At 39.7% G+C, this 49198-nt stretch carries 42 protein-coding genes; 7 read left to right on the top strand and 35 right to left on the bottom strand.

Annotation, left to right across the window (positions count from 1 at the left end):
- Positions 1-408 precede the first annotated feature (408 nt).
- The 6 genes from F9U64_RS15480 to F9U64_RS15455 form a co-directional block, all read right to left on the bottom strand.
- Complete coding sequence (locus F9U64_RS15480) at positions 409-849, bottom strand: hypothetical protein (protein WP_153405602.1); 441 nt, start codon at positions 847-849, stop codon at positions 409-411.
- 23 nt (positions 850-872) lie between these two features.
- Positions 873-1211, bottom strand: a complete 339-nt coding sequence (locus tag F9U64_RS15475) for an HIT domain-containing protein (protein ID WP_153405599.1) — start codon at positions 1209-1211, stop codon at positions 873-875.
- A 173-nt stretch (positions 1212-1384) separates the two neighbouring features.
- A complete protein-coding gene (locus F9U64_RS15470; RefSeq protein ID WP_153405596.1) occupies positions 1385-1837 on the bottom strand; it encodes a DinB family protein in 453 nt (150 codons plus the stop codon).
- Between the two features lie 44 nt (positions 1838-1881).
- Complete coding sequence (locus F9U64_RS15465; RefSeq protein ID WP_153405593.1) at positions 1882-2160, bottom strand: hypothetical protein; 279 nt, start codon at positions 2158-2160, stop codon at positions 1882-1884.
- 170 nt (positions 2161-2330) lie between these two features.
- Positions 2331-2981, bottom strand: a complete 651-nt coding sequence (locus F9U64_RS15460; RefSeq protein ID WP_153405590.1) for a DUF4367 domain-containing protein — start codon at positions 2979-2981, stop codon at positions 2331-2333.
- Positions 2914-3489, bottom strand: a complete 576-nt coding sequence (locus tag F9U64_RS15455) for an RNA polymerase sigma factor (RefSeq protein ID WP_153405588.1) — start codon at positions 3487-3489, stop codon at positions 2914-2916. Before F9U64_RS15455 ends, F9U64_RS15460 begins: the two co-directional genes overlap by 68 nt.
- A 218-nt stretch (positions 3490-3707) precedes the next feature.
- Here F9U64_RS15455 and F9U64_RS15450 point away from each other — a divergent pair, with 218 nt between their 5' ends.
- Complete coding sequence (locus F9U64_RS15450; protein ID WP_153405585.1) at positions 3708-5411, top strand: DUF2207 domain-containing protein; 1704 nt, start codon at positions 3708-3710, stop codon at positions 5409-5411.
- A gap of 378 nt (positions 5412-5789) precedes the next feature.
- Here F9U64_RS15450 and F9U64_RS15445 read toward each other — a convergent pair whose 3' ends face one another.
- The 6 genes from F9U64_RS15445 to F9U64_RS15420 form a co-directional block, all read right to left on the bottom strand.
- Positions 5790-6770: a hypothetical protein gene (locus F9U64_RS15445; RefSeq protein ID WP_153405582.1), complete on the bottom strand. Its 981-nt coding sequence runs from the start codon at positions 6768-6770 to the stop codon at positions 5790-5792.
- A gap of 14 nt (positions 6771-6784) precedes the next feature.
- Positions 6785-8173, bottom strand: coding sequence for an MBOAT family O-acyltransferase (locus F9U64_RS15440; protein WP_153405579.1), 1389 nt, complete (start codon positions 8171-8173; stop codon positions 6785-6787).
- An 807-nt stretch (positions 8174-8980) separates the two neighbouring features.
- Positions 8981-10717 (bottom strand): S-layer homology domain-containing protein, encoded by a 1737-nt coding sequence (locus F9U64_RS15435; RefSeq protein ID WP_153405576.1) that lies wholly within the window; start codon positions 10715-10717, stop codon positions 8981-8983.
- 153 nt (positions 10718-10870) lie between these two features.
- Positions 10871-12262 carry a stalk domain-containing protein gene (locus F9U64_RS15430; protein ID WP_153405573.1) on the bottom strand — a complete coding sequence of 464 codons (1392 nt, stop codon included), beginning with the start codon at positions 12260-12262 and terminating at the stop codon, positions 10871-10873.
- Between the two features lie 826 nt (positions 12263-13088).
- Entirely contained in the window at positions 13089-14327 is a 1239-nt protein-coding gene (locus F9U64_RS15425) for a DUF6612 family protein (protein WP_153405571.1), read from the bottom strand.
- A gap of 110 nt (positions 14328-14437) precedes the next feature.
- On the bottom strand, positions 14438-15319 hold the full coding sequence (locus tag F9U64_RS15420) for a diacylglycerol/lipid kinase family protein (protein ID WP_153405568.1): 882 nt from the start codon (positions 15317-15319) through the stop codon (positions 14438-14440).
- Positions 15320-15469: 150 nt separating this feature from the next.
- Between F9U64_RS15420 and F9U64_RS15415 the strand changes: the two genes are divergently transcribed.
- Positions 15470-16138, top strand: a complete 669-nt coding sequence (locus tag F9U64_RS15415; protein ID WP_153405565.1) for a hypothetical protein — start codon at positions 15470-15472, stop codon at positions 16136-16138.
- A gap of 3 nt (positions 16139-16141) precedes the next feature.
- The gene (locus tag F9U64_RS15410) at positions 16142-17374 is read left to right on the top strand and encodes an efflux RND transporter periplasmic adaptor subunit (RefSeq protein ID WP_153405561.1); all 1233 of its coding nucleotides are present in this window, start codon (positions 16142-16144) and stop codon (positions 17372-17374) included.
- A gap of 607 nt (positions 17375-17981) precedes the next feature.
- Here F9U64_RS15410 and F9U64_RS15405 read toward each other — a convergent pair.
- Genes F9U64_RS15405 through F9U64_RS15380 form a run of 6 tightly spaced genes read right to left on the bottom strand, consistent with a single transcriptional unit; the run spans position 17982 to position 24036 of the window.
- On the bottom strand, positions 17982-19292 hold the full coding sequence (locus F9U64_RS15405) for a F390 synthetase-related protein (protein ID WP_153405557.1): 1311 nt from the start codon (positions 19290-19292) through the stop codon (positions 17982-17984).
- 13 nt (positions 19293-19305) lie between these two features.
- The gene (locus F9U64_RS15400; RefSeq protein WP_153405554.1) at positions 19306-20133 is read right to left on the bottom strand and encodes an SDR family oxidoreductase; all 828 of its coding nucleotides are present in this window, start codon (positions 20131-20133) and stop codon (positions 19306-19308) included.
- Entirely contained in the window at positions 20130-20966 is an 837-nt protein-coding gene (locus F9U64_RS15395) for an MBL fold metallo-hydrolase (protein WP_194287403.1), read from the bottom strand. The genes F9U64_RS15400 and F9U64_RS15395 overlap by 4 nt, the downstream gene beginning before the upstream one ends.
- Complete coding sequence (locus F9U64_RS15390) at positions 20947-21948, bottom strand: NAD-dependent epimerase/dehydratase family protein (RefSeq protein WP_153405549.1); 1002 nt, start codon at positions 21946-21948, stop codon at positions 20947-20949. The genes F9U64_RS15395 and F9U64_RS15390 overlap by 20 nt, the downstream gene beginning before the upstream one ends.
- A 5-nt stretch (positions 21949-21953) precedes the next feature.
- Entirely contained in the window at positions 21954-23090 is a 1137-nt protein-coding gene (locus F9U64_RS15385; RefSeq protein ID WP_153405546.1) for an ATP-grasp domain-containing protein, read from the bottom strand.
- Complete coding sequence (locus tag F9U64_RS15380; protein ID WP_153405748.1) at positions 23080-24036, bottom strand: beta-ketoacyl-ACP synthase III; 957 nt, start codon at positions 24034-24036, stop codon at positions 23080-23082. Before F9U64_RS15380 ends, F9U64_RS15385 begins: the two co-directional genes overlap by 11 nt.
- A 309-nt stretch (positions 24037-24345) precedes the next feature.
- On the opposite strand from F9U64_RS15380, the gene F9U64_RS15375 reads away from it, so the two are divergent.
- A complete protein-coding gene (locus F9U64_RS15375) occupies positions 24346-26361 on the top strand; it encodes an acyltransferase family protein (RefSeq protein ID WP_153405544.1) in 2016 nt (671 codons plus the stop codon).
- A gap of 508 nt (positions 26362-26869) precedes the next feature.
- Here the strand turns inward: F9U64_RS15375 and F9U64_RS15370 are convergent.
- Complete coding sequence (locus F9U64_RS15370) at positions 26870-28783, bottom strand: FAD-dependent oxidoreductase (RefSeq protein WP_153405541.1); 1914 nt, start codon at positions 28781-28783, stop codon at positions 26870-26872.
- A gap of 114 nt (positions 28784-28897) precedes the next feature.
- Between F9U64_RS15370 and F9U64_RS15365 the strand changes: the two genes are divergently transcribed.
- Entirely contained in the window at positions 28898-30031 is a 1134-nt protein-coding gene (locus tag F9U64_RS15365) for an acyltransferase (protein ID WP_153405538.1), read from the top strand.
- A gap of 88 nt (positions 30032-30119) precedes the next feature.
- On the opposite strand, the gene F9U64_RS15360 is transcribed toward F9U64_RS15365, so the two are convergent.
- The 9 genes from F9U64_RS15360 to mscL all read right to left on the bottom strand — a co-directional run bounded on the left by F9U64_RS15360 (position 30120) and on the right by mscL (position 34759).
- Positions 30120-30707, bottom strand: coding sequence for a hypothetical protein (locus F9U64_RS15360; RefSeq protein ID WP_153405535.1), 588 nt, complete (start codon positions 30705-30707; stop codon positions 30120-30122).
- A gap of 84 nt (positions 30708-30791) precedes the next feature.
- Entirely contained in the window at positions 30792-31004 is a 213-nt protein-coding gene (locus F9U64_RS15355) for a hypothetical protein (RefSeq protein WP_153405533.1), read from the bottom strand.
- Between the two features lie 126 nt (positions 31005-31130).
- The gene (locus tag F9U64_RS15350; RefSeq protein ID WP_153405530.1) at positions 31131-31622 is read right to left on the bottom strand and encodes a sigma-70 family RNA polymerase sigma factor; all 492 of its coding nucleotides are present in this window, start codon (positions 31620-31622) and stop codon (positions 31131-31133) included.
- 304 nt (positions 31623-31926) lie between these two features.
- A complete protein-coding gene (locus F9U64_RS15345; protein ID WP_153405527.1) occupies positions 31927-32316 on the bottom strand; it encodes a hypothetical protein in 390 nt (129 codons plus the stop codon).
- A gap of 65 nt (positions 32317-32381) precedes the next feature.
- Positions 32382-32975: a TetR/AcrR family transcriptional regulator gene (locus tag F9U64_RS15340; protein WP_194287402.1), complete on the bottom strand. Its 594-nt coding sequence runs from the start codon at positions 32973-32975 to the stop codon at positions 32382-32384.
- Between the two features lie 78 nt (positions 32976-33053).
- The gene (locus F9U64_RS15335) at positions 33054-33449 is read right to left on the bottom strand and encodes an immunity 22 family protein (protein WP_153405521.1); all 396 of its coding nucleotides are present in this window, start codon (positions 33447-33449) and stop codon (positions 33054-33056) included.
- Between the two features lie 21 nt (positions 33450-33470).
- Complete coding sequence (locus F9U64_RS15330; protein WP_153405518.1) at positions 33471-33902, bottom strand: SMI1/KNR4 family protein; 432 nt, start codon at positions 33900-33902, stop codon at positions 33471-33473.
- 25 nt (positions 33903-33927) lie between these two features.
- Entirely contained in the window at positions 33928-34194 is a 267-nt protein-coding gene (locus F9U64_RS15325; protein ID WP_153405515.1) for a hypothetical protein, read from the bottom strand.
- 88 nt (positions 34195-34282) lie between these two features.
- Positions 34283-34759: a large conductance mechanosensitive channel protein MscL gene (gene mscL, locus F9U64_RS15320; protein WP_153405512.1), complete on the bottom strand. Its 477-nt coding sequence runs from the start codon at positions 34757-34759 to the stop codon at positions 34283-34285.
- A 426-nt stretch (positions 34760-35185) separates the two neighbouring features.
- Here mscL and codB point away from each other — a divergent pair, with 426 nt between their 5' ends.
- Positions 35186-36439: a cytosine permease gene (codB, locus tag F9U64_RS15315; RefSeq protein ID WP_153405509.1), complete on the top strand. Its 1254-nt coding sequence runs from the start codon at positions 35186-35188 to the stop codon at positions 36437-36439.
- 3 nt (positions 36440-36442) lie between these two features.
- Positions 36443-37702, top strand: coding sequence for a cytosine deaminase (gene codA / locus F9U64_RS15310; protein ID WP_153405506.1), 1260 nt, complete (start codon positions 36443-36445; stop codon positions 37700-37702).
- Between the two features lie 462 nt (positions 37703-38164).
- Here codA and F9U64_RS15305 read toward each other — a convergent pair whose 3' ends face one another.
- The 7 genes from F9U64_RS15305 to F9U64_RS15275 form a co-directional block, all read right to left on the bottom strand.
- Positions 38165-39592 carry an aldehyde dehydrogenase family protein gene (locus F9U64_RS15305; RefSeq protein WP_153405503.1) on the bottom strand — a complete coding sequence of 476 codons (1428 nt, stop codon included), beginning with the start codon at positions 39590-39592 and terminating at the stop codon, positions 38165-38167.
- Positions 39593-39708: 116 nt separating this feature from the next.
- The gene (locus tag F9U64_RS15300; RefSeq protein WP_153405500.1) at positions 39709-42375 is read right to left on the bottom strand and encodes a DEAD/DEAH box helicase family protein; all 2667 of its coding nucleotides are present in this window, start codon (positions 42373-42375) and stop codon (positions 39709-39711) included.
- Between the two features lie 29 nt (positions 42376-42404).
- Positions 42405-43196, bottom strand: a complete 792-nt coding sequence (locus F9U64_RS15295; protein WP_153405498.1) for a putative periplasmic lipoprotein — start codon at positions 43194-43196, stop codon at positions 42405-42407.
- 272 nt (positions 43197-43468) lie between these two features.
- Positions 43469-44650: a peptidase gene (locus F9U64_RS15290; RefSeq protein ID WP_153405496.1), complete on the bottom strand. Its 1182-nt coding sequence runs from the start codon at positions 44648-44650 to the stop codon at positions 43469-43471.
- 115 nt (positions 44651-44765) lie between these two features.
- Complete coding sequence (locus F9U64_RS15285) at positions 44766-45938, bottom strand: HD-GYP domain-containing protein (RefSeq protein WP_153405494.1); 1173 nt, start codon at positions 45936-45938, stop codon at positions 44766-44768.
- A 262-nt stretch (positions 45939-46200) separates the two neighbouring features.
- On the bottom strand, positions 46201-47724 hold the full coding sequence (locus F9U64_RS15280; RefSeq protein WP_153405492.1) for an extracellular solute-binding protein: 1524 nt from the start codon (positions 47722-47724) through the stop codon (positions 46201-46203).
- A gap of 329 nt (positions 47725-48053) precedes the next feature.
- Entirely contained in the window at positions 48054-48908 is an 855-nt protein-coding gene (locus tag F9U64_RS15275) for an AraC family transcriptional regulator (RefSeq protein WP_153405490.1), read from the bottom strand.
- Between the last annotated feature and the right edge of the window lie 290 nt (positions 48909-49198).

Raw genomic sequence — 49198 nt, 5'->3', positions numbered from 1 at the left:
GCCAGTCACAGCATTGATTAATCTTCACGATAATAATAGGTTTCTTACTTTTTGTGAAGTCCTCCCCCTTTTCCGCCATAGAAATCCTCCTTTCCACCAGAAAAAAGTCCGTTTACCCAAAAGGATGTGCCCTTCTGTATGTAAACAGTTTGACTAGTTTTATATGTTAACAAGGTGAAAGTCTCCGAATCATTTTACAGAGCTTTATTTTCTTTATAATATGTTAGAAAATATGGATTGTTTAGGTGGGAGTATGAGTATTCAACATAATTTCTGGCTTCATGTGTTTATATGATATCTAGCGCTCTATGAAGTAAATTAGGAATGGTGGTTAAGGGGTAGGCTGATCTACTAAAGCTGAGGGACTGCCAGATCGACAGCTCCTTCCTGTAGTTAGTTGACCAGCATTTATTCAGGATTTTCTTCTAACAGCCAAGGTAAAAATGCATCAATCAGAATACCAAAAACCATTTCCTCATTATTAAAGTGGGTATTTCCAAAACCAATGCTAAAATAATCTTCCTCATTGTTACGATAAATATCAATGACTTCTTCATTTGGTTTCTTTACCAGCTTCCCAAAAGCCTTATATTCGGCAACATACATATGTTTACTATTTTTCGACTGGTAAAAGTGGCTAACTTCTGCACCTTTTGCAGGATCTATCCCCATCTCCCTTAACTGGTTTTGTACGCTCTTTGGGAAACCAGCAATCGTGAGTGCATAATTTTTACAATACATACATGGACAGTGTTCTTCTTCACCGATAAAAGGGAGGTTTTTATAATAGGATAAAGTCTTGTTATCATCTATTTCTAATTCATAGCCTGCCATTATTATTGACTTCATTTTCTGACCTCCATTACGATAATTTACATCTCCCACTTCAATTGACGGCCACCAATAATATGATAGTGCATATGGCAGACCTCTTGTTGACCATGGTTTCCCGTGTTCGTAATTACTCTGAAACCATCATTATGTACCCCTAGTATTTTGGCGACTTCTTGTATGCCATGGTGAATACTGTATATAATTTCTTTATCCGCTTCGCTTATGTCCATTATATTTTCTATATGCTTTTTAGGAATGATTAACGCATGAACAGGAGCAGCAAAATGCAACCCGTAAAAAGAAATCACATCTTTATCCTCATATATTACTTCTGCTGATGCTTTTCTGTTAACAATCTTGCAAAATATACAATCCATCTAGTTTTTTCATCCTTTAACTTTAAAATATAACTACCTTTTTACATATGCTAACTTGAATAAATGCTCTTTTTACCAATCAACAGGCATCTAGAAAATAAGTACTGTATGCACTCACTAGTTTCATAATAAAGCTCCTTTTACAATATCCTTATGAACAACCCAAAACTAGTCTAATTATCCTGTAATTTCTCATCGATTTGTTTTAAATGGTGTGCATCATGCTTAATGAATATTTTTATAAAAGCTTCTGCAGAGAATTTCCGTTTCCCTCCACCAATAGTGAATCTGACATCTTTACCAACCTCTGATATTCTTTCAATAAGTTCTTTTCGGGTGATTACAAAACTATCAATAAGTGATTCAACTGAATACTCTTTAATAACGGACATAGCTTCTTCATTATGTTGATCATGGTCTGGGAACTGTGGTAAATCGCCATCATCAGTCATATTTGGGACCATGTTTTCAAGATTGAATTTATCCCAATAATAGAGGTGCCCCACAATTTGCATGATTGACCATTTTCCTTCTTTGACAGGATCGCTTAGTTTTTCTTCAGGTATTGCTTTTAATTCTGTAACTCTATCAACCATTTTTTCAAATTGACTTAGAGTTTTATTCAATTCAATTCACCGCTTTCAAAAAGTTTAAAATTAAAGAATAGGTTCTATACCTTTATCCCCTTACTCTTCACAAACGTAAGGACGAAAAAATTCACCCATGTTACTATAGGAATAGCAAATATCAGTATCATCGATTGACCTATACCGGATATCCTTTCTTCCTCATCGATATAGTAAGAAAGCCATGTGGCAAATGCTAAGATGACGGTGTTCAACCCAAAAGCAATCAACATACTCCATAACTTCCTGCTTTTCTTTTTCAAAAAGAGAACAGAAATGATTGTGGAAATCATGAAAGAAAATAAAATGATAGAATAATACACATCCATACCACCTTAGGTTTTTATAAGCTGCCCTACTCCCAATTGGACAAATATTCCTTCTTCAACATTATTTTAGCATAAATATCCAATTAAGAAGAGTTATTTTCTGATATGAAACAATTCTGTTCGTTGTATTAACGGACAGCTTTTTCTACCATCTATCCCATCTTCTATTCAAAAGTCTTAGCAATGCTAATCAATTCATCCTTCGTGTATCCTTGGTGAGTGGTGGTTACTATCGATGACAAATGATATTGTATACCGTTTTGTTCCCAGATTAGCGTTTTTACCTTTTGACCGTTTTCCGTAAATAATCCCTTTATATCTCCTATTTCTACTTGCTCAGTCATATTACTTCCGTTATAGGTGTTTTTAGAGTTTATTATTTCAAGTGATAAAAGCTCGCCTCCATCACCATGAAACTGAATACTGATGATTTGTTCATTTGTCTGGTGTTGTCCTGTTTGTACATTTTCCATCTCAAACGGTAGACTTGCTGGCAATTGAAAGGGAAACTCACCATTCAGCTGCTGCAATTGTTGTTTAATTGTTGCTTGATCAACTATAAACATGTCACCATTTTTAGACGGCACTTTTTCTGTTATATCTGAGAACTGATTTAATCCCAGTGGAATGAGTATCGCTAAACAAGCTATCAATGCCAGATAGGGAACTACATTGGTAAATTTTCTCCTTTTGTTGTGTTTCGCTTTGCTAAAATTTTGATCAACGTTTTTTAAAGATGCTAATACTTTATTTTCCAGTTCCATTGAAATCTCTGTTTCTTTTGGCAGGCGTTTCAGCTCTTCCTTCAAATTCACCAAGTTCTCCTCCTTTGTTTAGTACGTTATTTAATTTGTTTAAAGCTCTATGATAGGTGACTCTTACCTTATTTTCGCTCCAGTTTAATATCGCAGCTGTTTCCGTCACATTAAAATCTTTAATCCCTCGTAATAGAACAACTTCCTGATAAGACTTTTTCATTCGGTAAATCCCTTGTAACAATACTCTATTCTGCTCATCTAATTCCATTTTGTCCTCAACTGTCTGTTGTTCCGGCTGAATTTGCTGCTTAGAAAAATGCATGAGTTTCTTTAGATAACTTTTTTCCTTACGTATGTAATCATTTGCTGCATTTCTGGCAATGGATATTAACCAGGAACGCGGATTTGTAATGGAAGAACCTTGATTTAATGCTTTATAAGCACGTATAAATGTTTCTTGAAATGGGTCATCCACATCAGTCGTTCTCAAATAATATAAAAGGAAGTTGTTTACATCTTGTTTATATTGTTGAAACAATTCTTCTATTGTCAGGTTATTGTCCATCTCCCTTCCCCCCTCCTTACTTTTTTCACTAAACAGACGAAATCACTTCTGCTAATATTACAATTTTCACGAAATTTATTGATGCTGGAAAGAGAACATTCGCATCTTTTGCTCTCCTTATTATTTATATAGAAACTGGCTGATTTCCTAGTTCGGCCTAGCAGATGAAACCTTTTACCCTTTCCATTCGTATGTAATAGGGAGAGGAGCTAAAACGCATGAAAAAAATCACGATACTGCTTACTTTTGCTTTAGTATTCTTTTTATATCCAAAAAATGTGTTTGCCGTTGACTTTTCTATCGAGAATACCGAAATTAATGCATACTTACAAGAGAATGGTGATGTGCATGTGACAGAGGAACACACCTATCAATTTGATGGGGATTTTAACGGAATCAGCCGCACACTTATAACGAAAGACCAGACGCAAATAATAGATTTCCAAGCATCTGAAAACAACCAGAATTTAGATGTGGAACAGGAAGAAGATCTTTACAAAGTTTATCGAAGTGGTTCAGATGAAGAAGTCAATGTTGAACTTTCTTATTCGATTGTAAATGGTGTGCAAGTTTACACTGACCTTGCGCAATTTTACTGGCCTTTTTTCGACACCAGCACTGAGTCTACTTATCACAACACGAATATTTATGTCCATCCGCCTCAACCAACGGAAGAGGTGCTTGCCCTTGGTTATGATCAAGCTTATGATACATCGAATATCACTTCTGATGGTACGGTTCATTTTGCCATGGGTGAAGTAGAAGATGGAACAAAAGGAGATATCCGGGTAGCTTATGATGCTTCTCTATTTCCTGCGGCCAGTCTATTAGCAGACAAATCGATTCGTGAGGAGATTACAGCAGATAAGGCTCGATTGGAAGCAGAAGCAGCTGCCTTTGAGGATAGACAGGAACTGTTAAGCCGTATTTCTCCATATATTGTTGGTGGTTCTGCAATCTTTTTAGTTGCATTATTTATTATGGCACGGAACAGGAAGAACAGGAGACTGTGGGAAGCAGAACGCAGCACTTCCTCATTCCTATCAATACCAGAACAGAAGATGAGTTTGTCCGCTGTCATTCTTTATATGAAAAATATGGCTGCAAACAGTGAATTACTAACTGCCGCTCTATTGGACCTTGTTCGAAAAGGGTATGCCAAACGAGATGGAGAAAGTACATTTATTATCACAGATTCGAACACAGACTATCAACATGAAAGTATCCTGATCAACTGGTTATTTTACAAAATAGGCGAAAATGGTGTATTCACTTTATCAGATCTGGAAGCATACACAAAAGACAAAAAGAATCATTCGACCTATTACAGTGATTATCACAAATGGATCCAAGCTGTAAAAGATGAAACGAAAAATCATGACTTGTACGATAAACAAAAAGGCTTGCGCTGGACAACTGCAGCAGCTGGTCTTCTGCTTATCGGGTTTAGTATCATGTTAGGTATTCATTCGCTTTACATGTGGATGTCTTTCACCATTTTTCTAAGTTTAGCCTTCATCCTGTTTGCGATTATCTATCAACCGAGAACAGTCGAAGGGCTAAGAATTAGACAGCAGTGGGAGCAACTCAGTTCCCAATATGATCAAATCAGTGAAAAAGAGTGGAATGAGTGGATGAGTGATCAACAAATGCAGGCATTTATCTATGCGATCGGTACTGGCAACAAGTCGATGCAGGAAAAAAGCGAATTCCTGAGCAAGAATCTTTCGCCTTCGTTTACACATGATACGAGTATGCAAACAAATGATACCGTGATGTTAATACTGATAGCAAGTACACTGCACAATCAATTTGACAAAGCCGATTCAACCGTATCTGCCACTACCACTGCCAACAGTGGAGGGGGATCTGGCGGAGGAACCGGAGTTGGTGGCGGTGGAGGAGGTTCGGGTGCGTTTTAACGGAGTGACGCAGATCTCCTGGCTTTGAAGATGAAAGAGGATTTTTTAAAAAGTGATGCGGTTTTTAGGCATCACTTTTTTGTTTAGCCATAACTTTTGGCAAGGAGGGCGTCTTGATAGTTCGGCGGCGTTTTCCTATCAAATCTCCCGGGGGAGCGAGGCGTTTTGATAGTTAAATCGCTTTTTCCTATCAAATCTCCCGGGTTTGGAAGGTGTTTTGATAGCAAAATCACTTTTTCCTATCATGCTGCTTCAATAAACGGGATTCTTAGGACGATAAAGTGAGACTTTGATCAGTGAAGGTTAGATCTATGAAAAAAAGTGCTCCTCATTCTAAGGAACACAGTTTTTCACCATTGTGAATCGGTATATTTATGATTAGTTTTCCAAATACACCCCAAAATCCCCAGTAAATTCTCCTGTACTAATCGTCCTGGCAATTTTCTCGCCGACATTTGGATAGAAATGATGGCCATCAAAATAATTGGATAAATCTTTTGTCACTGAGTTAGGATACATAAAGTGATACACACCGCCGAAAACATCGACTAGATCACTCAGCCAGCGGTCATAATCTTCCTCGTTCCCCTCTTCGATCATGGCATTATACAATGGTGCCGAGATTGGCGTAGTATAAATAATGAACTCTGTATTCGGATTTTCGTCTTTTAATTGCTGCATCACAGTTTTCATCTTTTCATTATATTGATAGTTATCGCCAAAAAACTGCTGGCGGAATTTGTACACTTTCGCTTTTGTTTCTTCCTCAATCGTCCCCTGCTCAAAATGTTTTGCAAAGGCCGTATTATGACGGTTATAATTGCGGAGTTCTACAATTTGGTCGTTCTCCGAGATGCGGTAATTTTTTCTGGAGTAATCAAGCACATCAAGGGAAAGCAGGTTCTTCCAGCGGTAGAACGGCTCTTTCACTTTTTCCACATAAGGCTCTAAGGAAACAGGATCTTCACTTTCTTTCACACTGCTTTTAAAAAAATCAACACCGATAATAATCCGATCAAATTCCCCTTTTTGCTCTTTGGCGAAATCGATCATCCCTTTATACTCCTGAAAAGCCAGGTCACTTGCGGCAAAGTTAAAAACATCCCAGCCGACAAACTCACTTGCCGGGATGTACGTTGTGCGGCTGCTGCCGATCAGCAATGTGTCATAATCTTCATCACCGAAATAAAGCTGATTTACCTTTTGCTGGCGTTCATCGATTACCACTTGCACATCATTTTTTTCATGGGCATGGCTGAATGTCCAGAGCGGATCAATCCAGAAATTAAAGGCACCAATCGTTAACAAAACAGCCATTGTGATAAAAAGAAATACCGTTGTAAAGAGTTTATATGACATAAAAAATCTCCTAATTAAAAATTAAAATAGAGAAACTCTGAAACTTGCTGCAATCTCAGTGCAGCATAGATAAACAAACCTGCCGCAAACGCAGCATAAACAGGATTGGGACGCAATGATTCCATCCATTTTGTTGAATTTTTGATAAAAAAGGCAATCAGTAATGCGCCTGCCAGATAAATCAACAGCTTGTCACTGTTCTCGATAAATAGCTCAAGTGTAAGATTCCATGATTCATAGTGGACCATTGCGCTCAGTACTTGCATCGCTGTCGAGAAATCAGGTGCACGGAAGAAAACCCAAGTGGCATTAATAAACTGGAATGTGATAAACCAGCCCAGAATTGCCGGGAGCCTGAGCCCGAGACTTTTCCAAAGACGGTGAATCATCATCGCAACACCGTGCATCACGCCCCAGGCAATAAATGTCCAGCCAGCCCCATGCCAGAATCCGCTGACAAAGAAAACGATAAAAATATGTATGTACGTTCTGCCGATTGAAACCCTGTTGCCTCCAAGCGGAATATAAATATAGCTTGTCAGAAAACGTGACAATGTAATATGCCATCTGCGCCAGAAATCCTGAATACTGACTGCTTTATATGGCGAATCGAAGTTAATTGGCAGTCTGATGTTAAATAATAATGCTAAACCAATCGCCATATCGGAATAACCACTAAAATCAAAATAGAGCTGAAGCGTGTAGGAAAGCGATGTAATCCAGCCATCCGCGAATGATAAAGTTGCTGAATTTGCAAAGCCTTCATTCGCCCAGACAGCGAAACTGTCAGCAATCGCCACTTTTTTGAATAACCCAAGCGAGAACAGAAATAATCCTTTGGCGATATTTTCCCCATTCATCCGCTTGTTTGTTTTGTCCAAATATTGGCCCATCACTTCCTTATGGTGCACAATCGGACCCGCGATCAGCTGCGGGAAAAAGGAAATAAATAATGCATAGTGAAGAAAACTGTTTTCCTCCACTTTATTTTTGTACACATCAACAAGGTACGCAATCTGCTGGAATGTATAGAAGCTTATTGCTAATGGTAAAATCAAGTATAGAAAATTATAGCTTGTATCTAATAGAAAGTTGATATTGCCAATAAAGAAATCAAAATATTTAAAAAAGCCGAGCAGACTGACATTGAAAATAATCCCGACAATGAGTACAGCTTTTCGTCTGGTTGTCTTTTTCAAGAGTATACTTCCCAGTCCGTAATTAACCAGAATGGATGCGAGTAACAGCCATAAATAAACCGGATTCCACCAGCTGTAGAAAAATAAGGAGCCGACCAAAAGCCATGCTTTACCGATCGTTGGATGGATCTTATTAAATAGGAAATAACCGAAAAACATGACAGGTAAAAATACAAAAATAAATTCAAACGAGTTGAACAGCATAAAGACGAACTCCTTCATTAAACTATAATCATAAACAATCATACTATAAATGCTAATTCTTGTCATGCATTGGAAAAATTTATCATTAAGTGATGGAGGAATGATTTTTACGGGATATGTTGGTGCTTTGGATGTGATTTCTGTTTTATGTTTGGATTAACGGGAAATCTATACGGACTGGGAAGTGGATTTCCGCTTTATCTGCGGATTAACGGGAAATCCATCGGGCTCGGGCTGCGGATTTCCTCTTTTTCTGCGGATTAACGGGAAATCTATCGGACCATAGCAGCGGATTTCCTCTTTTTCTGCGGATTAACGGGAAATCTATACGGCTCGGGCGTGGGATTTCCTCTTTATCTGCGGATTAACGGGAAATCTATCGGACCATAGCAGCGGTTTTCCTCTTTATCTGCGGATTAACGGGAAATCTATACGGTCCTAGCAGCGGATTTCCTCTTTATCTGCGGATTAACGGGAAATCTATCGGACCATAGCGCCGGATTTCCCTTTTATCTTAGGATTAACGGGAAATCTATACGGCTCGGGCAGCGGATTTCCTTTTTATCTGCTGATTAACGGGAAATCTATACGGCTCGGGCAGCAGATTTCCTCTTTACCTTCAAATTAACGGGAAATCTTCCTCGCCCAGGCAAAAGATTTCCTCTTTAAAAGAAGATTAAAAACGAATCCTTCTTGCCACCATCCATCACTTTTCATTTTATATAAAAATAAATCCATAATCTCGACCGTCCCGCTCCTCATCTTTTCTCATAAATAAAAAAAAGAAGAGGGCTCATCGCCTCTCTCCTACTGATTAATTGCTCGATATAAAAATGATGTAAATTCTGCTCGTGATACGGAGCGGTCTGGACGGAATGTTCCGTCTTCGTAACCTGTTGCTAATCCGCTGGCAGCTAGTGCATTGACATAATCATAACCCCAGTGATCTTTCTTCACATCAGGGAAGTAGCCTTTGTCTGCCATCTGGATTTCAAATGCCTTTTGCAGCAGAACAGCCATTTCCGCTCTTGTTAATTGTTCGTCTTTTTCAAAATATCCATTGCCTTTACCTGATAATAACCCTGCATTCGCTGCTGCGGCAATGTATTTATAATAACGGTCAGATGGCTTTACATCTTTGAAGCCTGGATCTGTAACATTGACAACATTCAAGTCTAGCTGTCTAGTTAACATGATCGCCGCTTGTGTTCTCGTAATTTCTTTTTCCGGTCGGAATGTTTTGTCAGGATAACCTGTGATTGTTCCATTATCTACTAGACTTTCAATTGAATCATATGCCCAGAAATTATATCTTACATCTTTAAAAGATTCAGGCGGTATTGATGAAACAGCTAGTAATGTTGTCGATACTGCACGCTCATAACCATCTGATGGCGAATTCGCAAGTGTCGCTAATTGGCTGCCTGGATATCTTACTGCCATAGAGGTCGATCCACCGCCATCAAGGTTCAATGCTGTGTCTACACCTAAATCAACAAGGTATCTGGCAAACTCACTTAAACTCATACCTGTACTATAACCGCTCTGGCGGCCGTCGACTGTAATGTAATAAACACGATCCCCTGTTTTGTCAATCGCAACTGCTGTTCTTGGTGCTCTGATTCTCGCATTAAGACTGTTTGGATCCATTGTCATCGAGACTCTGCCGTCTTTTACGAGCATTGGTCCACTTGCAAGCATAAACTGTGAATTTTTCCATTTATCGTCAACATCAATTGATAATGTAATCGGATCGCCGACTTTCACATTTTTTAAATCATCGACACCTGTCCCAATGCCTGAGATGACAAAGCCATTTTCAGGGATAGCGGTGTTGGTTGTGCTGCCTTTTTCGCGGACTTTAGAAATTGTTCCTGTAACAGTTGTACCAAATTCATATGTAGGTTTTTCCGGAACTGTTACGACAATCTCTTTACCATATTGGTTTGTATCAGTATAGTTGCTCGTAAAATCTGGTGTATATAAAATCGTTTCATTTTCATATCGAAGCTTGTTTGTACTTGTGATATCATATGTATTTCCATTATGGGTATAAGTCATATCAATATTGTAATAATCGATAATTCCTCTCCCGCTTTTGTTGACACCAAATGCAATCGGCTGATTCACATACTTATCAGAACCTGGAAAAATCTCACCGGCATGGATCAATTTATTATCCTTTGAGACTAGGTTCATTGCCGTTCCTAAATGGAAAAAGGATGCGTTAATGGCACCAACAACATAATGACCATCTGATGTGTTTCGTTTTGCCTGGGAGCTTGTCCGCTCTAATGAATTCAGTGCAACAGGTACACCAACTTCGATATGGCTGGTATCATCCGGCATGTAAATCCCCATGACTCTTACCGCTTGTTTTGTACTGCCGTCAGACAATCGGATATCTGTATACGTCACCCCTTGTGCTACAGAAAACTGTTCTTTAACTGTGGCAGCACTCACTCTTACCATTGGCTCAAAAACTAATGCTAAAACGACCAAAACTATCAAACTGCTTAAAATTCTCTTCCCCTGATGCTTCACTTCATAACTCTCCTTCTTATGTTGTCATCCTCCCAATTATAAACCTATTAAACTGTAATTAATAGATTTTTTTCGAAATTTGGATAAATTAGGTATTTATTCCTGTATTAAAAAAATTCCCCCACTATAAGATTGGGAGAATTTCTATTTCAATCAGTGGACATACACCCTGCTGATTGACACTTTATTTTCTTTTGAGCTCCAGTTCACTTTCGCCCCTAACCCTTCGGAAATAAACCGAACTGGGACAAAAGTAACCCCATCGATAATCTGTGGTTTTGCATCAAGATGATAGATGGTGTCATTAATATAAGCCTTGTCTGAGTTTTCCTGCAATGTGATGATCGTATCTTTTTCTGTAATAGTTATTTCACCGCTTTCCGGATCCCAGCTCACATCCATTTTCAAATATTCACTGATCAATCGTAATGGAACCATTGTCCGGCCTTGATAAATAAACGGTTTTTCCTCATATAACTCAATTTGTTCCTCTTCGTTAAACAGATAAGCATAATCAGGGTTAAGAATCATCCCCATTTTAATTAACTCTTTTTCCCCTTTAGAGAAAAAATGATCCATCGCAAAAAAGTCTGTTTCATACTCGATCGAAACTGGCTCACCCTTCAGGTTCTGGATCCCGGTCACTTTCACATGATATTTTCCTTCATACAGGGAAATTCCTTTTGGCCGAAAGATAATCGCATTATTGATGCCGAAATTCTGATTGTCCACATTAAAATAGTTGCGATTATCACTGTTTTGATTAAAAGTCCACTGTTTCTGATCCTTCTCTCTTGTTAAAACAACTTCCACCTTGCTGATGTCAGGTGCCTGATATTTTTCCGGATTTAAGGAAACGGACCATGGATGATCCCCTTTAAACAGTTCAGATGGAAAATTCGCTACAGGCCATGCGATATAATCATAGTTGACCGAATCTTTGCGGCTTTGATCAAACACTTGCATTGTGCCGTTAAGATCCACAAGCCCAAAACCAGTCTTTTTCAATGATGGGTTTAAAATCCAGCGGCGATGTCCTAACTGATTGATATTATGACCTGTGTCAGGCATATAACCTTCTTTAATATTCTCCCACAAATTGTCCCTTCCATAAGATATATTACTGGACGAAGTAGATTGATAGCCTTTCTCGTACAGTTTTTGACTCATTTTTTCCGGTTTCCGGGGAGTGTGTGTAAAGTCATCAGATACTGCCAATAACATGGCACCATGCTGTGCTTTGTCATTCAATTGAGGATCAAGGACGACATCCCCAGGCAGTCCTGCTAACTTTCTGACAAAATTTGTTCCTAATAACGCCTGATCTATTAAGCTTTGATCAACTTTTCCCAGTTTATATGGATAGGTTACTTTCGGTTCGACCTCATATATTTGATTACTGTCAATGTTTTCGACTTCCTGTGCTAATCTCTTAATTTCTTCTTTATTTAAAAAATCCAGTTCGGCTGCAGATATATTGGTAACTGGCAGGATGCAACATAAAAATAGAAGAGCATATATTCCTTTACGAAAATCCTGGAACATTACGAACACCTCATTTCTTTATAAAGTGAGACCTTGATCAGTGGGGATTTTGGGTGCCCCACGGATCATTAGCGAAACGTTAGCGCTGTGATTAATCGACTCTACTATTATATTACCCTATTATTACAAGAATATTACAACAATTTTAAAATCGTGAGTGGTGATGACTGCGTGAGGGGAGTTATCGTTGAAGTTGAGCATTGGCGGAGGTAAGTGATTTTCTGATTTTTGGGCTTTCCTATCAGATCTTTAGTGACAGGTGAACTTTTGATAGGTAGATAGATTTTTCCTACCAAATCTCTTGAGACAGGTGGGCGTTTTGATAGGTAGACAGCTTTTTCCTATCAAATCTTTGGTGACAGGTGGGCGTTTTGATAGGTAGACAGCTTTTTCCTATCAAATCTTTGGTGACAGGTGGCCGTTTTGATAGGTAGATCGATTTTTCCTATCATAACTCGTCGGCAGCATGAATGTTTTGATGGTATGAAGGCTTCTTGACTGCATAACTCTACCACCTCTACATTGTTTTGATGGTATGAACGCTTCATAACTGCAAAACTTCACCACTGCTCCTTTGTTTTGACGCTATGAACGCTTCATAACTGCATAACTTCACGACAGCTCACATGTTTTGACGCTATGACTCCTTCATAACTGCAAAACTTCACCACTGCTCCTTTGTTTTGACGCTATGACCCCTTCATAACTGCAAAACTTCACGACAGCTCCTTTGTTTTGATGCTATGAACTCACCAACCAGCCCCATGTTGTGTTAGCTTCCCAAAAAAAACACTGCTCCCAACCGGGCAGCAGTGTTTTTACTCTATTACATAGCTGGATCTAATTCGAAATCTTCAAGGTCACCGTATACTTCCTCGAAAGGTACAGCACTGTCGATAACTTCTTGTGGAATTGTGATTTCATCAATTGCGTTTACGTTAGAGTAAGTATTTTCCATGTTTTGAACGATTGAGATTTCTTCGCCTTCCATAGAAATTACCATGTCAGTCTCCATTTTATCAGAAACTGGGTAAAGTGTTTCTTTATCGTATACTGTTACAATTTCCAATTTGTTAATTTGGATATTTAATTGTTCAAGCGCTTCTTCCATACCTTCAAGTTCTTGTCCTAGACCTAATTCAGGCATGCTAAGTATTTCGTTTAATAAATCTTTGAATCCATCACCAGAAACACTGATGTATAGTTCATAAGTATCTTCGTTTTCTACTACTTTTACATCTTCATAGAAACGTTCCATTAATTCTAATTGTGCAGCTGGATCTAATTGGTAGTTAGAAAGATCTGAAAGTTCAGAAAGATCTCCTGTTAACTCTTCGCCATATGTGATCCACTGATCAGTTGTTGAGTCATACTCATAGTAGCCGTCTTCTGTCATGTAAGTTTCAAGAGAAAGATCTTCTCCTAATTCTTTCATTGATAAAGTCAGTGCCTGGTGCGTACCGAATGGATCAAGTACAGAATCCATCTGGATATCCATGTTCATGCTGATTTCTTCACCGAACATTGTCATAGTCTGGTCAAGTTTCATATCTGCAGAGAAGCTGTCCATTGGAACTTCAGAAATTTTTGCTAACAATTCTTTAGCTTCTGCATCTAATTCATTAGAAGTTTCTCCTGTTGTGATTGTTACTACTTTGTTTTCGTGATCCCATGCTACATCAGCTCCAACATTTTCCATAACGAAGCTTAATGGTACAAACATTCTTGCATTTTCAACTGATAAAGGTGCATCAATTTGAACAACTTCACCGTTTACTAAAACAGAAGTTGCATCAATTGTCATTTCCATTGTCACATCATCTTTTACAAGAGTAGCTGTTTCTGTTTCTGCATTCCATGTAATTTCAAGTCCTAAATTTTCGAAAACTCCACGTACCGGTACTAGTACACGGTCTTGAGCAATGTAAGGATCAACATCTTTAAAATCAACTGTCTCTCCATCAATTACTACTGAAACTTCTTTCTCTGCTGCTAATGCCTGAAATGGTGATACAGCCATGAACAAACATGCAGCAAGCATCATACTGATAACTAAACGCTTCAAAAAATCTCCTCCTAACAAAAATTTTCGTACATATCTATCATACTATATTTTTCCACTATTAAGCTAGAAAAAAGTTAACTTTTTGGAAGATTAAGTGAGCAAAGGTAATATTACCTTTTATTATTTTGTGTTAAAACGCTGATATGTCTCGGCAGAACGGAGAAATATAATGGTGTTGTGCTTCCTTCATCACCGTCAACATTTGCGATCTTCGTTTCATTTGTCGAAATTTTTGCTTCTTTTACTTTAAAGTATTCAACCTGTTCCTGATCCTTTAATGTACCGCTGATGATTTTTGGCAAAATAGCCACACCTTCCAGATTTGTTAATGGTTTAATGACAAAGATATGGAGAAAACCATCATCGATCTCTGCCTCTTTGATCATATTTTTCCAGCTGGCAAACGTATCTGTCACGGCAATCAGAACAAGCATCGCCTCTGATTCTACTGTTTCCTCAGGTGTTTCAATCGTTACCTTGAAGACATCTTTTTCCCGAAACTTCTTTAATCCTTCAAAAAAATAAGCCAAGGAGCCAAATTTCGACTTTTGTTCTGCTGTCACCTGATACGTAGCTTCAGCGATTGCTCCGATATTTACTAGATTCATAAAATGATGCTGATTTACTTCCCCGATGTCCACTTGTCTTGTCACACCATTTTCGAGCAGAAGAACTGCCTCTTCCGGATGCAGAGGAACTTCCAATGCACGGGCGAAATTGTTTACCGTGCCTAACGGGATGATTTGCAGTACAGGACGGTGGGTCTGATTGATAACTTCATTGATGGTACCATCCCCGCCCATTACCACAATAAGATCCATTGCCCGCAAACAGGCATCCTCTGCAAAAGTTTTGGCATCATTCTCTTTCTCCGTCTGTTTTACTTCCACATTGTAATTATTTTTTATTAAAATTTGTTCAACATGATCTTTATATACCATACTTTCTTCTGTACCTGAACTTGGATTTAAGATAATTACAGCCTTGTCCACAAGCGCTCCTCCTCTCAACTACTCGTATTTATTTTCCACCAAAGTGCAAATAATTTCAAATATTAACAATATATTTAGGAAATAATATGACAGTTGGAAAAAATTCTATTACAATATGAGATATGACATTGTAATAGAAGGATGAAGTCGATGAAAAGGAATACACTATTAGATTGGGTCATCAAACCAGATACCCACTTAGAAAGAGTCAAGCATGCTGAACATGTTGGAAACATATGGCGGACTACGATTCTCTTAATCTTGGCCAGTTTCCTGATCTATGGCTGGATGGCCGGAATCGGCATGGGATCTGCACTCATCTCACCATCGATAACGGATGTATCCAGTCTGGAATACAATACGGACAAATTTTGGTTTGTGATAGGAAGAGCGATTTTTGGCCTGATTTTTGCTATTATCATTCTTTTTCTGATAAGCTACTATTTTTATCTTGTAACAGAACTGCCTTACCGCAAATTAGTGCTGATGCAGCAAGTCGTGTTCATGATGATGCTTGTCGAGAGAATTATCTGGATTCCGCTTTATACATATGTCGGTCTGGACTGGTATGTCTCACCATTCTCATTTGGAATAATCGCATCATTTTTCACTGACATACATTGGATTGAAGCATTCTTCGGTTCGATATCCTTATTTCAGTTATGGATTATTTACTTCCAGGCCAAGTTCCTGTTAAAGTTATCGATTTTGGAAAAATATAAGGTGTGGATTGCCATCATCCTCCTTCACCTGTTCAGTTATGTACTTGTAACACTATTAACTTACTTTGATAAGAATCTGATGGATTGGTGGTTTTAATAGATGAAGAAAAAAATTATCCGGATAAGCGCCATCACCTTTATTCTCATCAATATTGTTTTACTGATCGTGGATGATGGAAAAATTGACCGAATCTCCCATGTAAAAGAATGGACAGAACCGATTACGATGGATATGAAAGAACAAATGGAAAAAGACGCAATCATTTCAGGCAGAGAAAATCCATTATATTTTGACAAAACTGTTGGCAGTTTCCAGCAATTCCTTGTCGAAGAGGGAGACAGAGTCAATGTATCTGACCCGCTCTACACGTATATGGTCAATGATTTTCACACAACATGGCAGAATATCAGCAATAATATCGAGATGTTAGATCAGGAAATCTCCTCATTGGAAAGTATCATTATGGAGATGGAGAGCTATACCATTCCAAGCACGAACTCAAGCTCCTCCTCCACTTTTTCTGTCGATAATACCGAATATGAGTTAAACTTACCAGACGATCAGACAGCAAGCATACAGTCTGAACTGCAGAAACAGCAATTTATTCTGGAAAAAGAAAAAGAATTAGCGGAAAAAAATGCAGAAAGAGACAGACTGGAGAATCAACTTGTAGAACTGGAAACAACTGGTGATACGATTACAATCACAAGCCCGTATGAGGGGGTTGTCAGCCATCTTGCGTATTCACTGGAAGATCCCTTTCTCACGATAATGGATGACAGCTTATATGTCGAAGCAGAATTAATGGAAGAAGAACGGCAGCAAGTAACAGAAGGAATGGATGCAGAAATTTTGATGGAAGAAACAGGAGAAGTATGGGAAGGCTCTGTCACAAAGGTTCATGAAGCACCAGAATCACTTTCTGTCAATAAACACAGCATTTATCCTGTTGATATTGAATTTAATGAAGACCAGACCTTAGAGGAAGTTCTGCCAGGCTACCATGTCGATCTGAACATTACTCTGAAAGAATCTTTGAGTGCGGTTGTTGTCGAAGAAGAGCAGATCGACGAATATTCGGTCTGGATTATGCAATCAAATGGAATTATGGAAAGACAGTTAATTGAACAAGGAATAAAATCAGACGACTTTGTGGAAGTCGTGACAGGTTTATCCGAAGAGCAAGTTATCGCATATGGGGATTTTTCCCAATTCAGAAACCTGACACCATTTACCACACCATTAGATCTGGATAAAGTCACATGGAAAAATGTAAAGCCAGATAACGCGAACTGGCAGGAACATCTAGTGATGGGACTGTTTGTGCGGTAAGGGTAAGAGGTTGGATTTTTTAGTGCCGGACGAGTTAGAGAACTCGTTCGGTATTTTTTGTTTATGCTTTTGGACGGATGGGGCTGGGTTTTATTGGCCAAATCGCGGCTCTAGGCTGGGAGATTTGATAGGATAATGCGTTTTAACTATCATATCGTGGTTCCCACCCGGGAGTTTTGATAGGAAAAGACGGTTTTCCTATCATTTCGTGACCTACCCCCTCGAGTTTTGATAGGATAATGCCTTTTAACTATCATACCGTGGTTCCCACCCGGGAGTTTTGATAGGAAAAGACGGTTTTCCTATCATTTCGTGACCTCGCCCATAGAGTTTTGATAGGATAATACGTTTTAACTATCATATCGTGGTTCCCACCCGGGAGTTTTGATAGGAAAAGACGGTTTTCCTATCATTTCGTGACCTACCCCCTCGAGTTTTGATAGGATAATACGTTTTAACTATCATATCGTGGTTCCCACCCGGGAGTTTTGATAGGAAAAGACTTTCTTCCTATCATTTCGTGACCTATCCTCTCGAGATTTAATAGGATAATGTCTTTTAACTATCATCGTGAATCCCGCCCGGGAGTTTTGATAGGAAGAACAATTCACCTCCCCATTCTCTGCTCCACTCGCTTCAACTTCTGCAATCGATCTTGCGGCTGATATGGCCCAAAGATAATTTCTGGAACCTCCAGTTTCTGTTTCAAAAGATATTCTGCCATACTTTGCTTCACTAACCCCTGAACAGCTTCCTGCTCATTTGTCAGCAACTGCACTTCTACTTTTTCAGGCGAGTGCTGGATCACACGGTATTGTTCTATCTCCTCAGATGCTGTGATCACCGCTCTTCTTATATAATCCGGAAAAACCTGCACAAGCTTCCCTTCCCTCGGAAAATAGAAAAGATCATCACATCTTCCCTCAATCTGCTCTAATGCTGTCATCACAGAGCCGCATGGACATGGTGATTTCTTCAATGTCAGAATATCGTTCAGTTGATAGCGGATAATTGGCTGGGTTTTTCTTCTGAAATCGGTGATGATTGGTGAAAATCTGGACTTGCTTTCATAAATGAAATCCTTTTCAATGATCACAATATCTTCATTTAAATGGAGGGTGCCATGTGAGCAAGTTTGTGCAAGGAAGCCTTCTGTAGCCTGGTAAACCTGATCAACAGTCTGATCAAAAGTCGCTTCAATATATTTTTTGTCATTTGGATCAAGCACTTCTGCAACGGAAATCACCTTTGCTGGCGAAATATGCAATTCCCCGTTTTTCTTCGCATCTGCAAGCATTCGCAGCATAGACGAAGGTGCGACAATGATCGTTGGCTGAATATTGTTCAACCGTATGATATGCTGATCCAGTTCTTCCATCAAATCAAAAAAGTCGAATGAGATTTGTTTTGATCCCACTGATTCGTATAAGTTACTGTTTGCACGGAGAAAAAAGGCGATCCGTTCTTTATGCAGCAGCCCACCAGGGAGCAGTTTCGCTAAAATTGTGCCGGCCCATTCACTTCTCTCTTCTTCTGATACTAGAAAAATGCCGCGGTTTCCTGATGTTCCTGATGACATTCCGACAGTAATTGTGCCGATCATTGGCTGGAAATCTCTTGTCCTCTCTGCTTGTAATGCTACATTCATGGCCGCTTCCCTAATAATGCCAGCTGTATTCATTTCGTCAAAATGTTCCATCATCACCTTTTTATCCATCAGCGGAATCTGCCTCAGATCATGCAACGAATAACCAGTGGCCTTTAATCTCTCTTTAAAATATGGAGAATGCCGACGCAAAAACGCAAAATGCTTACGTAACTGTTTCTCCTGCCACGATTCCAATTCCGTTCGTGAGCGCCACTTTTTTCGGTATTTGGTTTGTATATACGCTTTGACTACCTGAATTTTACTTGGCATCTCTGTCCCCACCTTATAAATTTCGAATGACTACTTTTTCTACCAGTCCCCATGGCAGCAAACGTTTTGCCAGGGATAGGACTTTGGCTCCTTTGCCGATCGGATAACGGAACTTCGGCTTTCTTTTCTCACAAATCCGGGCGATTAACTGGGCCACTTCAATTGGATCAGCACCTGATTGGGCCGATTTTTTGGCATATGTTAAAACAGACTCCTTTAACTTGTCTTCCTTCATCTGATCAATTTCAATGCTTGCCAGGCCTTTTTCCCAGATCTTCGTTTGATAGGATGCCGGCTCGATAAGGGAAACAAATATGTTCTCCTGCAATAACTCCAAGCGCAGGCTTTCACTAAAACCCTCTAATGCAAACTTTGACGAGCAATATGGCGACATTCCCGGAAAACCGAAATAGCCGCTGACACTGCTGATATTTATAATATTCGCTCGGTCTGCTGACATTCGCAATAATGAGAGCATTTCCGTCGTTACCCTCAAAACCCCATGCACATTGACATCAAACTGGTTTTGCCACTGGTCAATGGTAAGATCTGCAACAAAACCGCCTTGGCAATAGCCTGCATTATTAATCAGCACATCTAACTTTCCATATGTATGTAAAATCTCCTGCTGCACTTTCTGAATTTCCGCCAAATTAGTCACATCTAGCTGCTGTATCTCGATCCGATTCCGTAAACCGAGCTTTTCCGCTTCTTCACACAGCTGCTGTTGATTCTGCAAATTTCGCATTGTTGCGATCACCTGATAGTCTTGTTTGACTAGTTCCAGTGCTGCCAATAAGCCGAAGCCGCTGTTTGCACCAGTAATCAAGGCAACTCTCATTTGCTCTCACCTCCTGTAAATTCTCTGCAATGAGACGGAATCATCTGCACATCAGGATGATCCTTATGAAAATGATGCAGTTTTTCTAATGTTGTTTGAAAGCTTGAGAAGCTGTCTAAAATCAGTCCAGCGAGCGGACTTGCGGGCTGGTGATACCGATAAGCATCACTGTCCCAGGCAGCATCAGCAATCAGAAAACGCTTCTGGCCTTCTGTCTCGAAAAATAAGCCGATTTGTCCGCATGCATGGCCTGGTAACTCGACAGCATAGATGCTTTGATCAGAAAAAATATCATAAATTGTCCCAAACCGATCGAGTTCGTTCGCGTTATTTCCCGGGACATAATTTTCGTCAATAAATTGAACTCTTTCCCTAAAATCTGACGGCATTAGATCTGGTAAAAAGCCGCTCATCAATGCTTTCCAGCCGCTTTTGCCGTCGATATGGTTGTACGCCTTTTTTATACAAATAAACTTGGCATTCGGGAAATCCTTCAGCCCGGCAATATGGTCCGCGTGAAAATGGGTAATAATAATGTAAGCAACATCCTCACAGCTAAAGCCTTCCCTCTCAAGTTGTGCTTTGGCACTGTCTTCCTGTGCAAACGTAATTGGGGTGACTTTTTTATAAAGTGAGTAAGGAAACTTTTTCGCAGCATTGTCAAAATGTTCGGCATAGCCTGTATCTACGAGAATCAAGCCATGATCCGGATGAACAATAATCGAAAAATGGGCAGGGAAAAATACCGACCGAAGCGGCTTTTTTGTATTGGTTATTTTCTCGATCTGTTTACAGCTGCCTGCTGTTCGCAGTTCATGCTTTACTTTTTTCATTGTCTCGCCACCATTCTGCAAATAAGTGAATTCCATCTTCCACACTGACTCTTGGCGTGTAGCCTAGTTCTGCTCTTGCTTTATCAATCGAGATTGTTTGTGATTTCGATAAAACTGTTACTGTATAACGGTTAAGGACAGGTTCTTGATAATTCTGGAAATTCCTCGAAAGCCACTCTAAGATTGCTGCCATCGAATAGACAAGCGGATAGGGAAGCTTGCGATAGCGGAAAGGAACGTCCATTGTCTGGAACAACTTTTTCAGCACATCTGCAAGAATCCACCGCTCCCCATTTGAAATATTATATTTTTGTCCAAGTGTTTTCTGATCGGCATTCATTTCTAATACCATCGCATCGACCACATTCTCGACATAAACCAGATCAATGACCGCTCTGCCATGATTGATGAAAGGAATGAACTTATCTTCATTTGTCTGGATCAGGCGCGGAATGATCGCATTATCACCAGGTCCGAAGATAGCTCTCGGCCGCAATGTCACTACTGGCAAGCCATTGTCGAATGCTTTGTCCACAACACGCTCTGCCAAAAATTTTGTTGTCGCATAATGGTTTAAAAATTTTGACGATATGGCATCGGTTTCGCTCACATTTGTTCGTTCGTTTTTATCAAAATAGATGCTTGGTGTCGAAACATGAATCAGACGTTTGACATCATTTGCAATACAGGCATTGACCACATTCTCTGTTCCGATCACATTGGTTTGATAAAAGTCCTCATATCTCCCCCAAGGCGCGGATAATGCGCCGCAATGGAACACGATCTCTTTGTCAAAATGGGCACGGTGAATCGACTCACAATCGGTTAAATCTGCCTTCAGAAATGTGATCCCTTCTGTTTCAAGCTCTGCACCAATTTGCTCATTTCTGCCGATCACTGTTACCTGGTGATCCATGCCATTCAATCTTCGCGCAAGCTTCTGGCCTAAAAATCCAGTCCCGCCGGTTATCAGTATTTTCATTTTTTTCACCCATCCCATGAAATATCAAATGTCGTTGCTTCTGTCAGATTGATTTTCTGCCCTCGGCTTAGCTGCCAAAAATACAAGAGACTTTGCATTTGTTTGAAAAATGGAGCAGGATCATGCCAGTCCCACACGATATCATTAGCAGCAGCTATCGCATTCATCGTCTGCTTCATACCGTGCTGCTTTATGTTCGGAAGGGCATATGTCAGCATTGCCGCTGTTAACATTCTGGAGGAATTTTGTGGTGTAATGGTCTCTGTGGTTGTCCCTAAAAATGCTTCATGGACAGGCAATCTGTCGAACAGATGAATGCCGCTCGTTAAGCGCGGATTGCATTCAATGGCGTACACTGTTCCTGCTTTATCTTTAATAAAATCAAACCCAATCTGGCCTGTAAACTGATAGGATTCTACAAATTTTTTGACCCAATTATCAACAGACGGTTCATGGATTGTCTGAAAATGAATCGTGGCCCCATCGCCGACTCGAAACTTACTCTGATACACAATATGTGCAAGAATCCGGCCATTATGGGCTACACTATAAGAACAATAATGCTCACCATCAATATAATCCTGGACAACCCACTGCTTTTGTTCTGATATGTCAATCGGCTTCTCCCGATCTTCCGGTAAAAAATACAATTGATTCGAAAAGCGGCTGAAAACAGGCTTGCCGATTTTTTTGTCCATCATACTTGTGGCACTTTTCCAATCGTCGATATTTTGACAAAGTGTTGTCGATGGTACAGGTAATTGATATTGTTCTGCGATGAGCGGAAACTGGTGTTTATTATGTAATGCTGCTAATCGACCGATATCTTCGGCAAACAGCTGGCAATAGGTTTCAATTTGCTTTTTATAGGAAGCAAGGTAAAAAATCTCTTCACATGTCGGGATTATTATGTCAATCTGTTCTCGTTTGATTATATCCATTAACTGTTCCATGAATCTCGCTGTTGCCATTTTTGGTGAGGCTACTATATGAGTGCTGTGAACTGCTTTGCTGGAAAATGTTAAGGCACAAGCGACCGAATCAGCCGCATGTACCTCATATCCATTTTTCGCAAAAATTCTGGCGAGATCGAGTGTGGCTGGTGCTCTTGCTCCTGTCAGGAGAATTCTTTTAATAGACAAAGATCATTCCTCCAAGCGAGAGCCCTGCTGAAGTTCCGAGCAGCATCACATGATCTCCGCGCTGAATTTTTCCTGATTCAATTGCGTCACATAATGCTAATGGAATCGATGCAGCGATGGTATTGCCATAGTTTTCTATTACATTAATGAATTGTGATGATGGGATCCCTAACTTTTTCTGTAACAATCGCATCGCCATCCCGCTCGCCTGATGTGGAACAACTGCTTTGAGATCCTTGATGGAGAGGTCTGCTTCTTGTAATAATTCATCAACAAAAGGATTGATTACTTTGGAACTCATCCGGAAAACTTTCTGGCCATCCATATCGAATAAAAAATCCTGCTCGTTATGGTGAAAATTGGGGTGATATTTTGTTCCGCCACCGCGTATTTCTGTTAAATGGGCACCTTCACTGTATGTTTCCATTTTCGCTGCGAGGATTCCTGTTGTTTCCTCATCTGCTGTTTCGACAACACAGGCGGCCGCTGCGTCACCAAACAGTACGTAGCTTTCTTTTTGTTCCCGATTTAACCCGACTGATGCGATTTCGCTTGCGACGATGACCACTTTTTTATAGGTACCGTTGGCGACTGCATGTGAGATTAAGTCGAATCCTGTCACAAAACTTAAGCATGTCGAATTAATATCAAATGCTGGAATTGGCCGGGCTGGTGCCAGTTTTTTATGAATAAGGGAAGCTGTGCATGGGATTGGCTGTTCCATTGTCCCGCTTGTGCAGATAATCGCATCGATTTCGTCCAATGTAGTGTCAGCATTTTGGAGCGCTTTTTTTACTGCTTCTGCTCCCATATCAGATGCTGTTTCGCTTTTCGCATAATGTCTTTTTTCGACACCAGATTTCTTTTTCGTCCATCCTGGTTCTACTGCTAGTAATCTATCAATCTCATCAGAATGGACGATTGCTTTTGGCAAGTATTTTCCCATTCCTGTTATTTTTACTTTACGCACATTACATCCTGCTCTCTTATTTTATAATAACTATTTTAAGAGGATGTTCAAAAAGTCACCAAATGATTAGCGGCTCTTTGAACACGCACTTTACTAGATTATGACAAAAACAGTGAAATTTCAAGGTATTTCCAAAAGGGATCGACAAACTGATCTAACGAAGAGATTTGATTTTTTTCTCCAATAACTTCTTTTTCCAACATAGAAATGTTATTATTTATTAGGTGTATGAACAACAAGCCTTTAAAGAACACTAATTAAAAAGGAATTATGGAGATGAATTCAATGAAAGATTTAATCGTTCCTGAGAAACGGTTCAGACCCGAACTCGAAGGGGTACGAGTGCTTGCAGCATTTCTTGTAGCAGTCTATCACATCTGGTTTGGAAAAGTCTCAGGCGGAGTAGATGTATTCTTTATTGTTTCCGGATATTTGATTACAACCTCTTTACTTTCAAGAGTTGCCAGACATGGAACCATTAATTTAACCGAATACTACTTAGGACTTGTAAGGAGATTGTGGCCGTTAGCGTTAACTGTTATCTTGTTTTCGATCGCTGCTTCTTATTTTATATTCCCGGCATCACGCTGGATTTCAATTGTACCTGAAGCATTATCATCGATCTTTTATTATGAAAACTGGCAGTTGGCCTTTAATTCTGTCGACTATTTAGCACAGAATGTGAACGCAAGTCCGTTTCAGCATTTCTGGGCATTGTCGCTTCAAGGACAGTTTTATATCACATGGCCTGTTATTATCTTTCTTGCCTATTTCCTGGCAAAGAAACTTTTTAAAACACCATTAAGGAAAACATTGCTGACTGTTTTGATCGTGATGTTTGCAGCATCATTAAGCTATTCTGTTTATATTACAGCAGTCAACCAGCCATGGGCGTATTTTGACACATTTGCCCGTGTTTGGGAGTTCAGTCTTGGCGGGATTTTGGCATTGCTTTTACCATATCTGAAAATGCCGAAAGCTGTTGCCTTTATTATCGGTTGGCTCGGGTTTTGTATCATCGCATTTACGGGTATGGTATTACCTGTCTCTGATGTGTTCCCAGGGTATGCTGCATTGCTGCCAATATTCGGTGTTATTTTTGTTATTGTGGCAGCGGAAAATGCGAGTGCCTTTGGTGTACAGAAATTACTTGGTACAAAATTATTTCTATTCCTTGGCAGCGTGTCCTATGCGTTTTACTTATGGCACTGGCCATTGTATATTTTTTACCTGGCCTATTTCGATGTTGACAATGTTTCGATCCCAGCAGGTATAGGTATCATCCTTGTCGCATTCGGAATCTCATTAATCACGTCGAAATTGATTGAAAAGCCGATTCAAAGATTATCCCCGCGTGAGGCAAAGAAGAAAATTGTCGGGATCGCGATGGCCTTTCTTATCCCTGTCGCAGCTGTTGCGATCAGCTGGAATGTTTATGGACAGCAGTTATTAGGGGATATTGATACAGATGTGGACACGGCCCTTATAGAAGAACAAGAGAATTATGTTAATTTAGAAGTTTTGCCTGAAGAATATTATTCCAATGATGAAGATGAAGAAGTTATACCAGACTTTATCAGTGTGACAAAAGACTTGCCTGCATTTTACGAGGACACTCAGTGTTACACAACAATGGCTGGAGAAGGTGTTAAAACTTGTTCCTACGGTGAAACCGAAAATCCGGAGTATACGTTGGCATTAGTCGGCGGATCCCATTCCGGCCACTGGTTCCCTCCACTAGTCGAAGCAGCTTCTGAAATGGGAATCGAGCTGCAGCTTTATTATAAAGATGCCTGCCGATTCAGTGCAGATGATTTTGGCGGCGGATTAGATGAAACATGTATGGACTGGAATGAAGAACTGGAGGATGTTTTGGCAGAAAATATGCCTGATATGATTTTTACAACAGCAACTGTTGCAGGATCTATCGAAATACCTCAAGCTTACCTTGATAAATGGCAGCAATATGAGGATCTTACCCAAATTATTGCAATAAGAGATACACCTAAATTCCCATACGAGATCCCTACATGTGTGGAAGACAAAGGAATAAGTGAATGTCACGTCGACCGTGAAGGCATGGTGGATGAAGGGAAAATTACGGACACTGAAACAGAAATACCTGATAACGTGCACCTTGTCGATTTCAGCGACTATTTCTGTGATGATGAGACATGTTATTCGGTTTTAAATAATATCATTATCTACCGTGATAGCAACCATATCACCACAACCTTTGCAAAAACATTAACAGAACCATTTAAAGAGGAATTGGAAGCTGTGATTGATACACTAGAATAAGTTGTGTGACCCTTGCCAGTGCGCTATGTTAGGAGCTTTGGCAGGGGTTTTTTGCGGCAATGGCAGTGTGAGCTGGTAACTTTGGGATAGCAATACATACGATTGGAGTATAGACACTTTTCAGTCATAGTGGGGGGGGAAAGCGGAATACTTAGGTCGAGGGTGGGATTTTGTTTTAATATCAGGATTAGGAACGTCTTGGGCACTAACAATGAGATTTGTGTTTATTTCTTGCGATAATGAACAAATCTTTTTTTTTCTGCTATGAGATTTGTTCATTATTTTCATTTTAACAACAAATCTTCCCTCTCTTCCTTGGGATTTGTTCATTATTTTCATTTTAACAACAAATCTTGAACTTTCCCCCTAAGATTTGTTCTTATTCTTAAGCTTATACACACATCCTAACCTGGGCCCAAAAGATTTCTTCTTATTAATCCAGACCACTTGTTTCAGTACAAAAAAAGACTCATAAAAAGCGGTCTCCCACTTTTTATAAGTCTCGTCTTTATGCTTGCATTTCCAAATAGGTTACTATATCTGCCGCAATTGCGTAGATATGTTTGTACTGTACATTTTCATCTGGTATCTGCTCTACACTATCTGCTGTTACGACGCCTTTTTCGATTAATGCATCCCAGTTTGCTTCAGAAGCATCCTGTGCAAAAATTCCGGCAACCATATTTAAGAACATTTCTTTTGTTAAGTCCTGTGCTTCTCCTTCAAATGCCATACTGTACATTTCTTGCATTGCCGCACTGTTCAAATCATAGAATGAACCATTGGCACGTTGAACCGCACTGTTCAGTACATTAACGAGCGCCTGATTGGATGCCTGATCATCTACCGGCAGTTCATTTGTATAACTTGCCACAACTACACCATAATTGATCAATTTCTGAATGGATTCATCATACCATTCATCCTGATATGGATAGCCTACATCGAAGTGATCAACAAATGCGCCTTGCTCATCCAACTTAGTTCTTACTTGGGAAATGATATCCTCATTTTCCGTCATATCTCTGAACGTCATTTCTTCTTCATTCGAAACAGCTGCTGCTACCCCTGCTCCTTCTCCAACTGCCATTCCAGTCGGAACGATACGGGCACTTCCTGCTGCCAGTGAAGAGAAACCTGCTGATCTGCCGACAACTAACAGACCATTTACTTCTTTCGGTACAATCGAGCGGAACGGAATCGCATATTGGATAGGATCCGCAATTACGTATCCATAATCTTCGGTTGTCTGTGCCTGGACATCTACAGGGTAAGCTCCAAGTGCAATGCTGTCCCAGTGGTCTTTGTTTGTCCAAACATCAGACATTGGAAGCTGGTACTCTGCCAGCACGTGGCGTGTTTCACGAACATATAATTCTTCAGGGAAACTCGCAATTTCTGCGTTTTCAAATCCTGGGAATTCTGCACGCAAAAATTCGACAATATGTTCTGTCTCTTCTTTCCCCATATCAATTGCTTTTTGTTTCGATTCTTCATCCAAACCGTTGATGCCAAAAATCTGCAGTGCATTGATGAAATATTCATCACCGACTTTTGCTAAATTCAAACCTCTGAGTCTCGTATTTTCCTGCACTGGTTTATAGTCATAATGAAGGTCACCAAAGCCCCATGCCACATGGTCATTCATTGCTGACGTTCCGAATGTTTCCTCTTCTACTGCTGTTCTGATTCCATCCCAGTCAACGCCTTTTAAATGGATCATTAATGTTACAGCCATTCTTTTGTCAGCGATCCCGATATCTTCTCCACCAGTAAAGTAAGGAGCATCCGCCATCACAGCAAAATCAGCATCCTGTGTTGCATCAATGAAAGCTCCTGCCGCCACTTCAAATTCACCATGCTCATTTGATATGTTGATGGATGTAATCGTGTTTGTATCATCTTTCACCACATCTGTTACTTCTGTTTCAGATGTTAACGTTAAGTTTTCTTCATTATCTACGAGATGTTTAAATGCAGCATGAGCTTCCTCAATTCCAAATGCATTTCCAACACCAACTAATTCATGCCATTCTTTGAAAATACCTTCACTGACATTTTTACCGCCTTCCCCTTGCGGAATATCAAGAAAGTTTAACATTCCGTATGTAAAGAGACCGCCAAGTTCTTCCCGTTTTTCAATTAATAATGTCTTCTGGCCGTTTCTTGCCGCTGAGACAGCTGCCGCTACCCCTTCAGGCTCCCCGCCAATGACAATAACATCATATTCTTCTTCGAAAGTTTCCTGTGCTACCGGCTTCTCATATTGTTCGACAAGTGTTTGTGCGTCAGCGGTATTTGTATCTGTTGTTTCATTATCTGTCGCTTCTTCTTCCCCGACATTTAAATTCAACAATGTTACCCCAATACCAATAGCAATTACAATAACGATCAAAAATCCCCAAATATATACTTTTTTCATACTTCCTCCTAGTTATTATGCAATATTGACACATAGATAAGGTTATTTTATCATTATCTTTGTTACCATTCAACTTCCACCAAAAGTCTATCAATAATAGAAAAGAGTGATTTTTTGAATAAAAGATATATTAATGAAATTTATGTGACAAGGGCCCTTGCAATCATGGGTGTGCTGATTGTCCATGCCACATCCTTTCCCGTGTCGCAATATGATCCAAACACATTTACGTTTGAGGCGTACAGTTTTCTTAACACGTTCTTCCGGTTTGGTACACCTACCTTCATTTTTTTAAGTAGTTTTGTTTTATTTTATTCCTACTATCACAGGCCGTTAACAAGTCAATTGATACTAGGTTTTTACAAAAAAAGATTGCTCTATATTATCTTGCCGTACATTATTTTTTCCGTCATTTACTTTATGTACAACTATGAATACTATTCCAGTGTGTTTACAACCAGAGAATTGGTCAGTACTTTTTTTAATCAGTTATTAACTGGAAGCACGGCATCACACTTGTATTTCGTGTTTATCAGTATCCAGTTTTATCTATTATTTCCGCTTCTGTTATTCGCCTTTAAAAAGTGGCCAGGTCTAGTAAAATATTCTATCATTCTGGGCTTTGTGATCCAGTGGGCATTCGTCTTCCTGAATCATCAGTATGGTTTGATTATGAATAAAGGAATTGTTTCCTTATCCTATTTTAGTTATTACTTCTTTGGGATCTATTTAGGAGTGAATTTTGACAAATTTTCGAACTTCTTTTCTTTTGAGTTTAAATGGAAGGAAAAGTTATTATCAGGTTTCATTTGGATAATATGGGCGATTTTCTCTATTGCTCATGCGCTCATCTGGGTTTGGACAAGAACAACAGGGCAATGGGCAGAGAACCTTGTATATGAAGCTTTGTGGAATGGCCATACCTTCTTCTCTGCGTTAGTGTTATTGCAAGCTTCCTTCTATATTTACAAAAACTGGAGCACGAAGCTTAACAATGTGCTAATCCACCTTGGGGTTGTCTCATTTGGTGTATATTTGATCCACTTACTGATTTTAAATCTGTACCAGAAATATGTGCCAATGCCAGGTGATTCATTACTCTATCATCTGAAAAGTTTTGGCGGATTTATCATCGTTCTCGCACTGTCATGGCTGATTGTAGGAATCGTAACCCGCTACAAATACAGCTGGATACTGTTTGGTGCAACACCGAAGAAGATACCTTATAAAGAGAAAGAGAAACACTGATCATTAGCGATACTTATCAGGATGCTTAGCGTCTGTGATAAAAAATAATGCACAAAAAAATGCCTCCCACTTCTGGAGGCATTTTTTCTTATCCCAATTTATATTTATCGATTACTTCAAAAATGTTCGGCTTAATCGACTCTTTCAGATTATCCCATACATATTGGTGCAGACTAAGTTCTTTATTAGCATTTTCTGTCAGAGAGCTTGCCGTTACTTTTTCCTCAGCAGCTGCCGGTTCTGCTTCTTGCTCTGCTGCTACTTGTACCGTTTCATTCACCGTCTGCTCTGAATCTTCAAATTTATCTGCGACAAGGTTTTGGACATGAGCTTTCAATTCCTCATCTTCCTGAAAAATCGCATTCTCAGACCAATGATTCGCTTCAAATTTACCCTGATCCAATACCATTGCTGCATTATATTTGCTGTCGAAAAAGTCATCTGCCGGTTCTTCTACACCATATTTTGCCGCCATGTCAGCATTATGATTTAATCCGACAATATATGGCACAATGCCTGGTGCCTGATTAAAGTCTTCAATCGCATCCTGAAGGCTGTTTTCCCACAGTTCCACTTTGTCCTGATCACCTTCTGCTTCCGCATCCTTAATTGCATTCAATTTGGATTCGATCAGATTCCCATAATAAATTTTGTTCTTCTCAAATACACCGTTCACTTCTTCGTACCATGCGGGATGCTGCTTTGCTTCAAAAGCATTGTAGCGGGACCAGTCATCCTGAACAATCGATTGCTGAATTAATTAATTGCGCTGAATTTTCACATCAAATAATGGATTGATCTTTCTAGCTTCATCGCCTAACACAAGTTTCCATTCATTCGCTGAGCTCGTCTGTACTTCAGCAGAACTCTTTTTATTCGATTGTACATACATTCCATTATTAGGGATTGAACCTATCATATCAGCCGTTCTAAAAGTAGTCATAATTACATGCCCATCCTTATCTTTTATCATTCCATTTTCCCAATTCTTCTTTCATTATACTTATTTTGTCGCCATATTTCTACAACTTTTTCATTAATTTTCTAGTAATGGATAAAGTGAGACTTTGGTCAGTGAGGAGATAAACAGTATCATAATTTATTCCATATGATTTTGCTGCAGCAGCTGCCTGATTTTTGACTTGGCACTTCTTCTCCAGCTCTTCACTGCAGGCGCAGTAACTGCATAAGTATCTGCAATCTCGCTGATCGTCTGGTCCTTTATCACAGCATGAACGAACCAGCACCATTGTTTGTCTGAGAGTTTTTCACGGATGTCGGATAAAAGCTGCCTGTCAAAAGCCGGCTTATCCTCCATCAGCAAATCATCTATCCTCACACGCTCAAGCCATGAATCTAAATTGTCCTGCTCACGACTTTCTTTTTTGATTTTGTTCAGAAACCTCCTGGAAACACAGCTGTAAATATAGGTAGACAATTTTGATTTAGATTGATCAAACGTTCTGAGTGCTTCCCAAATCGCAATCATCCCTTCTTGAAAAAATTCCCCTTCCATATCCCTGATTCCATATTTGTTAATTAAGTGATGAATCACTCGTTCATGATCCTTCAGCACCTCTTCAAATTGCACTTTTCCAATACTCCCAAAGGATAAGCACTTATCATAAATTCCGCCGGTGAATTCATCATATAAAAGGAATTTGCAGATGACGAATGCCGCTATTTCCATAGGTAGTGTGGAAATTCCGAGATTTGGTGCATTTTTGGCGTGAAACAAATAGAAAATCGCGAGAATGGAGGGGGCTAAGAGAAATATCGTATGAAATGTGACATTGTGCTTGAATTTGGCGTGGCGTGAGGATCTCTCCGCTGGTTTATTTGCAAGTTTACTATTTTATTTGCAGCTTCTGCTCTTTCTTTGCAGTTTCCTCATTTTATTTGCAGCTTCTGCTTTTTATTTGCAGTTTCCTCATTTTATTTGCAGCTACTGCTCTTTCTTGCGACTTCCCGCTCCTTTCTTGCGACTTCCACGCGCTTTCTTGCGACTTCCATGCTCTTTCTTGCGACTTCCATGCTCTTTCTTGCGACTTCCATGCTCTTTCTTGCGACTTCCACGCGCTTTCTTGCGACCTCCATGCTCCTTCTTGCGACTTCCCGCCCGCTTCTTGCGACTTCCATGCTCTTTCTTGCGACTTCCATGCTCTTCTTGCGACTTCCATGCTCTTCTTGCGACTTCCACGCTCTTTCTTGCGACTTCCACGCTCTTTCTTGCGACTTCCCGCCCGCTTCTTGCGACTTCCCGCTCCCTTCTTGCGACTTCCCACTATTTTTCTAATAATTGAAAAAGACTAGATGCGCTCAACATCTAGTCTTCTCGCTATAAGCTGCACTATTTCTTTACAATCCCATTTAATATAATCTGGACCATATCTTTTGTGATGTCCTCAGCAGTACTCTTGCCTGTCCATAGTTGCGTGATGGTTAGGCGTTCTATTGAACTTATTACTATTTCAGCTGCAATGCTCAAATCTATGTCAGCCCGAAAGTAGCCGTACTCCTGTTCTACTCGTAAGTTTCCTTCAATTTTCGCTGTAAGCCCTTCCTTAATTTTGTATGCTTGATCAGAGTGGATGAAGGCGATTTTTGTTATGTATTGATTTTTTTCAAAAAAGGTAAAGATTGCTCTTAATCCTACTTCAATCCGTTCAGACAGGGAAGACGGTTCAATGTCTGAATCTAATCTGCTGTTGCCGACAAGCTCTTCTAATTTTATATTAAATTGATCGATTAATTCCTGATAGATTGCTTCTTTGCTGGAAAAATATAAATAAAAGGCAGGTTGAGAAACACCGGCCCGGCTTACGATTGTACCAACTTTGGTATGATAGAAGCCATTTTGGGCAAATTCCTCTGCAGCGATTTGAAGCATCAGTTTCCTGCTCCGCTCACCATCTGATCCTTTTTTTCTACCTCTTGCTCCCACGATTAACACCTCAAAAGAATTCATTTTTGTAACAAGTATAGTATAAATAAAATGGAAGGTCAAAATAGGGCAGGAACTTCAATAAAGGCTGGACACTTCATCTTCATATTCTGTTACCGCGATAAAATCAAACCCATTAGCTGAGGCAATATCCCGATCATAGGCAAAGTTATATACAAGAATGATCGCATTATAGGATTTTTCCAAATAGATAGATTTTAATCTCGGAATAATTACTTCTTCATAGGAACATCCTTTTAACAAAATAGAAATGTCGCTGCTGGTACTTTCATAGACTTCTTTTTCAATTGTATCCTCATCGGTTTCCCCACTATCAATATGAAAATCGTTAAAAAATTCAGACGGAACAGAATCGCCGTCCTCGTCATATGTTAAATCAACATACTCCTCTATCTCCTCTATCGAATCATTGATGTTTCCGAACCAAATAGAAACATAACCGCTTTTTTCCATAAAAATGCCTCCCTGAAAAATTCAATCCATATCAAAAAAATACGCGGGATCCTCATCCACTTTTCTTAAAAATTCCTCCAACGAATCAGCGATTTTCGTCTCAAAATAATAGACTGATGTCGATGTAGTGTCAGTTAAATCAAGAGTTATATAGACTCCCTCGTTCACTTCATAAAAAACTAACTGATCTTCTTCCTCATAGATTCCATCCAAATCGGGATCAAACTCGTAAATACCTTCTCTTAATGTAATATCAGCGACTGTATCCGGATCCATTACTCTATTAAAAGCATTACTATTGCTGCTTATAAATCCATAGCCAATCTTTATGTAAAAATCTCTTAGTTCTGCAGGGAAAGGAAATCCGAGCCTCTCTTCCGCATTTATTATATCGTTTTCTTGTAATTCATAGAATTGATGCTTTCCATTTTTCAAAAAATCAAATGCTGTCATTAAAACTGCCTCCTTATTTACTCGATTAGATAGAAAAGAAGAATACTAATATATGGGCGATAGTTAAGATGGAAGCAACAATATTGAGACCAATCGACACTGTTTTAGAAAAGAAACTCCAAACGCCAAAAATGATAGATGCTATTCCTAATACTAAAAACATATAAAACATGAATTGTAATAGTAATTGATTGGCACCACCGAATCCCATAACGAAAAAGACAATTAATGACAGGCTTACAATCAAACTTAACGCTAGAAAAATATAACTTTTCCATGGCTTCTCGCTCACTAATCACACCTCTGTTTTAATGAACAGAACACTTTTATCCTATCACACAGACCCAATTTATGTAAATTAGTCGAGGGGATAATCCTAGCTATTTTATTCTCAACTTCGGGTATGCAGGTCTTTCTTCAAGGGAGGAGGAACAATGCGGGCACATTACCGCTCTGTAAGGAATGGACAGACAGCAATACGGGCATTCTTTCTTCGTCATCGAGTCCAGTGGATGCTGATGCGGCTTTTTCCAGCGGTTCATTTGTCTTACTACAAGGAAAACAACAAATAAAATGATCACAAATCTTATTGATGTGGAAATAAACATGCCATAATTAATCGTAATTGCGCCGGCTTCCTTTGCCTCTGTTAAAGAAGCATATGTTTTTCCACTTAGTGTAATATATAAGTTCTCGATATTCATTCTGGAATACAACAAGCCAATCGGCGGAAGCAAAATATCCCGAACAAGGGAATCGATAAAACTGCTTAACGCTGCACCCAGAACGACCCCCACCCCCATGTCAATTGCACTGCCCCGCAAGGTAAACTGACGAAACTCATGAAATAATCCCATTTGAACAAGCCCCCTTCTTTTCTATAACTATGAAAAAGGAATAGGGACTATGAATAATAGAATAGGCAGAAAGTGAGCTTAAAAGGATGCTGTTTCTTATCACAGCTCCCTATGTCTTGTGGAAGATTTTGAGAGCTGAAAATATATTGACAAACTCGCACCATGCTGAGATAATAATCTCAATTCAATATTGGTACCTTTAATTCAGTCCCGTGAGGCTGACAAGGACAACGTTTTTCAAAAGGGCAGGTGTATGCACATCTGCACCCTTTTGTCTAAAGCTTCTTGTCAGTTGGGCAAGGAGCCTTTTTTATTGTTTGATGTTAGCTTCCCTGACAACCTGTTGGGGAAATCTCGCAAAACACCCTACAATAAAATTAACTTGCTCAACACAGGTGCCAGTTAAACGACAAGGGGGAAATACAGATGGATAAAGAATTTTCACTGCAAGCAGTACCGCAATCACATAGAAATGGTTTTTGGAAGATGTTTGTTGTTATGTTAGGTTTTACATTCTTCTCTGCAAGTATGCTATCAGGCGGAGAATTGGGACTTGGCCTCTCCATGCAGGAAATCATCTGGATGGTGTTACTTGGTAACTTAATTTTAGGATTATATACTGGGGGCCTCGCTTATGTTGCTGCAAAAACAGGCTTGTCCACACACTTGTTAGCACGCTATGCATTCGGGGAAAAAGGCTCTTATCTTGCTTCATTCTTGTTAGGGGCAACACAAGTCGGCTGGTTTGGTGTAGGATTGGCGATGTTCGCAGTCCCAGTCAACAAAGTAACTGGCATTGATATGACAACATTAATTATCGTGTCAGGGATTGTGATGACATGCTCGGCATTTTTCGGAATGAAGGCACTAGCTATCTTGAGTTTTATCGCCGTACCAGCAATTGCGATTTTGGGAAGTATTTCAGTAGGAATTGCGGTAGACGACCTTGGCGGTTTGTCCGGATTATTCGCATATGAGCCGGAAGCAACGATTGGCTTGGCAGCAGCTTTAACAATCTGTGTCGGGTCATTTGCCAGTGGCGGAACATTAACTCCTGACTTTGCCCGTTTTGCAAAAACAAAGAAAACAGCCGTTATTACAACATTGATCGCCTTTTTTATCGGAAACTCACTAATGTTCCTGTTCGGAGCAGTTGGCGCAATTTCAACTGGACTCGGCGACATCTCAGAAGTGATGTTCATGCAGGGATTGATTGTACCAGCGATTATCGTGCTTGGATTGAACATCTGGACAACCAATGACAACTCGTTATATGCATCAGGCTTGGGTTTTTCCAATATTACAAAAATCAAAAAAAGCAAAGTAGTTATCTTTAATGGAATTGTCGGAACAATCCTGGCAATGTGGTTATACAACAACTTTGTCAGCTGGTTAACACTTTTAGGCGGAGCATTGCCTCCAATTGGCGCAATTTTATTAGCAGATTACTTTATTATGAAAAAAGGAAACTATTCTAAGCTTGAAGAAATGAGCTTCCAGGCAGTACGCTGGCCGGCAATTCTGGCATGGGCAGGCGGATTTGCTGCAGCACAATTTTTACCAGGGATCGCCCCTTTGAATGGAATTATCGGCGCTGTTGTGATATATGTAGTGTTGGCACTTCTTACAGATAGAGTGCCCGCAACAGAAAAAAGCCTGGAGCTGGGAAAAGAGGTATAAAGTTTGATAATACAAAACGCATCACTAGCAAAACAAGAAGGTCTCTTCAACATTCATATTGAAAATGGCGTTTTTACCAAAATAGAAAAAGCACAAGCTGTCGATGGTGCAATCGATGTAAAAGGGAAATTAGTCAGCGCACCTTTCATTGAACCACATGTTCACCTTGATACAACATTGACAGCCGGTGAACCGAAATGGAACGAAAGTGGAACGTTATTTGAAGGAATCTCTACTTGGGCAGAACGCAAAAAGTCTTTAACAGTAGAAGATGTCAAAACCCGTGCAACAAAAGCATTGAAATGGCAGATTGCACAAGGGATTCAGCATGTCCGCACACATGTTGATGTCTGTGACCCTTCCCTTACTGCGATGAAAGCATGGTTGGAAGTGAAGGAAGAATTAAAGGATTATGTTGATCTGCAATTAGTCGCATTTCCTCAAGACGGATACTTATCTTTTCCAAATGGCGCTTCGTTAGTGGAAGAAGCGTTGAAAATGGGCGCAGACGTTGTTGGCGGGATCCCGCACTTTGAATTCACTCGCGAAGATGGTGTGGAATCAATGAAAATTGCCTTTGATTTAGCTGAAAAATATGACCGCTTAGTTGACATTCACTGTGATGAAATTGATGACGAGCAGTCCCGCTTTGTCGAAGTGGTAGCAGCGGAAGCTTATAAACGCGGATTAGGCAGCAAAGTAACGGCAAGCCATACAACGGCGATGCATTCTTATAACAGTGCCTATGTTTCTAAGTTAATGAAGCTGCTTGGATTGTCTCAGATTAACTTTGTCGCAAATCCATTGGTAAACATTCATTTGCAGGGCCGCTTTGATGATTATCCGAAACGTCGCGGGATTACACGCGTGAAGGAATTGAGCGAAGCTGGATTGAATGTATGTTTCGGGCATGACGACATCTTTGATCCATGGTATCCACTTGGAACAGGCAACATGCTGCAGGTTCTTCATATGGGAATCCATGTGACCCAATTAATGGGCTATAACCAGATTATCGATTCGTTTGATTTTATTACGAAAAATAGTGCGATTACGCTGAATATTCAGGATCAATACGGCATCGAAGTCGGCAAGCCGGCGAATTTTATTGTCTTAAATGCAACGAATGAGTATGACGCCGTTCGCAAACAGGCAGAAGTACTTGCTTCCTATCGCAATGGGAAGAAAATCGTTGATTCGAAGCCAAGAGAAACACAGATAATGATTAGTGATCAAGAAGAAGTGATTGATTTCGAGAGATAGGGCCTGAGGCTCTATCTTTTTTTGTTCGGAGGATTATGTTTTTTGAAAAGATGATCAGAGTTGATGGTTGGAGGGGCGCAATTTTTATGAACAAATCTTTCTCTTACACACGATGATTTGTCCTTTATCTTTGTTTTATCAACAAATCTGTCCTCTACTCCACAGGGATTTGTTCTTTATCTTCATTTAATCGACAAATCTTCCCTATACTCCTCTGGGATTTGTTCTTTATCTTCATTTAATCGACAAATCTTCCCTCCACTCCACTGAGATTTGTTCTTTATCTTCATTTAATCGACAAATCTTCCATTAACCCCTCCATGATTTGTCGATTATCTCCACTTTATCGACAAATATCCGCCAAAAATTCTGTGTTTTGTTTATTAAACTTCCTCTGCCCTTCTTTTCCATCTTCAACAAAAAAAGGTGTACAGAGCAACACTCCATACACCCATCATCTCACTATTTTGGCATTCCTAAAATCGTCTTCGGTTCTAAGAATTCTTCGATACCGTAGTCGCCCCACTCGCGGCCGATACCTGACTGTTTGAATCCGCCGAATGGTGCTGTAAAGTCAGGGGCACTGTCGTTAATGGTAATTCGGCCTGCGCGGATGCTTTTAGCCACTTTTGCCAGCTTGTCAGGATCTTTTCCGACAACAAAGCCAGCCAGTCCATAGATAACATCGTTCGCAAGTTCGATTGCTTCATCGATTGTTTCATATGTGAACACTGTCATGACAGGTCCGAAAATTTCTTCCTGGGCGATCTTACTGTTGTGATCCACATTTGTGAACATCGTGATGCGTGAATAATAACCTTTGTCTAGTCCTTCTGGTTTGCCTTTTCCGCCGACGATTAATTCCGCTCCGCTGTCAATGCCCTGCTGGATATAATCCTGCACCTTTTCCCACTGGTCTTTTGAAACCTGCGGGCCTGTGAAGGTATTTTTATCTTGCGGATCACCGATAGGATATTCATCCACCAGTTTTTTGACGGCTTCCACAAAATCATCGTGCATAGCTTTTGGAATAAAAATTCGTGTACCTGTTGAACAGATTTGCCCTGTATTTGACGCCACTTTGGAAATCGCCGTTCTGGCAGCTGTCTCCACCTCGGTATCATCAAGTACAACTATTGGAGATTTGCCGCCTAGCTCAAGTGCAACTTTTTTAATATCTTCTGCCGCATTTTGCATCAACTTTTTACCGACTGCGCCAGAACCCGTGAACGATACAAAGTCAATATCAGGGTGGGAACTAATCGCATCCCCAACTTCTGAACCTTTCCCATTTACCAAGTTGACGACACCTTTTGGTACACCTGCTTTTTCCATTACTTCTGTAAGTAAAACAGAAGCAATTGGTGTTTTGGATGCAGGTTTGAAAACGACCGTACTGCCTGATGCAAGGGCACTTGCCAGTTTAGTGGAAATCTGATTTGTCGGGAAATTCCATGGTGTGATTAATCCCGCGACACCAATCGCATCCTTTTGAATATAGGAATTTTCTCTTCTTTCCGTAAATTCGAAATCACGAAGTATTTTGGCTGCGGCTTTAAAGTGATTTAACCCCATCGTATATTGTACTTCTTCTGTAAATGTTACAGGAGAACCAAGCTCTGCTGTGATAATTTTAATAAAATCGTCTTTTCGTTTTTCATATTCATTCGCAATATTTTCTAATAGTTGGACTCTTTCCTCTTTTGATGTTTGTGAAAAGGAAGGAAAAGCCGCTCTTGCTGCTTTGACAGCTCTATCTACATCTTCTTCTGTACCTGAACTGATTTCGCCGATTTTTTCTTCTGTCGCTGGATTGATGACATCAATTGTTTCACTGCCTGTTGACTCAACCCATTCACCATTTATAAAATGTTTCGTGTAGTTATACATCTTGATATCCAATCCTTTCTTCATTTGAAATGTTGCTATATAAAACATTTCCCTTTTTTTGGTTTGGTAAACAAAAATAATAGAATACACGAAGCTTTATTAACTCGAGTTAGCACTCACTTCCAAACACTCCTCCGCTCTGACCGCTTCATAAACTTAGCAGACATCGCACGCAATCTTGCTTTTAACAGTACTTTTCTTCCTTCAGGAGTTCTGGTAAAAATCATTTCAGCTTTTCCCATTCGTTTGTTCCATTTTTTCGCAAAAATCTCTGCATATTCTTTTTTGCGGCCGATTTCTTCTGGAACTGCATGATAGTCATGGCGCACCCACAAACGCTTGCCTGACTGACGATGAAGTAAGTATCTTGGATTATCGATCGGATCGAGCAATTGCTGCACTGCCTGGAGGAAAAGTTTTTGTTCTTCTGTGCTGCCATTCTCCAGATAACCGTACAAACTGCCTCCTCCCCCTTTATTGATGATAATCTTGTTTTCTTTCAGGGGTGTCTCTAATAAGCCGATTTCGAACATGGTTTTGTAGACAATTTCTGTTACTTGCTTCAGCCTTGATTCAAGCGAGGAATGGAACAGGAAAATTCGTAATGCCCGCCACCAGAAAGGGCTTGAAATAACAACACCTATCACAAAACCCCAGATCAATGCTGAGCGGATGGCGGCGAATGATTCGTAATAATAGCCATATTCACCAACAGCATACAGCACGTTGAGAAAAATGGCACCACAAATAAGGAGTAATGATTTCAGTGTATTACGGAACATAAAAATCGGCGGCAGTTGGCTCGTGCTGACTTCGATCTCTTCTCTTTTCTTTTCCCCTTTTTGGACAGCTTCCTGCCATCGCTCGTGAAGTCTTGTTCTTTCTGTCGCTCTCTCGGCCATCAGCTGATTCGTTTCAAGGATTGTTTTTTGTCTAAAGAGAGGTTTGGCCATTCGTAATCTGTCGATGCCTGATTGAATCACAGGAAGCTCTGCATCCACTCCTGTCAGTGACTGAAAGCGGCGTGATAATGACTGATAATCATAGCCGCCATCCAATGCGTAAGTATCCACACAAACAAGGTGCCAGATATTTGCTGCCTTGTCCTGATTACCCTGCTCTGATCTGATGGCACGTCCACGCATTTGGTTTGTTAACATAAAGCTGCCAACATAGGAAGCAAGAATGAGTGTGTTCACACAAGGTGCATCCCATCCTTCTCCAAGTAAGGCCGTTGTTCCGATTAACACATCAATTTCGCCATGATCGAAAATGTCTGTCATCACTTTTACCATTTCCTGCCGTGATGTACCTTTCCATCTAATCAAGCTGTAACGATCATCATGTTCCAGTTTTTCAGCAGTGAATTCCAATGCAGACTTTTCCAATAAGGAAATGGCCTGGTTGGGAACAATGACGACAGATCCTGTCAGAACACCTAGACGGCATTGATTAGCAACATTTCTTCTTAGTTTTTCAAAAATCGGCACAACACCTAAGCGAATCAGCGGTTTATTTTCTTCGCCAGCTTGAGGCAGATCTTCTTTATAAATATAATCTGCTAACACTACTAGGCGCAGCTTCTCTTTTTGTGCCTTTTTTTCCAGCCTTACGATGTCTGCAATACTATCCAGCTTCGAACTGCTTTGTAATAATTTTCGTTGCATCGATCGTGTCGCAATCAGCTTCACTCTTCTTCGTTCAATTGCCCTTATCGCAGTTAACTGCTTTTTTATTGATTCGATCGGCTCTTCTTTCGGATCTGTATGTTTATCCTGATAAATGAAGAAACTTAACAGTTCCTCTGTCCATTCCAGGTCAAAGGAAGGAAGTGCCGCTGCTTTTTCTTCCATTACTTCAAATGGTTTTTCCCAGGCAGGACTGCCAATTTCCTTCAAATAAACAATCATACTGATAAAATAGCGATAGTTTGCCAGTTTCTCCTCAACGAACGCCTCTGATGCTATCCAAGGATGATTATCCACTAATGATTGGAAGGCCTTGTTTTCCAATAGTTCTGTTCTGATCTGCTCGGCTTCTTTGTGAAAAGTATCGATCGGTTCCTGTTCCTTTGGCGCAGGGGCAGACATCCAGACATAGTCCTGATGCGGGCATAAATCCCCTTCTTTCACTAGTGCCGCTATTTCGATTTCTTCATCAATTGGACCACACAACTCCATATACTTATCCCACTCTGCCTTTCCGACATCATAAGGCGGGGTTGCGGTTAGGGCAATAATGCTGGGATTTTCCAACTGATTTCGGATATGTATCGTTGTTTTCCACCAATTTGTGCGCAGATGATGGGCTTCATCTAATACAAGTGTCTGGAAGTTTTGCTGAAAAAGCCGTTCGATTGCTTTCTGTTTTGCATCATTTTCGAGAGGCATTTCTTCTTCTTCCAGATCATCAAGCTCTGATTCTTCCTGCTGCTCCAAGGTATCTTGAAACAGAGCATATAAGCCTTGGTATGTTGTAATCGTTAGGAAAGATGGGTTCTTTATATCTGTTGAAATCCAGTCAGGCTGTTCCTTTTGCTGTAGAAAAAGCGCTGTAAAACGATCGGCCCACTGATTGCGGATCGCAAGCGTCGGGGCAACGATCAAGGTTGGTTTATTGAGCCTTCTGATCACTTCCAAACCTAGAACCGTTTTCCCCGAACCTGGCGGGGCTACAAGGTGCAAGTGCTGATTTGCTAAATGTTTGTCCAGATGGCGCAGTACCTCTGCCTGATAACTGCGCCACGGGAAACAAAATTGAATGCCTTCAGGGAAACCTTTCATTGGAAAACCTCACTTTCTAGCCAGCTGTTTTAATCCTGGGTTGTGCTTGTCGCATCCTCCCAATATTTTCGTTCTATCTTTTCGGTATGATAATCTACAATTTTACCAGATTCATAATTGACGCCAACAATGACTCTGTGAACAAATGTATCATCCATCGCCTGAAATGGCAGATGCCAGCCGCTTGATGACAAAATCGCTTCCTCTGCTTTTATCGTTAATCCTTTTTCTTGCTGTTTTTCATACCACTCTGCTGTTTTTTCATATTCTAATGCCATTGCTTTCGCTTGTTCGATTGTTAAGATATCCGGCTCATCCTGGTTTATTAATGTAAATGGATAGTCAGCTGTGATGTTATCTCCATCATGGGAATGGAAGAAAAAATGGATCTTATACTCTCCGTTGTGAGCCTGGAGATTTTCCCCATGAAGTGAAAATTTTCTAATATAGGAAACATTCTTCTCTATTGTCTCACCTGCCGCAAATTCTTCTAAATCATTAGGATCAAAGATATCTGTACATTCTTTTGGTGCGGTTTGCTTCTTATTTTGAAGCGTTGCATTGCTGCCATTCATTTGCACAAAAATCTGAAAAGGTATGCCGCACCTTCCATTATAAATGATTGGCTGATCACTTACATTCTCCAAGGCTGCACTTACCTTGATTGTTTCACCAACTGTAATCTCCGCCGTAAGCTCCATTCCATCCTCTTGATGATGAAATTGGTAAGCTTCCTCTTGATCAATTGCCGGAGTATTTTCACTTGTTCCACAAGCTGTTAGAAATAGCATGATGCCCAATATTGTCAGGAATTTTTTCATATTATCATCCTTTATTATCTTTACTTAAAAAGGATGTTCAAAAAGTCACCAAATGATAAGCAGCGAATCTCTTCGTTGGTTTGTGAGTCCGCTTCTCACGTATTCAAACAATACGTTCCGATGCTCCTCACTGCACCGCCTCGACCTTCTTGCTTCAAATTTGCTGATTTTTTGAACACTCACTTCTATAGACGAACAGAGCCAAGTTAGGTTTCATTTTGATAACAAAAATGCCTTGCAGAAGTCGCTCTGCAAAGCATTTTGTTAATGAATTATTCCTTATTGCTATGCGATTTCGTCCATGTATACAGCAATAATCCAATCATAATTAATAGTTGCAATAAAAAGACAACTGCATCCCAGAAGTACGGGTTTCCAGATGGTGAGATCAGTGCAGGAATCAGTCTGGAAAAGACAAAAAAGAATTGTGGTACCATATAAAAAGCGAATAAGGCCAGTGTAACGGAGATCCCTAATACGTAGAATACGGCATATAATCGGACGTATACTTTTTCTTCTTCATATGCTTCTGTCTTATTGTCTGTTTTCACAAATGGCAGCCATCTGCTGAATAAGCGCTGGCTATTTTCCATAATGTTATAGCAGCCTGTGATATTTTCAAACAGATAATATAAATCTGTTTTCATATAAAAACAGCATTGATAGATTGTTTTGATAAAAATGTCCAGCACAATAAGCGATAAAACAGCATCAACAAACGTCCCATCTATCGGCAGGAAGAATTTCAGAGTAAGGACAATGGCTACAATCCACTGGTCAAAATAAATGCCGCCTAAATATAAAAGGTTGCGCTCTTTTGGCTTCAGCTTCCAGCCAGCAGTCATATCTGTCTCAAACACTACCAGCAAATAAAGACGATGGCCCACCTCTAATTTTGTCGGAAGGTTGTGTGCCCTTATTGCGAGAATATGCCCAAATTCGTGGATGAGAATGAGGAACAGAGAAATAAACATATAAAAAAGTACACTCAAGACAATCGAGTCAAAAACAAATATATCCTGGTAGTTCGGGAAAAAGTCCGGCTTCATGATCATATAAAATATATTCATTAAAATAACAAGAAATAGGATGATCTTTGTTCCACGATGAAAAAAGAAGCGTCCAACATTTGCCGGCAGCCAGGAAAACCCTTGGGCAGCAGCATTGGATTTCTCTTGTTTCACTTCTTCTCCGTCAATCTCTTTTACCAAACCAAAATCAAGCAGCTGTTCGGCAAATTCCAGAATATCCACTTCTTCTTCCGGATACTTCGCCTGAAGTGTTTTTTCGATTTCCTCTAGCGGCACCTTGTCATTGATTAATTCAATGGCATCAATACAAATTTTCGGCATTTCGAAAAATTCACCAGAAGTTTTGTCTTCTACAATATAATGCTTTTTGTCTTGTCGTATTGTGAGTGGATAGAGGGTTATATTAGAATTATGTGAAATCATTTGTATCACCTACTGATTATTTGCATAAAAAAAGGTAGTTCGGAAACTACCTGCGACAACTTATTTCCAGCTTCCGAAAATGCACCACCAGCAAGTTGTCTTTGTCTTTTTTAATTTACGAATTTTCATTAAGTTCACCTCTATCCTTATTATATTTATTATGAAACTCGACCCATTGTGGATAGATTTCTACAAACTGTTTTACTATGTCAGGGTCAAATTGAGTACCGCTACCATCAACAATTCGTTGATAGGCCACCTCTAATGGCAATGCTGCACGATAAGATCTGGAGGATGTCATCGCGTCAAACGCATCTGCCACTGAAGTAATCCTTGTTAATAATGATATTTGTTCACCTTGTAAACGGTGGGGATAACCATTGCCATCCCATCGTTCGTGGTGATGCTCTATTACATCTATATATTCAGCAATTCCTTCCACATTTTGCACAGCTTCTGCACCGACAGTCGGATGTTCTTTAATGATCTCAAATTCTTCTTCTGTCAGTCTGCCTTTTTTTGTCAAAATATGATCAGGAATATGCACTTTCCCAACATCGTGTAAAAGACATGCATAGTAAAATGATTTTAATTCTTCCTCTTTAAATTGCTTGGTAGAATTCGCTAGTAACCTTGCATATCCTGCGACTCTCTCGCTATGTCCTTTTGTGTAGGGGTCCTTCAATTCCAGTGTTGCAATTACCCCTTTTACAATTCCTTCTAACTGGTTATCATAGGATTTTTCAATTGCTCTTACATATGCGATAAAGCGGTAAAGAATAATACTTGCCACAATCACCAAAATAATGGTAACGATAGCAGGCAAAATAGCTACAGGTTCCCATAAAAACAGGCCAACGATAAAATACTTCACTAGAGTCCCTATTGACACCAGATAGAAGAAAGATATATTGACAAAAATAGGAGAAAATAAAACAATAACAATTTCTGCTATATTTCCACTTCTGTATGTAACATCGTTACCCGAATAATAAATTATCTCTGTAATAATATTCACAGTGGTAAATACAAAGAAAAGTAAGTATTTTACCTTTTGTGTTTTGCCATTACGAATGAGATAGATCATAATTGGAATTAAAATTAGTAAGACGATGTAAACTGGAAAACTACTCTTCTCCCCATTATAAAGGCTATCTGTAAAATGTACTGATAGATAAAAATAAAAGAAATCATAAAGAAAGAAAATTCCGTAAAACAACCACAAAAACCAGATAGTTGTTCGTTTTTCTTCGTTTGCTAGATTTGCGTATTTCTCTGAATATCGCATTCGTTTCCCTTTCTTTTCTCTAAAATGATTAACTGATTTAATTTTACTATATTTTTCTTCAAATAGAAAGATAATAGTAGATTTTAGTAGATTTTTTTTGAAATTTGTTACAGTTTGTCTTTTTCCGCATCATGCGGGGATTTTGAAGCCATTTTTCCCACTAAAAAGGTAACAGAAAAAAGCTGATCTTCCCTTAGTGAGGGCTGACCAGCTTTTCTGTCTTGGAATACAGCTCTAATCCATGTGAACTATTCCAAACTATCTATTGATTATTATACTCTTCAATCACGTCATTCCCGCCTGCTTCTTTCCAGTCCTCAATCGCTGCATCAAAGCCTGCTTCGTCAATTTCCCTAAGAATATATTGATACGTTGCATCTGTGATAATCTGGTCAAGCGATCCTGCATTTTGTGTATATGTTTCCGATTCACGTCCTACGGTTGGATCGTCTACTACATAATTATCATTATCTTTGTATAGATCAATCGCTTTTTGTGCTGGGGCATAATCATAAAATGCTTCATATCGGCCATTGGTTGATGGTTCTCCAATTTCGAATGAAGTATATGGCTTAATTTCCTGATCGTGTTTATCCTCATCCAATATTTTTGCTTTCCCGTCGACTACTTCATAATGCTCGCCTTCCACACCCCAGATTAATAGATTTGCACCTTCTGGAGACATCAGATAATCAAAAAATGATAATACATTTTTTAATTCTTCTTCTGATTTAATCGCAGCTTTCGGGAACATAATCAAACTTCCATAACCAGGGATCGAGCGGACGCCAAATTCACCATGCGGACCTGCGACATTGTTGTGCACATCAAATTCCACATCAGGATTAATGACTTCTGCATCTTTATTGATACCAAGAACGTCCTGCATTGATCCAATATAGACACCAGCTTTTCCGTTTTTCATCATTTCCTGCTGATCTGTTTTACTCGTTACAGGCGCATCTTTGTTCATATAACCATTGCTGTGAATGTCGCGGAAGAAATCCAATGTTTGTTTATATTCAGGGAACATGAATTCAGGCAGGAGCTCGCCATCTTTTTCTCCCCATCTGTTTGGTGTACCAAACCATGTTGATACTGTGTTAAATGTGCCTAGATTTCCTCTGTCCGTTAATCCAATCGTATCATCCTGTCCGTTTCCATCAGGGTCATCTTCCGTGAAGGCACGCAGCATTTCATAAAACTCATCCGTTGTTGTTGGCGCCTCCAATCCTAAATTATCTGCCCAGTCTTTACGGTAAATCAGCCCTGATCTGGATAATGGACGGCCCATGTATAAGGAATATAATTTGCCATCCACTTCCGAATTTTTCAATGTTCCTTCTCTTAATTTACTTAAGTTTTCGAATTCCTCTAAATACGGGCCAATCTCCCAAAACTGGTCATCTCTGATTGCATCTTTAAATTGTACAAATTGAGCGGTTTTAACTAAAAATGCTTGTGGCAATGTATTGGTAGAAAATGCTGTATTCACTCTTTCTTCATAGTTGCCGTCCGGAATCCACTGAATATCCAGCTCTGTATTTGATCCCTCTTCTAACAGCACTTCCAATTTGTCAGTCGGGACTTCTGGTGTATGCAAATTTAACATAACAGATAATTCAAAAGGTTCTTCCTGTTCTTCTGACTGTCCTGATTCATTTGTTTCTGTTTCTGTTTCACCACCTGCTTCTTCCCCGCTGTTATTGGATGCTGATTCTTCATTACACCCCACCAAAAACAAACAAAACACACTTACAAATAGAAAAAACACTAATTTTCTCATGCATTCACACCCTTTTTTGTTTTTCATTTCTCTAATCAGCTTTTCTCAGAAAGCGTTTACAAGTTTATTTTATAAAAGCTTTCTTCATAATTCTTTATACGATCATGCTCTATTCTGAGTACCTTTGCTTATTTTGCACCTGTTTAGAAAAGCGCAAAGCGCCCGTTCTGCCCCGACAAGCTTAAGCGAAACTGCGACGTGGCGATCTTTGCCACATAGCAGGATCGCTTAAGACCTCGAGGGGCAGGCGCTTGGAGCTAGACATCTCCGTTTATGCTTTCTTATCTGTCATTAAAAAAACACAAACAGGTTTGCTTGTGTTTTTTGTCTTATTTTGTTTTCTCCGCCTGCCTGAATTTCAATGGAGAAGTATTGGTCAACTTCTTAAACACTTTATTAAAATGGGCGATTTGCGCAAAACCAACGAAATCAGCAATCTCAATAATTTTCAGGTCTGTGTCCCGTAACAATTTCTGAGCTTCTCTTATTCTGACAAGCTGAATGTATTCGCTCACATTAAAGCCAGTAACTTTTTTAAAAGTCCTGCTCAAATAACTCGGACTCAAATAATATTGATTGGCAATCTCTTTCAATGTAAGGTTGTGCTGATAATTTTTGCTGATATAAGACGCCACCTCTAACATTTTGTTGTCTGTCATGCTTGCCGTACCCTTACTGGCAGTGCCTTCATTCACTTTGTTTCTGTTAATAATGATCAATAGCATCATTAACAAAGATTGAATGAATGCTCGGTATTGCTGCGGTTTACCTTCACACTCGCGCACCATTTCATGCAGAATACGTTCTACCTGCAATTGTTCTTTTACAGATATCCCCAGCTTGTTAGGCATCTGTTGGAACTGACCTTCTTCCATATCTTCTATGTCGGCATGCTGCTTAATAAAGCTCCACTTAAAATTAACAACAATTCGCTCTGCTTTTACCCCTTTGACACTCGATGTTTTGTGCAGATCATAGGGATGGATCACAACCATATCGCCTTTTTTTGCGGAAAACAACTCATCATTGATGAAAAAAAGCTTCTCACCTGCCAGCAGATAATACAATTCATAACCTGTATGAAAATGAGTTTTATTCATTTTGTTAAACATCATCTCATTCACATACCTTATCCGAAAAAGCTCATGATCAATTTCATAACTTTTGAGTGTAAGGGTATTCATGACATTATCTCCTTTTTTGCAGATCTTTCTTTTTTCCGTGTATTTGTCTCCATCATATCACTAAAAATGAGGAAATGTTAACATGCTGAATACCATGAGCTGTGATTTTTTGCTGTGTCATGGAATTGAGAGAGTATTCGAATGCCTTGGCGAAACTTTTTCCGAATCTCATGGCACTCAGACTCCTTCTGAATGCCTTCACGAAATTTTTTCGGTTAAGCCAGTATAATTGTGTAAAAAGAAAAGCCATTATAGCTTTCCTCATGATACAATGTTTTCAACCACGATAA

This window comes from Gracilibacillus oryzae, from assembly GCF_009498735.1.
In the GTDB taxonomy this organism is placed as follows: Bacteria; Bacillota; Bacilli; order Bacillales; family Amphibacillaceae; genus Gracilibacillus; species Gracilibacillus oryzae.
Note: the sequence above shows the minus strand (reverse complement) of the source record. Positions and strands in the feature narration are given on the sequence as shown.

Excerpts from the sequence above, each read along its gene's own strand:
- F9U64_RS15455 (WP_153405588.1), bottom strand. The coding sequence starts at position 3,489 with ATGGACAATAACCTGACAATAGAAGAATTGTTTCAACAATATAAACAA.
- F9U64_RS15390 (WP_153405549.1), bottom strand. The coding sequence starts at position 21,948 with ATGAAAATACTGATAACCGGCGGGACTGGATTTTTAGGCCAGAAGCTT.
- F9U64_RS15415 (WP_153405565.1), top strand. The coding sequence starts at position 15,470 with ATGAAAAGGAATACACTATTAGATTGGGTCATCAAACCAGATACCCAC.
- F9U64_RS15295 (WP_153405498.1), bottom strand. The coding sequence starts at position 43,196 with ATGAAAAAATTCCTGACAATATTGGGCATCATGCTATTTCTAACAGCT.
- F9U64_RS15445 (WP_153405582.1), bottom strand. The coding sequence starts at position 6,770 with ATGTCATATAAACTCTTTACAACGGTATTTCTTTTTATCACAATGGCT.
- F9U64_RS15410 (WP_153405561.1), top strand. The coding sequence starts at position 16,142 with ATGAAGAAAAAAATTATCCGGATAAGCGCCATCACCTTTATTCTCATC.
- codB (WP_153405509.1), top strand. The coding sequence starts at position 35,186 with ATGGATAAAGAATTTTCACTGCAAGCAGTACCGCAATCACATAGAAAT.
- F9U64_RS15330 (WP_153405518.1), bottom strand. The coding sequence starts at position 33,902 with ATGACAGCATTTGATTTTTTGAAAAATGGAAAGCATCAATTCTATGAA.
- F9U64_RS15440 (WP_153405579.1), bottom strand. The coding sequence starts at position 8,173 with ATGCTGTTCAACTCGTTTGAATTTATTTTTGTATTTTTACCTGTCATG.
- F9U64_RS15305 (WP_153405503.1), bottom strand. The coding sequence starts at position 39,592 with ATGTATAACTACACGAAACATTTTATAAATGGTGAATGGGTTGAGTCA.
- F9U64_RS15430 (WP_153405573.1), bottom strand. The coding sequence starts at position 12,262 with ATGTTCCAGGATTTTCGTAAAGGAATATATGCTCTTCTATTTTTATGT.
- F9U64_RS15400 (WP_153405554.1), bottom strand. The coding sequence starts at position 20,133 with ATGAGAGTTGCCTTGATTACTGGTGCAAACAGCGGCTTCGGCTTATTG.
- F9U64_RS15475 (WP_153405599.1), bottom strand. The coding sequence starts at position 1,211 with ATGGATTGTATATTTTGCAAGATTGTTAACAGAAAAGCATCAGCAGAA.
- F9U64_RS15285 (WP_153405494.1), bottom strand. The coding sequence starts at position 45,938 with ATGCGATATTCAGAGAAATACGCAAATCTAGCAAACGAAGAAAAACGA.
- F9U64_RS15275 (WP_153405490.1), bottom strand. The coding sequence starts at position 48,908 with ATGAATACCCTTACACTCAAAAGTTATGAAATTGATCATGAGCTTTTT.
- F9U64_RS15370 (WP_153405541.1), bottom strand. The coding sequence starts at position 28,783 with ATGAAAAAAGTATATATTTGGGGATTTTTGATCGTTATTGTAATTGCT.
- F9U64_RS15280 (WP_153405492.1), bottom strand. The coding sequence starts at position 47,724 with ATGAGAAAATTAGTGTTTTTTCTATTTGTAAGTGTGTTTTGTTTGTTT.
- F9U64_RS15380 (WP_153405748.1), bottom strand. The coding sequence starts at position 24,036 with ATGGGAAAATACTTGCCAAAAGCAATCGTCCATTCTGATGAGATTGAT.
- F9U64_RS15480 (WP_153405602.1), bottom strand. The coding sequence starts at position 849 with ATGAAGTCAATAATAATGGCAGGCTATGAATTAGAAATAGATGATAAC.
- F9U64_RS15335 (WP_153405521.1), bottom strand. The coding sequence starts at position 33,449 with ATGGAAAAAAGCGGTTATGTTTCTATTTGGTTCGGAAACATCAATGAT.
- F9U64_RS15375 (WP_153405544.1), top strand. The coding sequence starts at position 24,346 with ATGAAAGATTTAATCGTTCCTGAGAAACGGTTCAGACCCGAACTCGAA.
- F9U64_RS15290 (WP_153405496.1), bottom strand. The coding sequence starts at position 44,650 with ATGATTTCACATAATTCTAATATAACCCTCTATCCACTCACAATACGA.
- F9U64_RS15405 (WP_153405557.1), bottom strand. The coding sequence starts at position 19,292 with ATGCCAAGTAAAATTCAGGTAGTCAAAGCGTATATACAAACCAAATAC.
- mscL (WP_153405512.1), bottom strand. The coding sequence starts at position 34,759 with ATGGGATTATTTCATGAGTTTCGTCAGTTTACCTTGCGGGGCAGTGCA.
- F9U64_RS15300 (WP_153405500.1), bottom strand. The coding sequence starts at position 42,375 with ATGAAAGGTTTCCCTGAAGGCATTCAATTTTGTTTCCCGTGGCGCAGT.
- F9U64_RS15450 (WP_153405585.1), top strand. The coding sequence starts at position 3,708 with ATGAAAAAAATCACGATACTGCTTACTTTTGCTTTAGTATTCTTTTTA.
- F9U64_RS15355 (WP_153405533.1), bottom strand. The coding sequence starts at position 31,004 with ATGATAAAAGATAAGGATGGGCATGTAATTATGACTACTTTTAGAACG.
- F9U64_RS15395 (WP_194287403.1), bottom strand. The coding sequence starts at position 20,966 with ATGAAAAAAGTAAAGCATGAACTGCGAACAGCAGGCAGCTGTAAACAG.